54 protein-coding genes (2 of these 54 only partly in view) are annotated in these 56,397 nt (G+C 60.0%); 19 read left to right on the forward strand and 35 right to left on the reverse strand.

Annotation, left to right across the window (positions count from 1 at the left end; genetic code table 11):
- From GYM47_RS17145 to GYM47_RS17180, 8 genes are all read right to left on the reverse strand, one after another.
- Nucleotides 1-745 carry the 5' portion of a universal stress protein gene (locus GYM47_RS17145; protein ID WP_139526041.1) on the reverse strand. 101 nt of this gene lie to the left of the window's left edge, so the window shows 745 of its 846 coding nt (coding positions 1-745); its start codon is at nt 743-745; the stop codon falls past the left edge of the window.
- A 149-nt stretch (nt 746-894) separates the two neighbouring features.
- The gene (gene thiD, locus GYM47_RS17150; protein WP_231125624.1) at nt 895-1,755 is read right to left on the reverse strand and encodes a bifunctional hydroxymethylpyrimidine kinase/phosphomethylpyrimidine kinase; all 861 of its coding nucleotides are present in this window, start codon (nt 1,753-1,755) and stop codon (nt 895-897) included.
- Nucleotides 1,756-1,868: 113 nt separating this feature from the next.
- Nucleotides 1,869-2,978 carry a TRAP transporter substrate-binding protein gene (locus GYM47_RS17155; RefSeq protein ID WP_139526042.1) on the reverse strand — a complete coding sequence of 370 codons (1,110 nt, stop codon included), beginning with the start codon at nt 2,976-2,978 and terminating at the stop codon, nt 1,869-1,871.
- 172 nt (nt 2,979-3,150) lie between these two features.
- Entirely contained in the window at nt 3,151-4,554 is a 1,404-nt protein-coding gene (locus tag GYM47_RS17160) for a TRAP transporter large permease (protein WP_139526043.1), read from the reverse strand.
- Complete coding sequence (locus GYM47_RS17165; RefSeq protein ID WP_153843533.1) at nt 4,554-5,114, reverse strand: TRAP transporter small permease subunit; 561 nt, start codon at nt 5,112-5,114, stop codon at nt 4,554-4,556. The genes GYM47_RS17160 and GYM47_RS17165 overlap by 1 nt, the downstream gene beginning before the upstream one ends.
- A gap of 96 nt (nt 5,115-5,210) precedes the next feature.
- Nucleotides 5,211-6,059 carry an endonuclease/exonuclease/phosphatase family protein gene (locus GYM47_RS17170; protein ID WP_139526045.1) on the reverse strand — a complete coding sequence of 283 codons (849 nt, stop codon included), beginning with the start codon at nt 6,057-6,059 and terminating at the stop codon, nt 5,211-5,213.
- Nucleotides 6,060-6,061: 2 nt separating this feature from the next.
- Entirely contained in the window at nt 6,062-6,694 is a 633-nt protein-coding gene (locus GYM47_RS17175) for a thiol:disulfide interchange protein DsbA/DsbL (protein ID WP_153843534.1), read from the reverse strand.
- A gap of 118 nt (nt 6,695-6,812) precedes the next feature.
- Nucleotides 6,813-7,442: a c-type cytochrome gene (locus GYM47_RS17180; RefSeq protein ID WP_139526047.1), complete on the reverse strand. Its 630-nt coding sequence runs from the start codon at nt 7,440-7,442 to the stop codon at nt 6,813-6,815.
- Between the two features lie 309 nt (nt 7,443-7,751).
- Here GYM47_RS17180 and yihA point away from each other — a divergent pair, with 309 nt between their 5' ends.
- Nucleotides 7,752-8,399: a ribosome biogenesis GTP-binding protein YihA/YsxC gene (gene yihA, locus GYM47_RS17185; protein WP_139526048.1), complete on the forward strand. Its 648-nt coding sequence runs from the start codon at nt 7,752-7,754 to the stop codon at nt 8,397-8,399.
- Between the two features lie 5 nt (nt 8,400-8,404).
- On the opposite strand, the gene GYM47_RS17190 is transcribed toward yihA, so the two are convergent.
- The 8 genes from GYM47_RS17190 to GYM47_RS17225 all read right to left on the reverse strand — a co-directional run bounded on the left by GYM47_RS17190 (nt 8,405) and on the right by GYM47_RS17225 (nt 16,965).
- Nucleotides 8,405-9,142 carry an HAD family hydrolase gene (locus GYM47_RS17190; protein ID WP_153843535.1) on the reverse strand — a complete coding sequence of 246 codons (738 nt, stop codon included), beginning with the start codon at nt 9,140-9,142 and terminating at the stop codon, nt 8,405-8,407.
- Entirely contained in the window at nt 9,139-10,053 is a 915-nt protein-coding gene (locus GYM47_RS17195) for a tyrosine recombinase XerC (protein WP_139526050.1), read from the reverse strand. The genes GYM47_RS17190 and GYM47_RS17195 overlap by 4 nt, the downstream gene beginning before the upstream one ends.
- A complete protein-coding gene (locus GYM47_RS17200; protein ID WP_153843536.1) occupies nt 10,046-10,771 on the reverse strand; it encodes a DUF484 family protein in 726 nt (241 codons plus the stop codon). Before GYM47_RS17200 ends, GYM47_RS17195 begins: the two co-directional genes overlap by 8 nt.
- Before the next feature lie 16 nt (nt 10,772-10,787).
- Nucleotides 10,788-11,621 (reverse strand): diaminopimelate epimerase, encoded by an 834-nt coding sequence (gene dapF / locus GYM47_RS17205; RefSeq protein WP_153843537.1) that lies wholly within the window; start codon nt 11,619-11,621, stop codon nt 10,788-10,790.
- Entirely contained in the window at nt 11,621-12,892 is a 1,272-nt protein-coding gene (gene lysA / locus GYM47_RS17210; RefSeq protein ID WP_153843538.1) for a diaminopimelate decarboxylase, read from the reverse strand. Before lysA ends, dapF begins: the two co-directional genes overlap by 1 nt.
- On the reverse strand, nt 12,892-13,020 hold the full coding sequence (gene lptM, locus GYM47_RS17215; protein ID WP_153843539.1) for an LPS translocon maturation chaperone LptM: 129 nt from the start codon (nt 13,018-13,020) through the stop codon (nt 12,892-12,894). Before lptM ends, lysA begins: the two co-directional genes overlap by 1 nt.
- Complete coding sequence (gene argH, locus GYM47_RS17220) at nt 13,017-14,420, reverse strand: argininosuccinate lyase (protein ID WP_139526055.1); 1,404 nt, start codon at nt 14,418-14,420, stop codon at nt 13,017-13,019. The genes lptM and argH overlap by 4 nt, the downstream gene beginning before the upstream one ends.
- Before the next feature lie 97 nt (nt 14,421-14,517).
- Complete coding sequence (locus GYM47_RS17225; protein ID WP_153843540.1) at nt 14,518-16,965, reverse strand: sensor domain-containing protein; 2,448 nt, start codon at nt 16,963-16,965, stop codon at nt 14,518-14,520.
- A gap of 137 nt (nt 16,966-17,102) precedes the next feature.
- Here GYM47_RS17225 and hemC point away from each other — a divergent pair, with 137 nt between their 5' ends.
- The 4 genes from hemC to GYM47_RS17245 are packed head-to-tail and all read left to right on the forward strand — an operon-like array spanning nt 17,103 to nt 21,520.
- Complete coding sequence (gene hemC, locus GYM47_RS17230) at nt 17,103-18,047, forward strand: hydroxymethylbilane synthase (protein WP_139526057.1); 945 nt, start codon at nt 17,103-17,105, stop codon at nt 18,045-18,047.
- Nucleotides 18,044-18,796, forward strand: a complete 753-nt coding sequence (locus GYM47_RS17235) for a uroporphyrinogen-III synthase (protein ID WP_153843541.1) — start codon at nt 18,044-18,046, stop codon at nt 18,794-18,796. The genes hemC and GYM47_RS17235 overlap by 4 nt, the downstream gene beginning before the upstream one ends.
- A gap of 43 nt (nt 18,797-18,839) precedes the next feature.
- Nucleotides 18,840-20,261 carry a uroporphyrinogen-III C-methyltransferase gene (locus tag GYM47_RS17240; protein WP_168444477.1) on the forward strand — a complete coding sequence of 474 codons (1,422 nt, stop codon included), beginning with the start codon at nt 18,840-18,842 and terminating at the stop codon, nt 20,259-20,261.
- Nucleotides 20,258-21,520, forward strand: a complete 1,263-nt coding sequence (locus GYM47_RS17245; protein ID WP_139526059.1) for a heme biosynthesis HemY N-terminal domain-containing protein — start codon at nt 20,258-20,260, stop codon at nt 21,518-21,520. Before GYM47_RS17240 ends, GYM47_RS17245 begins: the two co-directional genes overlap by 4 nt.
- 78 nt (nt 21,521-21,598) lie before the next feature.
- Here the strand turns inward: GYM47_RS17245 and mscL are convergent, their stop codons facing one another.
- Entirely contained in the window at nt 21,599-22,090 is a 492-nt protein-coding gene (mscL, locus tag GYM47_RS17250; protein ID WP_153843542.1) for a large conductance mechanosensitive channel protein MscL, read from the reverse strand.
- 155 nt (nt 22,091-22,245) lie between these two features.
- Nucleotides 22,246-23,430 (reverse strand): 4-hydroxybenzoate 3-monooxygenase, encoded by a 1,185-nt coding sequence (gene pobA / locus GYM47_RS17255; RefSeq protein ID WP_153843543.1) that lies wholly within the window; start codon nt 23,428-23,430, stop codon nt 22,246-22,248.
- 143 nt (nt 23,431-23,573) lie between these two features.
- On the opposite strand from pobA, the gene GYM47_RS17260 reads away from it, so the two are divergent.
- Nucleotides 23,574-24,476, forward strand: a complete 903-nt coding sequence (locus GYM47_RS17260; RefSeq protein WP_153843544.1) for a helix-turn-helix domain-containing protein — start codon at nt 23,574-23,576, stop codon at nt 24,474-24,476.
- Between the two features lie 6 nt (nt 24,477-24,482).
- Here GYM47_RS17260 and GYM47_RS17265 read toward each other — a convergent pair whose 3' ends face one another.
- The 11 genes from GYM47_RS17265 to GYM47_RS17315 all read right to left on the reverse strand — a co-directional run bounded on the left by GYM47_RS17265 (nt 24,483) and on the right by GYM47_RS17315 (nt 35,433).
- Nucleotides 24,483-25,772: a TRAP transporter large permease gene (locus GYM47_RS17265; protein WP_153843545.1), complete on the reverse strand. Its 1,290-nt coding sequence runs from the start codon at nt 25,770-25,772 to the stop codon at nt 24,483-24,485.
- A complete protein-coding gene (locus tag GYM47_RS17270) occupies nt 25,762-26,289 on the reverse strand; it encodes a TRAP transporter small permease (protein ID WP_139526064.1) in 528 nt (175 codons plus the stop codon). Before GYM47_RS17270 ends, GYM47_RS17265 begins: the two co-directional genes overlap by 11 nt.
- Before the next feature lie 12 nt (nt 26,290-26,301).
- The gene (locus GYM47_RS17275; protein WP_139526065.1) at nt 26,302-27,327 is read right to left on the reverse strand and encodes a TRAP transporter substrate-binding protein; all 1,026 of its coding nucleotides are present in this window, start codon (nt 27,325-27,327) and stop codon (nt 26,302-26,304) included.
- A gap of 321 nt (nt 27,328-27,648) precedes the next feature.
- Entirely contained in the window at nt 27,649-28,293 is a 645-nt protein-coding gene (gene pcaG, locus GYM47_RS17280) for a protocatechuate 3,4-dioxygenase subunit alpha (RefSeq protein ID WP_194928582.1), read from the reverse strand.
- A 15-nt stretch (nt 28,294-28,308) separates the two neighbouring features.
- Nucleotides 28,309-29,040: a protocatechuate 3,4-dioxygenase subunit beta gene (gene pcaH / locus GYM47_RS17285; RefSeq protein ID WP_153843546.1), complete on the reverse strand. Its 732-nt coding sequence runs from the start codon at nt 29,038-29,040 to the stop codon at nt 28,309-28,311.
- A 32-nt stretch (nt 29,041-29,072) separates the two neighbouring features.
- Complete coding sequence (locus tag GYM47_RS17290) at nt 29,073-30,242, reverse strand: alpha/beta fold hydrolase (protein WP_153843547.1); 1,170 nt, start codon at nt 30,240-30,242, stop codon at nt 29,073-29,075.
- An 11-nt stretch (nt 30,243-30,253) separates the two neighbouring features.
- Nucleotides 30,254-31,456, reverse strand: coding sequence for a 3-oxoadipyl-CoA thiolase (pcaF, locus tag GYM47_RS17295; RefSeq protein WP_139526082.1), 1,203 nt, complete (start codon nt 31,454-31,456; stop codon nt 30,254-30,256).
- Nucleotides 31,457-31,466: 10 nt separating this feature from the next.
- Entirely contained in the window at nt 31,467-32,240 is a 774-nt protein-coding gene (locus tag GYM47_RS17300) for a CoA-transferase subunit beta (protein ID WP_139526083.1), read from the reverse strand.
- Nucleotides 32,240-33,058: a CoA transferase subunit A gene (locus tag GYM47_RS17305; RefSeq protein ID WP_153843548.1), complete on the reverse strand. Its 819-nt coding sequence runs from the start codon at nt 33,056-33,058 to the stop codon at nt 32,240-32,242. The genes GYM47_RS17300 and GYM47_RS17305 overlap by 1 nt, the downstream gene beginning before the upstream one ends.
- A gap of 187 nt (nt 33,059-33,245) precedes the next feature.
- Complete coding sequence (locus tag GYM47_RS17310; RefSeq protein ID WP_153843549.1) at nt 33,246-34,574, reverse strand: class-II fumarase/aspartase family protein; 1,329 nt, start codon at nt 34,572-34,574, stop codon at nt 33,246-33,248.
- Nucleotides 34,575-34,746: 172 nt separating this feature from the next.
- A complete protein-coding gene (locus GYM47_RS17315; protein ID WP_196781569.1) occupies nt 34,747-35,433 on the reverse strand; it encodes a TetR/AcrR family transcriptional regulator in 687 nt (228 codons plus the stop codon).
- A gap of 165 nt (nt 35,434-35,598) precedes the next feature.
- On the opposite strand from GYM47_RS17315, the gene GYM47_RS17320 reads away from it, so the two are divergent.
- The 7 genes from GYM47_RS17320 to GYM47_RS17350 all read left to right on the forward strand — a co-directional run bounded on the left by GYM47_RS17320 (nt 35,599) and on the right by GYM47_RS17350 (nt 43,055).
- On the forward strand, nt 35,599-36,645 hold the full coding sequence (locus GYM47_RS17320; RefSeq protein ID WP_153843551.1) for a DctP family TRAP transporter solute-binding subunit: 1,047 nt from the start codon (nt 35,599-35,601) through the stop codon (nt 36,643-36,645).
- 85 nt (nt 36,646-36,730) lie between these two features.
- Nucleotides 36,731-37,228, forward strand: coding sequence for a TRAP transporter small permease (locus GYM47_RS17325; protein ID WP_153843552.1), 498 nt, complete (start codon nt 36,731-36,733; stop codon nt 37,226-37,228).
- Nucleotides 37,225-38,490 carry a TRAP transporter large permease gene (locus tag GYM47_RS17330; RefSeq protein ID WP_153843553.1) on the forward strand — a complete coding sequence of 422 codons (1,266 nt, stop codon included), beginning with the start codon at nt 37,225-37,227 and terminating at the stop codon, nt 38,488-38,490. The genes GYM47_RS17325 and GYM47_RS17330 overlap by 4 nt, the downstream gene beginning before the upstream one ends.
- A 28-nt stretch (nt 38,491-38,518) precedes the next feature.
- On the forward strand, nt 38,519-40,396 hold the full coding sequence (locus GYM47_RS17335; RefSeq protein WP_153843554.1) for a bifunctional sugar phosphate isomerase/epimerase/4-hydroxyphenylpyruvate dioxygenase family protein: 1,878 nt from the start codon (nt 38,519-38,521) through the stop codon (nt 40,394-40,396).
- Nucleotides 40,393-41,271 (forward strand): shikimate dehydrogenase family protein, encoded by an 879-nt coding sequence (locus GYM47_RS17340; RefSeq protein ID WP_153843555.1) that lies wholly within the window; start codon nt 40,393-40,395, stop codon nt 41,269-41,271. Before GYM47_RS17335 ends, GYM47_RS17340 begins: the two co-directional genes overlap by 4 nt.
- Nucleotides 41,272-41,342: 71 nt before the next feature.
- A complete protein-coding gene (locus tag GYM47_RS17345; RefSeq protein WP_153843556.1) occupies nt 41,343-42,293 on the forward strand; it encodes an AEC family transporter in 951 nt (316 codons plus the stop codon).
- A gap of 33 nt (nt 42,294-42,326) precedes the next feature.
- Nucleotides 42,327-43,055 (forward strand): SDR family NAD(P)-dependent oxidoreductase, encoded by a 729-nt coding sequence (locus GYM47_RS17350; RefSeq protein ID WP_153843557.1) that lies wholly within the window; start codon nt 42,327-42,329, stop codon nt 43,053-43,055.
- 41 nt (nt 43,056-43,096) lie between these two features.
- On the opposite strand, the gene GYM47_RS17355 is transcribed toward GYM47_RS17350, so the two are convergent.
- From GYM47_RS17355 to GYM47_RS17365, 3 genes are all read right to left on the reverse strand, one after another.
- Nucleotides 43,097-44,593, reverse strand: coding sequence for a tripartite tricarboxylate transporter permease (locus tag GYM47_RS17355; RefSeq protein WP_153843558.1), 1,497 nt, complete (start codon nt 44,591-44,593; stop codon nt 43,097-43,099).
- Nucleotides 44,594-44,619: 26 nt separating this feature from the next.
- Complete coding sequence (locus tag GYM47_RS17360; RefSeq protein ID WP_153843559.1) at nt 44,620-45,120, reverse strand: tripartite tricarboxylate transporter TctB family protein; 501 nt, start codon at nt 45,118-45,120, stop codon at nt 44,620-44,622.
- A gap of 75 nt (nt 45,121-45,195) precedes the next feature.
- On the reverse strand, nt 45,196-46,182 hold the full coding sequence (locus tag GYM47_RS17365) for a Bug family tripartite tricarboxylate transporter substrate binding protein (RefSeq protein ID WP_153843560.1): 987 nt from the start codon (nt 46,180-46,182) through the stop codon (nt 45,196-45,198).
- A gap of 216 nt (nt 46,183-46,398) precedes the next feature.
- Here GYM47_RS17365 and GYM47_RS17370 point away from each other — a divergent pair, with 216 nt between their 5' ends.
- Nucleotides 46,399-47,178: an IclR family transcriptional regulator domain-containing protein gene (locus GYM47_RS17370; RefSeq protein WP_153843561.1), complete on the forward strand. Its 780-nt coding sequence runs from the start codon at nt 46,399-46,401 to the stop codon at nt 47,176-47,178.
- Here GYM47_RS17370 and aroQ read toward each other — a convergent pair.
- Complete coding sequence (gene aroQ / locus GYM47_RS17375) at nt 47,171-47,608, reverse strand: type II 3-dehydroquinate dehydratase (protein WP_139526098.1); 438 nt, start codon at nt 47,606-47,608, stop codon at nt 47,171-47,173. The two genes, GYM47_RS17370 and aroQ, sit on opposite strands and share 8 nt — an antisense overlap.
- A 54-nt stretch (nt 47,609-47,662) precedes the next feature.
- The gene (gene hglS, locus GYM47_RS17380; protein WP_153843562.1) at nt 47,663-49,033 is read right to left on the reverse strand and encodes a 2-oxoadipate dioxygenase/decarboxylase HglS; all 1,371 of its coding nucleotides are present in this window, start codon (nt 49,031-49,033) and stop codon (nt 47,663-47,665) included.
- A 196-nt stretch (nt 49,034-49,229) separates the two neighbouring features.
- Between hglS and GYM47_RS17385 the strand changes: the two genes are divergently transcribed.
- Both GYM47_RS17385 and GYM47_RS17390 read left to right on the forward strand, forming a co-directional pair.
- On the forward strand, nt 49,230-50,099 hold the full coding sequence (locus GYM47_RS17385; RefSeq protein WP_153843564.1) for a DUF72 domain-containing protein: 870 nt from the start codon (nt 49,230-49,232) through the stop codon (nt 50,097-50,099).
- A gap of 155 nt (nt 50,100-50,254) precedes the next feature.
- Nucleotides 50,255-51,598, forward strand: a complete 1,344-nt coding sequence (locus tag GYM47_RS17390; protein WP_153843566.1) for a sodium-dependent transporter — start codon at nt 50,255-50,257, stop codon at nt 51,596-51,598.
- 49 nt (nt 51,599-51,647) lie between these two features.
- Here GYM47_RS17390 and GYM47_RS17395 read toward each other — a convergent pair whose 3' ends face one another.
- Nucleotides 51,648-51,866 (reverse strand): PA3496 family putative envelope integrity protein, encoded by a 219-nt coding sequence (locus GYM47_RS17395; protein ID WP_062374507.1) that lies wholly within the window; start codon nt 51,864-51,866, stop codon nt 51,648-51,650.
- Nucleotides 51,867-52,121: 255 nt separating this feature from the next.
- Here GYM47_RS17395 and hexR point away from each other — a divergent pair, with 255 nt between their 5' ends.
- The 3 genes from hexR to GYM47_RS17410 all read left to right on the forward strand — a co-directional run.
- A complete protein-coding gene (hexR, locus tag GYM47_RS17400) occupies nt 52,122-52,976 on the forward strand; it encodes a transcriptional regulator HexR (RefSeq protein ID WP_139526102.1) in 855 nt (284 codons plus the stop codon).
- A gap of 91 nt (nt 52,977-53,067) precedes the next feature.
- Entirely contained in the window at nt 53,068-55,266 is a 2,199-nt protein-coding gene (uvrD, locus tag GYM47_RS17405) for a DNA helicase II (protein ID WP_153843567.1), read from the forward strand.
- Nucleotides 55,267-55,410: 144 nt separating this feature from the next.
- A protein-coding gene (locus GYM47_RS17410) for a TRAP transporter substrate-binding protein (protein WP_139526104.1) crosses the window boundary here: on the forward strand, nt 55,411-56,397 show its 5' portion. It continues 102 nt past the right edge of the window; only the first 987 of its 1,089 coding nucleotides appear in the window; it begins with the start codon at nt 55,411-55,413; its stop codon lies beyond the right edge, outside the window.

Raw genomic sequence — 56,397 nt, forward strand, 5'->3', positions numbered from 1 at the left:
CCAAGTCTGGCGAGTGGCGCTTGATATAGTCGTGCAGCACGTCGCAGGGCTGGCCCGGTTCCAGTACCAGCTCGATATCGGGTATGCCGTCTAGTTCGCGCATGAGGCTTTCGACCTCGTTGTCCAGCGCTTCTCGTAGGCGGGCGACTTCATGATCACGCCACTGGGCATAAAATGCCTGGTTACCCAGCTCTCGCTCACCGGGCAGGTTCCAAGCGTGCAGCAGCGTGAGCTGAGCGTCGGGAAAGCGGATCAGTGCCTCTTTTAGCGTTTGTCGAGCGGTGAGAGAAAAGTCGATCGGCACCACGATATGCTGCCACGGCTGCGTCGGGCGGTATGACGCTACCACCACGGGGCAAGGGGTACTGCGCAGAATACGCATCAAGGTCGTGCCAAAGAGTAAATCTTTCTCACCCCGCTTACGGTGCATGCCAAGCACGATTAGCGATGCATGACGCTCATGGGCTTCGCGAACGATCTCCACATGGGCATCGCCCACCACCGTTTGAATCATCAGCGAAGGGAGTTCGAGCGCGTAATCCTCACGAAGATCGGTGAGCGTCGCGCTAATGTCATCGCTGACCGCGCGCTCCAGGTCGTGAAGCATCCGATGGGGAAGGTAGGGGTCGAGCACGTGGAGCACGTCCAACTGCGCGCCCTGCTGATGGGCAAGTCGCAGCGCACGGGCAAAGGCCGCGCGATTTTCCTGTGACAGGTCAGTGGCAAATAGCAGCGTGCGAGACATGGCTAGCTCCTTGGCCGAATGGCTCAGCCTGATAGGCAAACAAACGGGCACCCTTCAGCATGGTGCCCGCTGCCCTATCTCGCAAGGAGACTCTGCGCCGCCTTTCCCCTCGATCCGACGTTTATTCTGCGTGGCGCTCGCCTAACGGCCTACCACCACGCATGGAAGTGGTGTACCGGACCACGCCCTTTGCCAACGGTTAAACGGTGGCTGGCCGCCAGTGCGCTATGCAGCCACTGCTTTGCCTCGGTAATGGCCTGCTCTGGCGCATCCTCTTCAGCCGCGTCAGGCAGCTTTGCCAGGCAGGCAGCAATGGCAGAAGAGAGCGCGCAGCCCGTGCCATGAAGATTCTCAGTGGCAATGCGGGAAGCCGGTAGCCACTGCTGTCCGCTGGGAGTGGCCAGCAAGTCGGGGCAGGTATCGCCACGCAAATGGCCGCCCTTTAGCACCACAAAGGGCGCGCCAAGGGCCACCAGCTTAGGCAGCAGCGCTTCCATTTCGTCCAAACTGGTGGGCGCAGGTGCGTCCAGCAGCACGGCCGCTTCCGGTAGGTTGGGGGTAATCACGTCAGCGAGCGGCACCAGCACTTCCCGCACGGCACGAATGCCCGCGTTATCGACCAGGATATCGCCGCTCTTCGCTACCATCACCGGGTCGAGCACGATCCAGCGCGGACGCCGTTGGCGTAGTACGTCTGCAATGACTTCCGCCACGTCACGACTTGCCACCATGCCGATTTTCACTGCATCGATAGTCACATCGTTCAACAGATGCTCGAGCTGCTCACGGATCGCTTGGGGCGATACAGGGTACACCGAGGCGACGCCACAGGTGTTCTGGGCAATCACCGCCGTGATCACGTTCGTGCCATAAACGCCAAGGGAGGAAAATGTCTTGAGATCGCCCTGCAGGCCGGCACCTCCAGAGGGGTCGGAGCCAGCGATGGTCAATACATTACGCAAGCGAGCGTCGGCAGGTCGTGAAGGCGTGAGCATAGCGGGCGTGGACATGGGGCTCCTTACCAAGCAGAACAGTATCTGCATAGGATACTCAAGCCGCCGCACTTACGCTGCCTTAATCTCACGAAAAGGCCGCCCGAGGGCGGCCTTGTTGAGGCATGGCGTTACTGGGTGGTATCGCCGTCCGGGTTGCGGGCGTTGTAATACGCCTGCTCGGAAATCGCGTGGTAATCCTCGACCTTGTCCTGGAACTCGCGATAAGAGTCATAGATGCGGGTCGCCAGCTCGCTGGATGCAGCCAGCTCACCCACTACGTCGGCTGAGTGTTCGCGAGCCTGGGCCAGCACGTCGTCAGGGATGCGGCGCAGTTCGACATCGTGCTCGTTGACCAGGGTTTCCAAGGCGTCGTTGTTTCGGGCGGTGTACTCATCCAGAACGCTTTGGTTGATGTCGCTGATGGCAGTGCGCAGAATCGCCTGAAGGTCGGCGGGCAGTTCCGCCCATGCCTCTTCATTCACGATGGCTTCGAACATCACAGTCGGCTCATGCCAGCCTGGGTAATAGTAGTAATCAGCGGCTTGGTGCAAACCAAAGGCGAGATCGTTGTAGGGGCCGATCCACTCGGTGGCGTCGATGGCACCGGACTGTAGCGACGTGAAGATTTCACCGCCGGGCATGTTAACGATGGCCACGCCCATGCGGCTCATCACTTCGCCCCCCAGACCCGGCATGCGCATTTTCAAGCCTTCCAGGTCGTCTACCGAGTTGATCTCTTTGTTGTACCAGCCGCCCATCTGAACACCGGAGGCCCCTGCGACCAACACATCGACGCCAAAATCATCATAAAGCTCGTTCCACAGCTCCATACCACCGCCGTAGCTGAGCCAAGCATTCATTTCCTGAGCGTTCATGCCAAACGGTACGGCAGCAAAGAACTGGGCCGCTGGCGCTTTGCCTTTCCAGTAATAGGAGGCGGAGTGGCCCAGCTCGGCGGTGCCGTCTGCCACCGCATCGAACACCTCGAAGCCTGGCACGAGCTGACCTGCTCCGAAGACTTCGATGGTCAACCGGCCGTCGGACATCTCCTCGACGAGCTGGGAGAGCCGCTCAGGGCCTTGGCCCACACCGGGGAAGTTTTTCGGCCAGGAAGTGACCATTTTCCAGCGAAAATTCTCTTGTGCCTGGGCCTGGTTATCGAAGCTGGATACGACCAGCAGACTGGCAGAAAGAGCGGTCGTCATGGCAATGGCGACAGGCAGTGCTTTGGCTTTCATGCGTTAACCCTCTTGCTTGTTTTATTGCTGTTATGGGTAGGGAATATCCCGCTTGGCGTGTGCCACCAAGCGGGTTGTTACAAGCCATTGTGTGTCTGCAGCTTGGCTGCTTTTAGTGAAGGTTGCCACTCTCTTGCGTTGATAGCAGCGTTATTTTTCAACTAAGTGCGTCTTAGAACTGTGTCGGCAGCCAGGTCGCCAACTGCGGGAAGAACGTCAGCAACAGCAACATTCCTAACTGCATCAGGATGAACGGCACCACGCCACGGTAGATGGCCGAGGTGGGCACCGACGGTGGCGCCACGCCGCGCAGATAAAACAGCGCGAAACCGAACGGAGGCGTCAGGAAGGAGGTCTGCAGGTTGATGGCGATCATGATGCCCAACCAAATCGGGTCGAGTCCCATCGCCAGCAGGATCGGACCGACGATTGGCACCACCACGAAGGTGATTTCGATGAAGTCGAGAATGAAGCCAAGCAGGAAGATCACCAGCATGACGATGATCGTGGCTCCAATCACGCCCCCTGGCATGCTCTCGAACAGCTCGGTGACCATGTGCTCACCGCCATAGGCGCGGAAAACCAGCGAAAACAGTGCCGCGCCGATCAGAATCAGGAACACCATCGTAGTGACATGGGTGGTCGAACGCAGCACGTCTTTGAGGGTTGCCCAATCCAGTTGACGATAAGCCAATGCCAGCACTAAGGCACCAAAGGCACCCACCGCCGATGCCTCAGTAGGCGTTGCAAAACCACTCAGGATAGAGCCCAGTACGGCGACGATCAGCACCACCGGGGGCACCAAGCCTTTGAGCAGCAAAATCCCCAGGCCCGAGGTGTGGCCAAGCTCGGCCATCAGCTCTTCGCGGTCGGCCGCTGGCGCCATACTGGGCCGGAAGAACGCTACCAAGCCCACGTAGATCATGTACATGACGACGAGGATCAACCCCGGCACCAGGGCGCCCATGAACAGATCGCCCACAGAGACCGTTTTCGGGCTGAAGATGCCCATATCGAGCTGCGCCTGCTGGTAGGCCGACGAAAGAACGTCGCCCAGCAGCACCAGGGCGATGGAGGGGGGAATGATCTGTCCCAGCGTGCCGGTGGCGCAAATGGTGCCCGTGGCCAGCGACGTACTGTAGCCACGCTTGAGCATGGTGGGCAGCGACATCAACCCCATGGTGACCACGGTTGCCCCTACGATGCCGGTAGAAGCGGCCATTAGCATGCCCACCAGCGTGACCGAAATCCCCAGGCCGCCACGCATGGAGCCAAACAGCAGCGCCATGGCATCCAGCAGCGTTTCGGCGACTTTGGACTTCTCCAGCAGTACGCCCATCAAGACGAATAGCGGTACCGCCAAGAGCGTCTGATTGGTCATGATGCCGTAAAGACGATTGGGTAGCGCGGCTAGATAGCCGCTATCGAAGTTGGCGTCGATGCCAATGGCTTCCAGCCCCAGACCCATGCCTGCAAACAGCAACGCAGTGCCCGCCAGCGACAGAGCCACGGGAAAGCCGAACATCAATACGATACAGATGGCGGCAAACAGAATAAGCGGCATAAATTCGAGCATCAAACACGCTCCTCGAGGTGATTGTCATCGGCAGTTGGCGGCGTCATTCGCCCGGTGAAGACATAGCCATTGCGCACGACTTCGATCAGCCCTTGAAGGATCATCAAGACCGCAAACACCGGAATCAGCGTCTTCAGTGCAAATACGGCGGGTATGCCACCGTAATCCGAGGAGGTTTCCATGATGCGCCAAGAGTTCGCCACATAACCATAGCTGGACGCGATGACGAACAGCATCACCGGAATCATCAGCAACAGAATACCCACTATATTCACCAGCGCCTGTCGGCGAGGTGTCATCCCACGATAGAAAATATCGACGCGGACATGGCCATCGTGGCGAAAGGTATAGGCAGCAGCGAGCATGAAGACGCTAGCATGCATGTACATCACCAGCTCTTGCATGAAGATACTATTGATACTGAACATATAGCGAAGCAGAACAATCGCGAACTGAATCAACATCATGATGATGATCAGCCACGCAAGGGTACGCCCGAACCACTCCGAAGCGCGGTCCAGCGCACCGATAAACGCAGGTAGTTGTGTTGTGTCCGACATGGAAGTGTCTCGCGTAAAACGGCTAAGGGGAGTCAGCGCCCCAGACAATAGCGCATATACGCAGACAATGCAGCGCCCCAAAGACGCTCTTACGGCTTATTGTTCAACGTTCGCGCTGATGGACGAGAGACACGCCGCAGGCAGCGGCAGATCCACCGCGATCGGCAGATGGTCGGAAAAGAGATGATCCAGTACGCGCACCTCGGCGGCTTCCAGCGTTTGCGACAGCAAAATATGATCCAACGCGCGGCGCGGTTGCCAGGAAGGGTAGCTGAGTAGCGGTTTGACAGGGTGCAGCGGTAGTGAGGTGCTAAACCGCTCGTGGGCATGAAGCTGATCGGGCGTGCAGTTCAAGTCACCCATGACCACCACGTGTCGCAGCGGTTCGATGATATCGCTAAGGTAGTCGAGTTGGCGCACTCGGCCACGGTGGCTAAGCGCCAAATGGGCGACGAAGATATGCAGCGCATCTGGGCCTTCGCCGTAACGCACGTGAATCGCGCCGCGGCCGGGCAACATGCCGGGCAGCCGATGCTCTTCGATGTGGCTAGGCGTCAAACGAGAAAGCAGGCCGTTGCTGTGCTGGGCAAACTGACCCAAATTGCGGTTGAGTTGTTGAAAGTAGTGCGGAAACTTCGCCTGGGCTGCCAAGTACTCCACCTGATTGACTCGGCTGGAGCGAAAGCTGCCGCCATCGACCTCTTGAAGCCCTACCACGTCGAACTGCTCCAACACGCTGCCCACTAGCGCCAACCGCTTGATACGCTGGGGGTTGGGCAGCACATGCTGCCAACTCCGCGTGAGGTAGTGGTGGTAGGCAGAGGTTTGAATACCTACCTGCAAGTTGAAGGTCAGCAGCCGAAGATGGCCGCGTTCCAACAGCGCGGAGGAGGGAAGCGCTCCGGGCGAGCGAGTTGGCCCGCCCGTGTGACCGTGCTCAAGCACCGTTATTGCGCACGCTCGCTGCGAACTTTGTCGATCAGCGCATCGGCGATTTGTGGCATGTTTTCCAAGCTGCCAGCCGACTGGGGCGATACCACGTAGCGGCCATCCACGATCAGTGCTGGCACGCCCATGAGACGCATGTCACGCATACGACTGTTGGCCTTGTTGACCTCGCTACGCACGCTGAACGCGGTCAGCGCTTTTTGGGCTTCTTCTTCGCTCACGCCGTAATCAGAGAAGAAGTCGACGATGTCGTCTGCTTCGGTCAACGAACGACCGTCTTGGTGAATGGCGTCGAAGAAGTCCTGGTGCAGCTCTTCTTCGATTCCTAACGACTGGGCAGCATAGAAAGCCGTCGCATGGGTATTCCAGTCACCGCCCATGGTGGCTGGCATTTTCACGATGCTTACGTCATCGTCCAGCGTTTCGTACCACTCGTTCACGGACGTTTGCAGCCGGTAGCAGTGCGGGCAGCCAAACCAGAACGCTTCGGTCACTTCGATCTGATCGTCGTCTACCTGGGTCGCCACCGGCGACTCCAGCAGCGTGTAGTGTTGGCCTTCGACCAGTTCTTGAGCGCTTACCGCTGCAGACAAGCCCAGACCGGCCAGTGCGACCATCAACGTTTTCAACATAGCGAGAACTCTCCAAAAAAGCAGGCCAACAAAAAGTGTGGCTATGACCCCTGGCGGGTCAGGCAGGTTCCCCATCCGGCGGATATTTCACAGGACAGGGAAGCCGGCGGAGGGGAAATTAGTTCAAGCCCAGCACGTAGTTGGCGACGGCTTCCATGTCTTGGTCGCTCATCTTGGAAGCGATATCGCCCATGATGTTGTTCGGGCTATTGGCGCGCTCACCGGAGGCAAAGTCTTGCAGCGTGGAGACGGTGTACTCCGCATGCTGGCCTGACAGCGCCGGATAGACCGCACTGCCGATGCCGACACCCGTGGGCGTATGACAGGCGCTACAGGCGGGAATGCCTTTGGACATATCGCCTGCGCGATACAGCTCTTCACCGCGGGCTAGCAACTCAGCGTCTTCATCGCTGGTTTGACCGAGGTTAGCCTCTTGGCCTGCAAAGTGGGCAGCGACGTCCCAAGCATCTTGGTCTGAGTAGTCATCGACCAAACCGGCCATCTGTGGGACGACACGGTTGCCGTCACGAATGTCCATGATCTGTTTGGCCAGATAGGACATCTGCTGTCCTGCCAGGTTGGGGAAGGTACCCACTGCGCTAATGCCCTGCTGGCCATGACAGGCGGCACAGGTTTGCGCAAGTTCGCGACCCGCCGCTGCATCAGCGTCGGCTTGGAGGTCCGTTTGGGCGTGGGCGGTGCCAACGGCACCCATGGTAATTGCCAGGCTTGCCAGTAACTTTCTCATTGCTATTCCACTATGCCGTTTGATTATTGACTGGTACGCACCCTGGGCGCTGCCCAGGTTCAGCACATTACCAGGGTCAGCTCCGCCAAAACGAACAACATATCGCGTTGGTCGCTGCTGGCTAGAGCGCGATGGTACACTAGCGCCCCAGGTCGCAGTTATAAACCGCTTGCATTATAACGAATCACCCTAGCGGCGGGAATGCAAGTCCAGGTCTGCTTTTGGGGTAATTCGTCGCGGTACCGCCCTCGCTCACTCGAGAGTGCTCGGGCAGGCCGTGTCATACGTTTGTTTTTCAGGATGAACTCCATGTCTACCCCTCATGATAGCCCAGTCCCTCGGCTAAACTACCCCACTGCGCGCTTTATGATCAGCGCGCCGACCTTGGCGCTGTGCCCAGACGATACGGGGGCAGAAGTGGCCTTTGCCGGGCGCTCCAATGCCGGTAAATCCAGCGCTATCAATGCGCTTACCCGGCAAAACGCGCTAGCGCGCACCTCGCGAACACCCGGCCGCACCCAGCTCATCAACTTCTTCACCGTGATGAACGATACGTCGCGTCGCTTGGTGGACTTGCCCGGCTACGGCTACGCCAAAGTACCGGAAGCGGTCAAGCTCGAGTGGCAGCAGCACTTGTCCGACTATCTGCGCGGCCGTTTTAGCCTGCGCGGCCTCGTACTGCTCATGGACGTTCGCCATCCGCTGACCGAATTCGACCAAATGATGCTCGATTATGCCGACCAGCGCGGCATGCCGGTGCACATCCTGCTAACCAAGGCCGACAAACTGAAACGCGGCCCGGCCAGCGCCGCACTCCAAAAGGTGCGCTCTCGCTTGAGGGAGTGGGAAGATTTGGTATCGGTCCAGCTCTTCTCGTCGCTGAAGCGTGACGGCGTCGACATGCTCTCCCAAAAGCTCGACCAGTGGCTCTACACCCCTGAAGACGCCAACGAGTAACGGGCCTAGGCTTGTCGCTCCAGCCATGCGATCAGCTCGGGTAACTCTTTGACGTGGGCAATACGATGTACCCGCTCGGGCAGCGCTTGGTCGCCGCGCTCGGCCACCCAAGCGGCGTGCATACCGAGCTGCTGAGCGGGAAGTACGTCTTCTTGCCAGGAGTCACCCACGTGCATGGCCCGTCTCGGCACGGTATTCAGGCGCTCCAACGCGGTGAGAAACGGCTTGGGATCCGGCTTCGGTGCCAGCAGTTCACCCGCTGCAATCGCCACTGGAAAGTGCGCCGCCAGCGGCTGACGTTTGAGGTGAATGTTACCGTTAGTAATCGCCGCGAGCCGATAGCGCTCGGCGAGCGCCGAGAGCAGCCCGGCCGCTTCAGGGTGCGGGGTGACCTGCACACGCAGACGGTGGAACTCGTTCATAGCGGCAGCGGCCCATAGTAGCGCGGCGCTACGTGCCAAGCCGCTCTCCTCCAACTGGGCCTCCAGCGCCCGCAGACGCAACCACGTGAAGTCGCCACGTCGTTCGGGCACCTGGTGGGCCCACTGCTGGCGACGCTGTAAATAGTCTTCTACCCCCTCCTCGTAGGTGAGTGGCAGCGGTGCCTCCTGACGCGCCGACCGCCACGCGGTGAGCGCTTCCAGCAACCAGCGGTAGTGCCCTTCCTCGGTTTTCAACATCACGCCCTGGTTGTCCCACAGGGTGTCGTCCAAATCAAAGGTGATGGCGTCTAACGTGATCATGATTCACTCCCACTGGGGCGGCGTTTGGCGCGGGGATGCGCGGCATCGTAGCTCTCGGCAAGATGCTGCCAATCCAGCCGCGTGTACACTTGGGTCGTCGATAGATTGGCGTGGCCCAACAGCTCCTGCACAGCGCGCAAGTCCTGGCTGGACTCCAGCAGATGGCTGGCAAAAGAGTGGCGCAGGCGGTGGGGGTGAAGGTGTTCGGGGAGGCCGCGCATCACTGACAGTTGCGCCAAGCGTTTCTGAATCGCCCGATGGCCCAACCGCTGCCCGCGCTGCCCGACGAACAGTGCCGTTTCAGCACTGTCTACCCAACTGGCCCGGCAGGCGAGCCACGCGGTGAGCGCCTGCTGGGCACGCCGTCCCACCGGCACTTGGCGAGGCTTACTGCCTTTACCCATCACCCGCACATGGTTGGCCGCCAAGTGATTCACGTCCAGCGCCGCGAGCTCTGCTAAACGCAGACCGCTGGAGTAGAAAAGCTCCAACATGGCCTGGTCACGAAGCGAGAGCGGCGAGCCGTCGTGGGGAGTGTCCAGAAAGCGCGACAGCGCGTCTACGTCCAACGGTTTGGGCAGGTGGCTGGGCTGCTTGGGGGTGCGCAACAGTTGAATCGGGTTATCCACCAGCACATGGCGTTCTACCAAGGCATCGGCGAAACGCGACAGTGCCGCGCGACGGCGGGCCAGCGTTCGGGGCGCCAGCCCCCGGCTACGCTCGGTACCGAGGAAAGCTCTTGCCAGCGTCGTGTCCAGCGCGCTGGCCTGAGTCACGCCGCGCTGGTCAGCAAACTGACAAAACGCCGCCAGATCCTGGCGGTAAGCCGCCACCGTTGCGGGACTGGCGTGAGTCGCCAGTTGCGCTAGGTACTCTTCAACGGCGTTTGTCAGCGTCGCTTGGCTAGCCATGCTGCTCCACGCCGTGGGGGGCTAATCGCAGCAGCAGGCGCGCGACGATATCGCCCAGGTACTCGGTAAATAGCGTATCCATGCTGGCGCGATAGCTGTCGGGGTCGGGGCTTGCAAGCAGCAAATAGCCTAGCGGCTCTCCGGCCGAGAGTCGCGTGATGGCACAGGAGCCCGCCTTGCGGGGCGCTTTGGTATGGGGCAGCAGACACTTCCAGTCGCTGACGCTTAGCTTGGCGCAGCGGCTGGTTCGACCATCCAGCAGCGCTGCCAAGCGGGCGCTGGCGTGCTGATCCAGCACGTGGCGCGGTGGCTGAGGCGGCGCCGGTTCCGCATCGCTCAACGAGGCGGGGCACCACAACGCCATCGCGGGGGTTTGAAAACGCTCGCTCAACTGCGTCGCCAGCGCTTGAGCGAGGGCATCGCGGTCTTCCGCTTCGACCAAGCTGAGCAGCGTCTCCCGCAGTCGGCGGTACTGCGACTCATTGTGCCGCGCGGTTTCCAACAAATGCTCAAGCCGCCCTTCCGCCGTTTCGGCGCGCTGGCGAAGGTCGATCACCAGACGCTCTAATAGCGATACGGCGCCTTCGATATGCGGATGCGGCACTTTGAGTTGCTGCAGCAGCCCTTCACGACCAATGAAAAAATCGGGGTGTCGGGCCAGCCAAAACGCTACTTGATCCGGATCGAGCGTTTTACGCGGCTCAGGAGCTTGAGACATCGCCGTTCTCCTCGCATTAGTTGAGTGATACCCGACCGTCAAACACCCGCGTGGCGGGGCCCACCATGACCAGCGACGCCTCAGGGCCCGGCCACTCGATGCTGAGTTGCCCGCCGGGCAAATGCACTTTCACCGGACTCTTCAAAAGACCCTGACGAATACCGCTGGCCACCGCCGCACAGGCACCGGTGCCGCAGGCCAGGGTTTCACCGCTGCCTCGTTCGAATACCCGCAGGCGAATTTCGCTGGGCGAGACCACCTGCATGAAGCCCACGTTGACCCGCTTGGGAAAGCGCGGGTGCGCCTCCAACAGTGGCCCCAGGCGCTCCACCGGCGCGCTATCGACATTCTCGACCTGGAGAACCGCATGGGGGTTGCCCATGGAAACCACACCAATCTGCAGCGTCTCACCGTCGGCTTCCAGCTCGTGCAGCGGCTGGTCACCCGGCGCCTCGAAAGGCAGCGCGGTTGGGTTGAAGCGCGGCCTGCCCATGTCCACGCGTACCATGCCGTCGTGCTGTACGTGGAGCACCAGCGGGCCTCCGGCGGTTTCGACGTGGATGTCATGCTTGTGGGTCAAGCGCTGGTCGCGCACGAAGCGGGCAAAGCAGCGCGCGCCGTTGCCACAGTTCTCCACTTCGCTACCGTCGGCGTTGTAGATACGGTAGCGAAAATCCATGTCCGGATCGCGGGGCGGTTCGACGATCAGCAGCTGGTCGAAGCCAATGCCGAAGCGCCGGTCCGCCAGCTGGCGAATCTGCTCGTCGCGCAGGCGCGCCCGCTGGGTGACCAGATCCACCACCATGAAGTCGTTGCCCAAACCGTGCATTTTAGTGAAGTGCAGCAGCATCAGCGCGCTCCTTCGGGCAGCAGCGCCTCGCCGGCCCACAGGCTTTCCAGCGCTTCCCGAGCGCGCACCACGTGAAAGGTATCACCATCCACCATCACTTCGGGGGGACGGGGACGGCTATTGTAATTGGATGCCATGACGAAGCCGTAAGCACCGGCGGAGCGCACCGCCAACAGATCGCCCTCGGCAATCGCCAGCTCGCGCTCCTTGCCCAGGAAGTCGCCCGTTTCGCACACCGGCCCTACCACGTCGTAGGTGGCGGTGTCCCGTGCTTGGCGGGTGTCCACCGGCACGATCGCCTGCCACGCCTGGTACAGCGCTGGGCGAATCAAGTCGTTCATGGCCGCATCGACGATGGCAAAGTTCTTGGTCTCGCCAGGTTTCAAAAACTCGACGCGGGTGAGCATCAGCCCAGCGTTGGCGGCGATGGAGCGGCCCGGCTCGAACAGCAGCGTCAACGTTTCACCGCCTTCCCAGCGGGAGAGGCGCGCCAACAGCTGGCTGGCGTAGTCGAACGGCTGGGGTGGCTTCTCGTCGCGGTAGGGCACGCCCAGGCCACCGCCTAAATCGAGGTGGTCGATCTCGATGCCGTGCTCGCGCAGGCGCTCCATGAGCACCAGCAGGCGCTCCAGGGCATCCAGGAACGGCGCAGTTTCGGTGAGCTGTGAACCGATGTGGCAATCCAGTCCCGTCACCCGCAGGTTGGGCAGGCTAGCGGCCAACTGGTACACCTCCAACGCGTCGTCGACGGGAATGCCGAACTTGTTGTCCTTCAAACCGGTGGAGATGTACGGGTGGGTACCCGCGTCCACGTCGGGATTGACGCGCAGGGATACCGAGGCGACTTGGCCCAGCTCCCCTGCCACGGCGTTCAAGCGCTCGAGCTCGGGGCGCGACTCGACGTTGAAGCACTTGATGCCGACCTCCAGCGCCCGCGCCATTTCCTGGGGCTGCTTGGCGACCCCGGAAAACACGACTTTGCTGGGGTCACCACCGGCTTTTAGCACCCGTTCCAGCTCGCCCACGGAGACGATATCGAAACCGGCGCCTAGGCGGGCCAGCAGGCCCAGCACGGCTAGGTTGGAGTTGGCTTTCACCGCGTAGCAGATCAGGTGCGGATGGCCGCCCAGCGCTTCGGTGTAAGCGCGAAAGTGGCGCTCCAACGTCGCTTTGGAGTAGACGTAGCAGGGCGTGCCCAGCTTGTCCGCCAGTTGCGTTAGCGGAACGTCTTCGGCGTAGAGCACGCCGTCGCGGTAGTTAAAGTGATCCATTACCCCTCCTGCTCGGCGGCCGAATCGGATGTCTCGTCAGGCAAATAGAGCGGCCCTTTCTGGCCACAGCCGACGAGTAGCAGCGAGGCCAGCAGCAGCGCGCCGAGTGTGATCGTATAGCGCTTCATGACGTCCCCTTGAGCGCCGCCAGCGCTTCACGGGCACGGCTTGCGGCCGCGCGTACTTGGTCGGGGGCCGTGCCACCAATGTGGTTACGGGCCGCCACCGAACCTTCCAGGGTCAGCACCTCGAACACGTCCTGCTCGATGGTATCGGAGAACTGCTGAAGCTCTTCCAGGCTCATTTCTGAGAGGTCTTTCTTGGTTTTTAGACCGTAGGCGACGGACAGCCCCACGATCTCGTGAGCATCGCGGAACGCGACGCCTTTACGTACCAGATAATCCGCCAGATCGGTCGCGGTGGAGAAGCCGCGACGCGCCGCTTCGTACATGCTCTCTTTCTTGGGCTCGATGGCGGGCACCATGTCCGCAAAGGCTTTCAGACAGTCGCGCACGGTGTCGACGGCGTCGAACAGCGGCTCTTTGTCTTCCTGGTTGTCCTTGTTGTAGGCCAACGGCTGCGATTTCATTAGCGTCAGCAGCGCCATCAGGTGGCCATAGACACGCCCGGTTTTACCGCGCACCAGCTCGGGCACGTCGGGATTCTTCTTCTGCGGCATGATGGAGGAACCGGTGCAGAAGCGGTCGGGCAGGTCGATGAAGTCGAACTGGGCGCTGGTCCACAGCACCAGCTCTTCGCTCATGCGGGAGAGATGCATCAGCAAGATACTGGCAAAACTGGTGAATTCGATGGCGAAATCGCGATCCGACACCGCATCCAGCGAGTTTTCCGCCGGGCGGTCGAAGCCGAGCAGGTCCGCGGTGACGTGGCGGTCGATTGGGTAAGTCGTGCCCGCCAGGGCCGCGGCGCCCAGCGGCATCACGTTTACGCGCTTACGACAGTCCAAAAGCCGCTCATGGTCGCGGGCCAGCATTTCCTGCCACGCCAGCAGATGATGGCCGAAGGTGACCGGCTGCGCGGTTTGCAGGTGGGTGAAGCCTGGCATGATGGTGTCGGCTTCGCGCTCGGCCAGTTCGATCATGCCGTCGCGCAGGCGTGTCAGCTCCGCTTCGATCACGTCGATCTCATCGCGCATGAACAGACGAATGTCAGTGGCCACCTGGTCGTTGCGCGAGCGTCCGGTGTGCAGCTTCTTGCCGGTAATGCCGATTTTGTCGGTCAGGCGTGCTTCGATGTTCATGTGCACGTCTTCCAGCGGCACCGACCAGTCGAACTCGCCGCGTTCGATCTCGCCCTGGATCTCGGTCAAACCGTTGATGATCGCATCGCGCTCGTCGTCGGTCAGCACGCCTACCCGCGCCAGCATGGTGGCATGGGCGATCGAGCCCTGAATATCCTGGCGCGCTAGGCGCTGATCAAACGTCACGGACGCGGTGAAACGCGCAACAAAGGCATCGGTGGGCTCGCTGAAGCGACCGCCCCAAGACTGGTTCGTAGCTTGGCTCATCGGAGAGATATCCTGCTGACAAATCTAATGGAGTCGTTAAAAGAAAGTGTACCAGAGTCACCGCCTGGAACGGCATGCCGTTTTGCAGCCGTCACGCTCAGGAGATGGGATCAGCGGCGCTGGCCGTGGCGGCGAATGGCGAGTCCAAGAAGTGCTTGAGCACGCTCAACGCCATCGGGCGAGCGAAGTAGTAGCCTTGGAAGTGATCGCACTGCAGCATGCGCAGATGATGAAACTGCTCGGCCGTTTCGACACCTTCGATGAGGACTTCTAGTCCCAACTTGTCGGCCATGGTGACGACCCCCTCGACGATGGCCGCATCACGGGAGTCGGTCGCCACGTCGCGTACGAACGAGCGGTCGACCTTCAATTTGTTGATGGGCAACCGTTTCAGGTAGCTCAGACTGGAAAAGCCGGTGCCGAAGTCATCGAGGGCGATATGCACACCGAGCTGGCGCAGTGCTTTGAGCGCTTGAATGGTGTGCTCGGCGCTATCCATGAGCACGCCCTCGGTCAGTTCAAGCTCCAGCAAGGCCGGTGGCAAACCGCTGCGCGCCAACACGTTCTTCACCGAGTCCAAAAAGCCGGGACGCTGAAACTGCATGGGCGAGACGTTGATCGCCATGGTCATGGGCGTCGCACTCTGCGCATTGAGCACCATCGCATCGCGACAGGCCGTCTCTAGCACCCACTCGCTGATTGGAATGATTTGACCGGTATCCTCGGCCAGCGAAATGAACTGCCCCGGCGGGATGTTGCCACGCTCGGGGTGGTGCCAACGAATGAGCGCTTCGACCCCGGCGACTCGACCGCTGTGATGAATTTGCGGCTGATAATGTAGTTCGAACTGCCGCTGTTCGATGGCCTGCTGCAGCGCATGGCGTAAGCTCACCCGCTCGGTGACCTTGCGATTGAGCTCGTCGGTGTACCACTGGAAGGTGTTACGCCCTCGCCGCTTGGCCTTGTACATGGCCAGGTCGGCCTGCTGGATCAGCTGGCGCGGCGCTCGAATCGTGCCGTCGTCGGTGGCGATACCGATACTGGCGGTAATGCGCAGCTCGCTGCCGCGATACCAGTAGGGAGCAGACACTCGCGTCAGCAGCCGCTCGACGACCTGTAGCACGTCATCCTCTTGCGCCAAGTCCGGGAGCAAGACGATGAATTCGTCGCCACCAAAGCGCGCCACGGTGTCCCAAGGCCGCAGCTCTTCTTCTAGGCGCTTGGCCACTTCGCGCAGGATAAAGTCACCGACCTCATGGCCAAGAGTGTCGTTGATGGGTTTGAAGTCATCCAGATCGATGAACAGTACGGCCAAATAGCGATGATAGCGTCTGGCGAGCAGGCACCCTTGGGCCAAGCGCTGATCGAGCATGAGCCGATTGGGCAGCCCCGTCAGCGCGTCGTGGTTGGCGTTATGGCTGAGTTGAGCCTGGTACTCACGCTGGGCGGTGATGTCGTTTTGCGCGCCAATGAAGTGCGTCACCACGCCCTCTTCGTCGCGCACTGGCGAAATATAAAGATCGTTCCAAAACGGTTCGCCACTGCGACGGTAGTTGCGAATCACCACATGCACATCGCGCTGCGCTTCGATGCCTTTGCGAAGCTGCGCCAGGGTGGCGGGATCGGTGTCGACGCCCTGTAAGAAGCGGCAGTTGCGGCCCAGCACATCGTCACGCGAGTAGCCGGTGATGCGCTCGAAAGCGGCATTGACGTAGACCATGGGCAAATCGGGGCGCTGGGCATCCACGATCACCACGCCGTTGGTGCTGGACTCGACGCTGCGCTCCAGCAAGGTGAGCTGCCGCTCGGTGTCTTTACGTTCGGTGATGTCTTGAGTCGAGCCCTGCACCTGAATGATCTGGCCCAGCTCGTCACGCACCGCGCGGCCAATCACGCGCACCCAACGTCGCCGCCCTTCTCGGGTCACGATTTCGAGCTCTTCGTCAAAGCTCACGCCCTGCTCGCAGCAAGCAGTAAAGACGGAACGAATACGCGGCTGCACACGAGGCGTATAGAAGCCGAGCGCTTCGTCGAGGGTGGGTTGGTGCCCCACCGGCATGTCGTGCAGACGGCACACTTCTTCGGACCATATGGGTAGCCCTACGGCCAGGTCCATGTACCAGCCCCCGATATGGGCCGTTTCACCGGCAATGCGAAACAACCGCTGGTTGCGCCTCAACTGCTTTTCGACCGCTTTTCGCCGCGTAACGTCCCGTGCGATGACATAAATGACTTGGTCGCCGCTGGAGGCCGATACCTCAAGCCAAATACGCTGGCCCTCGACCGTCCGCGCGCATACGTCGAAGGTATTTACCTTCTCACCACGGCACAAGCTCGCTAGTGCCGCTTCGATCACGGGATGATCGCGTGGCTCGACGACGACACCACAAGGCTTACCCAATAGCGCATGTGCTGGGTAACCGAGCAACGACTCGAAGGTAGGATTGACGCTCAGCAGCGTGCCCGCAAAGTCAATGCAGCAGAGCAAATCCTGCGATAACAGGAAGAATTGGTCTAGCTTGCCTTGCGGTTCGACAGAGGGCATGGCGTTTCCTAGCAGGCGTTAAACGCGGTCAGCGCTGGCCCTAAATATGGCCGGTTATTTTTACTGTGTGGCTGGGTGCTTTATGATGAGAATTATCACAGTTCGACGCGCCGTGTCAGCGGCAAAGGGAGAATCAGGTGTCATCCATCACTAAATTGCGCATTGCCACACGTAAAAGTCAGTTGGCCATGTGGCAGGCCGAGTACGTCCGCGACCGCTTGATGGCGGCCCATAGTGGACTGGACGTCGAGCTTGTCCCCCTCTCCACCAAAGGCGACAAAATCCTCGATACGCCCCTTTCCAAAATTGGTGGCAAAGGGCTATTCGTCAAGGAGCTCGAAGACGCCATGCTGGATGGTCGCGCCGATATTGCCGTGCACTCCATGAAAGACGTACCCATGCACTTCCCCGAAGGCTTGGGGCTATCGGTGATTTTAGAGGGAGCAGACCCCACCGATGCGTTCGTCTCCAACCACTATAACAGCATCGACGAGCTGCCCGAAGGTGCGCGCATCGGTACCGCCAGCCTACGTCGTGGCCTACAAATGCGTGAAGCCCGTCCGGACCTGCAAATCCTCAACCTGCGCGGCAACGTCCAGACTCGCCTTGGTAAGCTCGACGATGGCGAGTTCGACGCTATCATTCTGGCCACCTCTGGCCTGCAGCGCCTAGGGCTCGACGCGCGAATCGCCCAAGCACTGCCCCCCGAAATCTGCCTGCCCGCCTGCGGCCAGGGCGCACTAGGCATTGAATGTCGCTTGCACGACCCCGAATTGATTGCGCTACTGGCCCCCTTGGACGATCAGGATACCGCCACCCGCGTGCGCGCCGAGCGCGCCATGAACACGCGCCTGGAAGGCGGCTGCCAAGTGCCGATAGCCGGACACGCCATTCTGGATAAAGGCAACGAAACGCTGTGGCTTCGCGGGCTCGTCGGCAACCCAGAAGGCACAGAAGTGCTGCGAGCCGAGGGGCGTGGCTCGATTCACGAGCCGGAAGCGCTCGGCATCCGAATTGCCGAAGAGCTTCTAGATCAAGGCGCTGGCGATATCTTGGCAGAGGTCTACGGTCGCCACGTATGAACCAACCGGTTCTGATTTGCCGCCCAGGAGAGCGTGGACAAGCCCTGGCGGATGCCCTGCGCGAACGCCACGACTGGGTAGAGTCCCTTGACGTCATGCGCTTGGAGGCTTTGCCCGAAGCGGCGGCCCAACGCCAAATATGGTTGGATATCGATCAGTACCATAAGATAGTAGTGGTCAGCCCCTTTGCCGCACACTGTTTGAGCGAGGCATTGGATCGCTACTGGCCACAGCTGCCCGTTGGCATCGATTACTATAGCGTTGGGCGGGCCACTGCCAGCATACTGTCCGACCAGCTCGGGGTTAAGGTTCGTATACCCCCGCCCCATCGGGGTGAAGACACCAGTGAAGCGCTGCTCTCGTTGGCGTCGCTTCGCCAATTGGCGCACCAGCGGGTGCTGCTGGTGACCGGTGAAGGCGGTCGCACGCTCATCGCCGACACGCTGACAGCACGCGGCGCCCAGGTGACGCGTCTAGCAGTCTATCGGCGTGTGTATCAACCGCCGCTCCCCGCCCTGCGCGAGCGCCTTCACGGTGGTGACTACCGGGCGCTCATCGTCACCAGCGGCGAACTGCTTGAATATCTGGCAAAATGGTGTGGTCCAGCAGCGTTGAACCAACCGCTAATCGTTTCCAGTCACCGTTTAGCTACACTGGCCGGTAAACTGGGTTTTTGTGACCTCAAGGTGGCGTCGGGAGCAACGCCGGCTGCGCTGGTGGCCGCGTTGGATCGGTCCTGCAACCCATAGGGTGCCGATGTCGATCAAGGAACTTAATAAGGGCTAGCGACAGATGAGCAAACAACCAAACGAGCAGGAAGGCGTCAACAATACGTCTGCCGATACATCCCAAGCGAACACGCCGTCGAGCGATACTGCGGCATCATCGTCGAAAAGCGAGTCGACTGCTAGCAGCGCCTCCTCGTCTTATGCGGCCAAAAATAGCCGTTCGCGCCGCCGCCATAAGAGTGCCAACAGTGCCTCTTCGGCACCGCAAACCGGCACGGCGAGCAATAACGGGCCGACGTCTGACTCGGCCAAAACGTCCGCCGCTAGCAACACCAAGGACACGAAGGACACTAAGGACGCCAAGAACAGCGCCGCCGACACCAAGCCAGCCGCTTCGTCGGGCAGTGCCGGTAAGCCAATCCCGCCCGCCTCTACAGCCGGTAGTGGCGGCAGCAAAGGCGGCGGTCTTGCCATCGCGTTGGTGATTATCCTGGCACTCGCCCTGGGCCTGATCACTTGGCAAGGCTGGCAGCGCCTGGATAGTCAGCAGCAGCGCCTGGACGAATTGGCCCAGCAAGCGCAAAACAGCGCTTCCCAGCAAGCGGTCAGCGAGCTTGAGTCACGGATCGAAGAGGGCGAAGCCGAACGAAGCCAAGCGCTGGAGAGTACCGTGAGCGAACTGCGCAGCGAGCTGGATAGCTATCGCAGCGACGTCAACAGCACGCTGGACGAGGTGCTGACGCAGCTCTCACAAGAGCAGGACACCGACGAGCGCGATTGGCTTCACGCCGAAGCGGCCTACTTGCTGCGTTTGGCGAATCAGCGCCTGCAGCTGGAGGGTGATGTGGAAGGTGCCGCCGCTCTGCTGCGCACCGCCGATGCCCGTCTGGCCGATGCCGATAACCCGGCGCTAACGCCCGTGCGTCGTGAAATTGCCAACGAGCTCGCCGCGCTGGACGCCGTTCCTCAAGTGGACCGCACAGGCATTTACTTAGCTCTGAATGCCCAGCAAGAGCGCGTAGCGGGTCTGCGCCTATCTCAAGAGATCGAAGAGCGCGCCGTGACGTCGAGCATTGAGCAGCCGCCTACCGGCACCTTCCAGCGCCAGCTCGCCCGCTTCGGTGAAGAGCTAAAAGATCTCGTGGTCATTCGCCAGCATGATGAAGCCCTGGAAGCGCTGATCACGCCGGAGCAGGAGTCCTACCTGCGCCAGAGCCTGCGCCTGATTCTCGAGCAGTCTCAGCTGGCGCTGCTCAAAGAGGAGCCCGAGCTGTACGAAGCGAGCATCGACAAAGCCCTGGAGCTGCTGAACGGCTACTACGACACCGAACGTGAAGAGACCCAGAGCGTCATAGCCCGCCTTCAAGAGCTGAAGCAGGCCGAAGTAAAGCCCGAGCTGCCGGATATCAGCGCCTCACAGCAAGCGCTGGCCAGCTTCATCGACAACCGTTTCGAGTCCCGTCGTCAGGATGGAGGTGATGCATGAGAAAACTCATCCTGCTGATCGTCGCGGGCCTTGCGGTTGGCGCGCTCTTTGGGCATCTGATGATGTCGGTGCCCGGTTACTGGCTGATTCGAGTGGGCGACACGTCGGTACAAACCTCGTTCTGGTTTGGGCTAGTGCTGCTACTGGGTGCCTTTATCGTCCTGCACTTCGCGCTGCGCCTGCTCACTGGCATCATTCGTCCGGTGGGCCGCTTCCGTACCTGGAATAGCCGTGCTCGCAACCGCCGCGCCATGAAACGTACCGTGCGTGGTTTGGTGGCACTTACCGAGGGCCGCTGGAAGAAAGCGGAGAAAACCTTGGTTCGCGCCGCGGACGACTCTAGCACGCCGCTCGTTAACTACCTCTCGGCAGCGTTGGCCGCGCACTACCAGGGCCATCATGAGAAGTCCCAAGAGCACCTGAACCAGGCCCAGTTGACTACCGACGGCGCGGATACCGCCATCGGCTTGATGCAGGCGCAGCTGATGATCGACCGTCAGCAGCCGGAAGAGGCGCTGGCCATCCTCAACCGCTTGGACAAGCAGCTCACCAATCATCCCCAGGTGCTGAAGCTGCTGAAACAGGTCCACCTTAGTGTCAACGACTGGGAGGGCCTGCGCCGCTTGATTCCACGCCTGGCGGCGCAAAAGCTGATTACGCAACAAGAGCGTGAACAGCTGGAGTTCAAGGCGTATCGTGAGCTGATCATCTTCGAAGCGCAAAACCCCACCAACATCGAACGGGTTCGCGGGCTGTGGGCCGATATGCCTGACTACCTGCGCGGCAATACCGAGCTGATCGTGCTCTACACCGAAGCACTGCTGCACGCCAACGAAGAGCCGATTGCCGAACGCCTGCTGAACCACTCGCTGGATCATCACTGGGATGCACGCTTGGTCAAACGCTACGGTTTGCTCAACGTGGACGCCGCACGTCAGCTCGCCAAGGCAGAGAAATGGCTGCAAGAGCGCCCCAACGACCCCGAACTGCTGCTCGCCTGTGGCCGCCTGTCGCTGCGTGTGGGCCAGTGGGAGAAAGCGCTGGAGTACTTCGAAGCCAGCCAGCGCCAGCGCCCCAACGGCGAAGTATGCGCCGAGCTTGCGCGCCTTTACGCAAGCCTAGGCGAGCATAACAAGAGCCAGCTCTACTATCGCCACAGCGTCGATATGCTGGCGAAATCATTGCCGTCGCTGCCACAGCCGAGCGATGCCAGTGATAGTAAGCAAACGGATAAGAAAGCGGCGAAAAAGACGGCTTAACGGCCCTCTTCAACGTCAAAAAGGGTGCCCATTGGGCACCCTTTTTGATGGCGACTCGCCAGGAGAGCTGACCGCGAATCACACGGATTCCATCGGTTTCTCTGGCGTCGCTACCTGTAGCTCAGAGGTGCAATGCCCGCAGCGAACGGCCTTGATCGGTACCACCATCAAACAGTAGGGGCACGGTTTTTCAGTCGGATCAGCGGGCGCCACCGCCTCTTCACGCTTCAAACGGTTGATGGTGCGCACCAGCAAGAACACCACGAACGCGACGATGGAGAAGCTCACCACCGCGTTAATGAACAATCCCACGTTCAGCGTCACCGCTCCCGCCGCCTGGGCGTCCGCCAAAGTGGCATAAGGGGCCTCCGCCACGCCCTCCCGTAACACGACAAATAGGTTCGAAAAATCGATACCGCCCACCAGTAAACCAATCAGGGGGTTCATGACGTCTTTGACGAGGCTTTGCACGATCAGCGTAAACGCTCCGCCAATGATGATGCCCACCGCCATGTCGATGACGTTGCCCTTGACGGCAAACTCGCGGAACTCCCGAAAAAACTTAGCCATACGCCCTCTCTCCTCACCCAGCTAATGAAACGCTCAAGGGCGACACTGCCCAGAAAGAAGAATGGGCCAAGGCCAACAGAGCGACAAGAGGCAGCGGTCAGATAAAAAAACCCAAACCGTGGGGTTTGGGCAAAGAGGAAGAGCGTCAGCGTCGCTTATTCGAGCGATTCGTAAGGCAGCCCCACATAGTTTTCTGCGATGGTCGTCAGCCCTGCCGCTGAGCTGGTCACGTAGTCCAGTTCGGCCAGCTGCATGCGACTATTGAAATCCTCCTCATCGGAGAAGTTGTGCAGCATGGAGGTCATCCACCAGGAAAAACGCTCTGCTTTCCAGATACGCTTCAAACAGGTTTGCGAATAGCGCTCTATCAGATCGGTACGGCCTTCCTGATAGACCTTGACCAGTAAGCGATAGAGTGTGTTGACATCGCTGGCGGCCAGATTGAGTCCCTTGGCGCCCGTGGGAGGCACGATATGGGCGGCATCGCCCACGAGGAATAGCCGCCCATACTGCATCGGTTCCACCACATAGCTACGCAGCGGCGCGATACTCTTCTCGATGGAGGGCCCTGTCACAAGCTTTTGCGCCACATCGTCCGGCAAGCGCCGCTTGAGTTCCTCCCAAAAACGCTCGTCCGACCAGTCTTCTACTTTTTCGTCCAGCGGTACTTGCAGGTAGTAACGGCTGCGAGTGGCGGAGCGCATGCTGCATAGGCTAAAGCCACGCGCATGGCGCGCGTAGATCAGCTCATCGGACACCGGCGGCGTATCCGAGAGTAGCCCTAACCAGCCGAAGGGATACACCTTTTCGAACTCTTGGATGCGGCCCTGGGGAATCGCTTGGCGGGAGACGCCGTGGTAGCCATCGCAGCCCGCGATGTAGTCGCAGTCGAGCCTGACGGTTTTGCCTTGGTGCTCGAAGGTAAGGTACGGACTATCGCTCTCCAGATCGTGGGGCTGGACGTTTTCTGCCTCATAGAGCGTAGTCGCACCAGCGGCGGCGCGGGCCTCCATCAGATCCCGCGTGACCTCGGTTTGGCCATAGACCATGACCTTGCTGCCGCCGGTCAGCTCGTCCAGCGCAATGCGCACGCGGCGGTTATCGAACACGAGCTCGAAACCGTCGTGGGGCAGGCCCTCTTCATCCATGCGCCGGTCCACACCTGCTTCACGCAACAGATCGACCATGCCCTGCTCGAGCACACCTGCGCGGATACGGCTCAACACATACTCACCGCTGCGACGCTCGACAATCACGTTATCGATACCTTGACGCTGGAGCAGTTGCCCCAGCAGTAGGCCTGACGGCCCGGCCCCAATAATGGCGACCTTCGTTTTCATAGGGATGCCTCGTCGTTGTCATTGTCAAAATCAGATAACTTGTATTTTTCAATGAAACACGTCGCTTAATAAGGCATGATCTAGATCAATTATTGGACATTCTACATTGCATCACTCAACCTTAGTCGTAAAGGAGAGCCCCCATGACGCCCTCGTCGAACGCTCCCGTTCCCGTCTTCAAGCTCTATGGCGAAACGCAGCACTGGCCGACGCCCGACTTGCTCCACTGTGAGTCCATTCCCGAGCGCAGCCGCCTGCATGACTGGCGTATCCGCCCCCATCGCCATGCCGACTTGGTGCATATTTTATTGATCGATCAGGGGAGCGTATCGCTGGAGTTGGAGGGTACGCGTCATGAGCTGCAAAGCGTGGCCGCCATTGTCGTTCCCGCCATGGCGATTCACGGGTTTCACTTTTCACCCGACGTACAAGGACACATCATTACGCTAGCCAAGCCGCTGGCCGAACACTTGCATACCCTGCTGGGCGAAAGCAGCACCCTTAAAAAGGCCGATTTCTTTCGCCTATCGCTGGCTCATGAGCAAACGCGCATTACCACGCTCGTGACCCAGATCGATCGCGAGTATCGCCAGCCAGCGCCTGGACGCAGCCTGCTACTCGAAGCGCTGATCCAGGCACTCGTCGTCGAGCTTTCGCGGCTTGGCCATGCGGTCGGTAGCCCTAAAAGGCGCTATACCCCTCGCCAAAATGACAAGGGGCAGCAACATGTCGAGCAGTTTCAAACGCTCATCGAAACGCATTACCGTGAGCAGCCCAGCATCGAGTGGCTGGCCGGGCAAGTGGGGGTGAGCAGTGCACATTTGAACATGCTCTGCCGCCAACTCGCCGGGCGCAGCGCCCTACAGTTGCTACACGAACGGCTACTGCTGGAGGCCAAGCGCCAGCTTACCTACACCAACATGACCATTGGGCAAGTTTCTGACAGCTTGGGCTTCTCCGAACCGGCCTACTTCACGCGCTTTTTCAAACGCAATACAGCGCTGTCACCTCGCGATTTCAGAACGCGTCAATCGCAAGGGCGTTAACACGCCTTAGAGCAAAAAGAAGGTCGACAGCACTGGAAAGAGGATCAACAGCGTCAAGCGGAGCAAGTCAGACACCACGAACGGCGCCACTCCTTTAAATATCTCCCCAAGCCCGACGTGCGGTGCCATCGCTTTGATGACGAACACGTTCATCCCCACCGGCGGGGTCATGAGGCCCAGCTCAACGGTCAACACGGTCAATATACCGAACCACACCGGGTCGATGCCCATCGCCTGAATGATCGGGTAGACCACCGGCACGGTGATCACCAGCATGGCGATGGAGTCCATGAACATCCCCAGCACGAAGTAGAGCGCCAGGATGCACAGCACCACAACGATGGGCGTGAGGTCCATGCCGTAGAGCAGATCCGTGATGGAGAACGAAATGCGCGATACGGAGATGAAGTAACCCAGCGTTTCCGCCCCAACCAGCATAAAGAACACCACCGCAGAAAGCGCCAGCGTCTCCTGTACGCTATGCCATAGCTGGGCACCGCGCATGCCTTTCGCCAAGGCGTAGAGCAGCGTTGCAAATGCGCCGACACTGGCCCCCTCGGTGGGCGTAAAGGCACCGAAATAGATCCCTAGAATCATCACCAGGAAGACGCCAAAGAACGGTACCAAACCGGTCAGCGAGAGCAGCTTCTTTTTCCAGGCAGTGGGTTGACCCGCTACCGCCAGGGAGGGGCGCAGGTACATCACCACGGTAATGGTCAGCGAGTACATCACCAGTCCCAGCAGGCCGGGAATCAGCCCCGCCATGAACATATCGCCCACGGACTGTTCGGTAAGAATGGCGTAAATCAGCAGCGCGATACTGGGCGGAATCATGATGCCCAGTGTGCCGCCAGCGGCCAGCGCACCGGTCGCCAAGCCACGGTTATAGCCGTAGCGCTCCATTTCGGGCAGTGCCACTCGCGTCATGGTGCTCGCCGTCGCCAGCGATGAACCGGAGATGGCGGAAAAGATGCCGCAAGAGCCCACCGCTGCAATCGCCAAGCCGCCTTTCCAGCCACCGCAAATGATCCGGGTCGAATCAAACAGCTTACCGGCCATCCCCGAGTGAGCCGCCAGTACGCCCATTAAAATGAACATGGGCACGGCGCTGAAGCTATAGTTGGAGAGCACCTCGACCGGTACGGTTTTCAATTGTGCAATGGCGGCATCCCAACTGATGATCTGAGCAAATCCCACCACACCGACGATCAGCATGGTCAACGCGACCGGGACGCGCAGAATCATCAATACCAATAATAGCCCTAGCCCAATGGCACCAATCGCTTCACTCCCCATGAGCTGCCTCCTCACCGGCCGCATAGATCATGCCTAGCAAGGCGTGAATGGCGCTGCGCAATCCCAATAGCAAACTCAGCACCGCTGCCAATTGGTAAATGGGCCCCATGGGCAACCGCAGGTCTTGGGTGACCTCCCCGTGCCGCGTCGCCGCGGCAGCAGAATCCAGCAGCCCAACGAACAGGATGAGTCCCAGCGCCATGAAGCCGAGTAAAAAGACGCCCTGCACACGATTTTTGATGGCTTGTGGCAAGCGGTGTGAGAACGCTTCGACCACCACTTGGCTTTTTTCGACATTGGCCGCCATCGCGGCCAGTAGTGCGAACAGCATCAAGTAGCTCACCAGCTCCACACTTCCGGAGACACGCAGCGCAATCGCGCCCTCGGTCAACCGGGAAAGATAGCGTGTGCTGACATCGGCCATGGTGACCCCCAGCAGGCCAATCAAAGCGACCCCGGCCACTAAGCGACAAATGAGGGCCAGCCAATGGCTGGCCCGATAAAAAGTAGACTGCATGACACATTACCCCTATTGGGCGCTGCAAGACTCGCTGGCTGCCAACGCCGCCTGATAGACGTCGCGCGCCTGATCGAGACCACGCTCTTCCAACTGCGTCAGGTAGTTTTCAATACCTGTTTGAAGCGGCGCCTGCCAGTCGGGATGCTCCAGCGGGTTTTCGATTTCGCGAATCGTGTGGCCCGCTTCGACGGCCTCTTGCTTGCCTTCTACGTCGAGTCGGTCAAACACTGCACCGGCGTTTTCAGCCCACTTCATACCGGAGTTATTGTCGATCACCGCCTGCTGCTCGGGGGTCAGGCTGTCGTAGCTGCGCTGATTCATGGTGGCCACGAAAATCAGCGTGTAGAACGGCACCTCGGTGTGGTAGTTGACGAGTTCGTTGATACGGAAGCCTTTCAAACCCTCCCACGGAAAGCTCAGGCCCTCGATCACGCCGCGCTGCATGGAGGTATAAATGTCGGGTGCAGGCATGCCTACCGGACTCGCCCCCATATTTTCCAGCATCTCACCCGCCACTGCGGTGGGGCGACGAATGCGCAGACCCTGCAGATCGGCGGGGGTTTGCACGTCGGTATCGATGGTGTGGATGCCACCCGGGCCCGTGGTAAACATGAAAAGCGGACGAGTATCTTCGTATTCGCTGTCCAAATGGCCGTCGTCGTAGAGCGTCTGCAGCACACACGCCCCTTGGGTCGCGGTGCTGGCGACGCCCGGTAGCTCAACGATTTGCGACAGCGGGAAACGGCCCGCCGTATAGCCCTGGGCGGTAGCGCCGATATCGGCAATCCCATTGGCGGCGGCTTCGTAGATGGAGTCCGGTTTGGCTAACGTACCGGCGGGAAACATCTGAATGGTCAGCTCGCCGTTGGACTCTTCGGCAATGGTATCGGCCCAGGCCTGCAACACATCCTGGTTGACGCCCGACGGGCCAGGCCAGAAGTGGGCCATACGTAGAGTGGTTTCTGCCTGCGCAGCGCTAATGGAAAGTCCTGCAATGGCGGCTGCCAGCACGCACCGAGCAAAGGTATTTTTCATGGGGGACTCCAGGCTTATTTGGATTATTATAAGTTCGCAAAGCGAATAGTAGTTCGCTATAGAGCCTACCTTAGTTCACTATTTTGACTAGAGCTAATCGACATTCGTCTATGGTCAAACGCCACCAGAAGCGTGCTTTCCTTTTTCGATAAACCTTTCCCGTAGCACTGACAAGATAGCGTTATTAAAAGATACAATGTCAGGCTAAAATTGGACTTTTCCAACATTCATTATCGACTAAGGTCGGATCAACACAAAAAAGCGTTGCTGACGCATCAGCAACGCTTTTTTGTTCGTGAAGGGCTTTTCATGCCCATAGGCTCAGAAATCAAAAAACACCGTCTCACCCTCACCCTGTAAGCGGATATCCAGCCGGTAACGCACCTTGCCACACACCTCTTCGCGCTGGGCGATCAGCGTTTGGCGGCGCGTCGGTGACTCGATGCGCGAAAGAACCGGGCACTGAGCGTTCGCTTCGGCCTCATCGTCGAAGTAGAGGCGCGTTTGCAGGTGGATGTTCACTCCACGGGCAAAGAGCGTCAGGTTGATGTGTGGCGCCATCAACTGCCCACTGGGGTGTTTCACCGCGCCGGGCTTGATGGTGGTCAGCGACCACTCGCTGCCGTGATCGAAGGTGGTCGCGGTGCGGCCAAAGCTGTTGAACGGTTTTTTAAGGTCATAATCGGCTTGGTAGTCGCCGTGAGTATCGGCTTGCCACGCTTCTAAAAACGCATCGCGCACCAGGTCGCCGTTGCCGTCGATCACGGTGCCGACGACCTCGATATGCTCGCCCTCGGCGTCGGGCTTGGCCATCTCGTTCCAGATTTCTTCGTCGCGCACGGGGTTACCCGCCGCGGCGAGGGCAAGGCCGATATGCACGTAGGGGCCGGCCGTTTGCGAGGCGGTTTCCCGCAGCATCAGATCGCTTGTCGGCTGGGTATTGGGCTGAATAGCGGGCTGTTTCATGAGATTCCCCTAGCCTTACTGGTTTTCGAAATAGGTTTGCAGCTCACCGCGCACCACGATGTCAAAACGGTAGGCCAGACAGTCCATCGGTTTGCTATGGGCCATGTCGAGTCGGCCGATCATGGTGTCCACTGCGTCGGGATCTCTGAGCGTGTGCACGATGGGGCACAGGGGAATCAGCGGGTCACCCTCGAAGTACATCTGGGTGATCAGCCGCGTCGAGATCGAAGGCCCGGTGACCGAGACGTGAATATGCGCGGGCCGCCAGCTATTCATATCGTTGGGCCACGGGTAGGGGCCGGGCTTGATGGTGCGAAAACGATAAAAGCCCTGCTCGTCGGTCAAACAGCGCCCTACACCGCCGAAATTAGGGTCCAGCGGTGCTAGGTACTTATCGTTCTTATGACGGTAGCGCCCACCGGCGTTGGCCTGCCACATTTCTACCAGCGTATGTGGCACCGGCTTGCCAAACTGATCGACCACGCGGCCAAACATGATGATACGCTCGCCCTGGGGCAGCCCGCCTTGACCTGAATCCTGACGGAAGTTCAGCAGCAGGTCGTTATCGTGGGGCCCCATGCGCAGGTGGCTAAAGTCCGGGCCGGTCAGTTCGGAGGCCGTGGGTTGCTGCATACTCACCAGCGCCTGCTGTGGCGAACGCGCCACCGAGGTTTTATAGCCCGGCGCATAGGCGGGCGGATGCCAGTTGCGGTCGCGTGCCACAAAGCGTTTGTTGTCGTGGGTCATCGCCCTTACCTCTTGTCCATGTCGTTGATTCGCTACTCGCCCCAACCCAGCTCTTTGGCGAGGGCAAAGGCGTGGTTGGCCGCCGGAACGCCGCCGTAAATCGCCACGTGCATCAACACTTGGCGCAGCTCGGCGTCGGTTAGACCAATCCGCTTGGCGGTTTTCAGGTGCAGCGTGAGCTCCTCACGACCCAGGGCGGCGAGAATGCCGGTGGTGATCATGCTGCGCTCACGACGGGTGAGATCGTCGTTGCTCCACAGCTCGCCCCAGGCCAAGCGGGTAATCATCTGCTGGAAGGGCGCATCCAGGCGGTTGGCGTTGGCGGTGGAGCGCGCGACGTGCTCCTCGCCCAATACCTGCTTGCGCGTCTCCAAGCCGGTCGCATAAGCTACGCCGTGGTTGGCTACGTCGCCTAAATCCCTCATTAGTACGGCGAGGAGTTTCTCCGCAAACAGCGCCGGGGCTTCCACCGAAGGCACATGGCCAACGCCGTCAAAAATCTCTAGCGGTGCGCCATCGAGCTCTTCCGCCAGGGCGTCCAGCGTCGCGGGGGGCGTGGCCATGTCTTCACTGCCGCCAAACAGCTGCACTTTCGTGCTCTTGCCTGAGAGCTTGCCAGTAAAGGTATCGCGACCCAGCATTTCGCACAGCTGGGCGTAGGATTCATCGTCGCCACGGCCCATCTGGGTACACCAGCCCGCTTTCAGCGCGGGGCTTGCCTCGAACGCCGCTTTGGCAAACCAGCGCGGCACGATCTCTTCAGACATCGCCGCCAGGCCTTCCTGGCGAACGCGACCGGCGCGCGTGTTCCAGAGATCTGGATTGCCGATCACGGCGCCAGTGTTGGTCAACGTCGCGGAAAGCAGGCGGTCGGCATGTTCGGCAATCAGCTGCTGGCCCACTACCCCTCCAATGGAGGTACCGGCAAAGTGAAAGCGCTGCGCGCCCGCCAGGTCTACCAGCGCCAATGCCTCCGCCGCGAGATCAGCAGGGGCGATGCGATCCCCACTCACCGCTTGGCTGGCCCCGTGGCCGGGGAGATCCCAGGTCAGCACCCGATAGCGGGGCAGCAGTGCGGGAATGACGTCATCCCACACCGCTTGGCTCATGCCCAACGGGTGCGCCAGTACGACCAGCGGGTTGCCTTCTGCGCCGAGCAGGCGGTAAGCCACGCCGCGGCCATTGATGGTAAGAAATGCCATGACGGCCTCCGTTAAGCGCGTTCGATCAGGGTAGCAATTCCCTGCCCCACACCCACGCACATGGTGCACAGCGCGTAGCGCTTGCCGCTGTTGTGCAGCTCATGAGCCGCGGTCATCAACAAGCGCGCACCGGACATACCCAGCGGGTGGCCCAGCGCAATCGCGCCGCCGTTGGGGTTCACACGGGGGTCGTCGTCTTCAAGGCCCAAGTCGCGCATACAGGCCAGCGCCTGGGCGGCAAACGCTTCGTTGAACTCGAATACATCGATCTCATCCATCGAGATACCGGTGCGTTCGAGCAGTTTCTGCACCGCTGGTACCGGGCCGTAGCCCATGATGCGCGGCTCGACGCCCGCCGTGGCCATGCCGATGATTTTCGCCATCGGCTTGAGGCCGTGCTGTTTGACCGCCGCCTCGCTGGCGACCAGCATGGCTGCCGCGCCGTCGTTCACACCGGAGGCGTTGCCAGCAGTGACGCTGCCGCCATCACGGAACGGCGTCGGCAGCGCCGCTAGTTTTTCCAACGTGGTTTCCCGCAGGTGCTCGTCCTGATCGAAGATCAGCGGTTCCTGCTTGCGGCGGGGAATCTCGATGGCGGTAATCTCTTGGGCAAAACGCCCGGCTTTTTGGGCCGCCGAGGCTTTCTGCTGGGAGCGCAGGGCAAACGCATCCTGGTCTTCCCTAGAGATATTGAACTGTTCGGCGACGTTTTCTGCCGTTTCCGGCATGGAGTCGATGCCAAAGGTTTTCTTCATCAGCGGGTTGACCAAGCGCCAGCCGATGGTGGTGTCTTCGATTTTCTGGCCGCGGGAAAAGGCGCTGTCGGCCTTGCCCATCACGTAGGGCGCGCGAGACATGGATTCCACGCCGCCTGCCAGCGCCAGCGCCATCTCACCGGCTTTGACCGCGCGAAACGCCGTGCCCACCGCATCCATGCCCGAACCGCACAGGCGGTTCATCGTGGTGCCGGGCACCGAGGTGGGAATGCCCGCCAGCAGCGACGACATCCGCGCCACGTTGCGGTTATCTTCGCCGGCCTGGTTGGCACAGCCCATGAACACTTCTTCGATGGCGGCGGGGTCGAGACCCGGCGCTTCCGCTAATACCGCTTTAAAAATCGTGGCGGCGACATCATCCGGACGCACGCTCGCCAACGTGCCGCCAAAGCGGCCAATCGCGGTGCGGCGGGGATGACATAGATAAACGTCACTCATGGCAAACTCCTCATGCGCCCGCGTGGGCTTGCTCGGTGCGGGCTTTTAGCTCGCGCAAAATGGTCAGCTCGTGGGCACTGGGCTCGGGAGTGCTTTCGAGCTGCTCGGCAAAACGGATGTCCCAGCCGGTCGCATCGATGACGTCTTCGCGGCTAACGCCAGGATGCAGCGAGACGACCACCAGCTCCTTGGTGTCGGGGTCAGGCTTCATCACGCACAGGTCGGTGATCACCCGAGTCGGGCCTTTGCCGATGTTGGGGACGTTATCGCGGCCTTTGCCGTCGCGGCCAAAGCCTAGCGTGGTCACGAAATCGACGTCTTTTACAAAGGCGCGCTTGGAGTGTTTCAGTGTGATGAACACCTCGCCAGCGTTGGTGGCAATTTCCGGCGCGCCGCCGCCGCCCGGCAGTCGTACCTTGGGCGCTTTGTAATCACCAATCAGCGTGGTATTCAGGTTGGCAAAGCGGTCGATTTGCGCGGTGCCCAAAAAGCCCACGTCGATTTTGCCGCCCTGCAGCCAGTAGCGGAACATCTCCGGCACCGCCACGGTGGTCAGCGCCGACTCGCACAGCTCGCCATCGCCTATCGAGAGCGGCAGGGTATCGGGCTTGGTTTGCAGCGTGCCAGATTCGTAAATCAGCACCACGTCCGGTGCATGGGTGAGACGCGCCAAATTCGCGGCTTCAGAAGGCAGGCCGATGCCGACGAAGCAGGTCATGCCGTTTTCGAGCGCCCGCGCCGCGGTGACCGACATCATTTCAGAAGAGGTGTATTCCAGACTCATCAGGCTTGGCCTCCTGCATTAAAGACGTTGTCGTCGAGCCACTGGGTAAAGGTGTCGCGGTCGCGTGCGATGGCATCCCACTCTTTGTAGAAGCGATTGCTGCGGCCGTAGTAGCCGTGGGTATAAGAAGGCAGCGCCCCTTTTTCGGCGACGGCGATGGCGCTAATGGCCCAGCTGGGAATCACGCAGGCGTTGGGAGTCGCCCCCAGGTCATCGACAATCTCTTCCACCGTGACGATGCTGTGCTTGGCGGCCAGTACCGCTTCTTTTTGTACCCCGACGATACCCTCGACCAACACGTTGCCCTGGCGATCCGCCCGCTGGGCGTGAATGATCGACACATCCGGCCGCACCGCAGGAACCGCGGCCAACCGCTCGCCGGTGAACGGGCAGTCGATGAACTTGATCTGGTCGTTGACGCTGGGCAGCTCGCTGCCGATGTAGCCGCGGAACACCGCCAGCGGCAACCCGGCCGCCCCCGCTTCGAAGGCGCAGGCCATCGCCGCGTGACTATGCTCCAGAATCTCGATCTTGCACGGCCAGCCTTTCTCGACGGCATCACGCAGGCGGTGCAGCGAGCCGACACCAGGGTTACCGCCCCAGGAGAAGATGACTTTTTTGGCACAGCCCGCGCCGATCATTTGGTCGTAAATGATATCAGGGGTCATGCGAATCAGCGTCAGGTCACGCTTTTTCTGACGGATCACTTCGTGACCTGCCGCAAAAGGAATCAGGTGGGTAAAGCCTTCCATGGCCACGGTAGCGCCGTCTTCGACGAGGCGCGCTACCGCGTCATGCAAGCTGAGAAACTCGGCCATGATGGGTGCCTCTTAGCTGGTCGTTGCCATACTTGTTGGTATTTGTTCGTCAGACGAACACAGATTCTCAATACGAACAAGTTACTTCCGAACACCTATCGGGTCAAATGGCGGTGGCGTTTCCCAGACAGCGGGCGAACGGTACAGACAAACCGCTTGAATCAAAAAAATATTGATAAACAAACGCTTAATCCGACATCAGCCAGGCACGGGCACGCTTCATCTGCTCCTTGCTGCTACCAAGGTATAAAGCTGGGTCGCAGGCATCTCGCAGCGCATCGGCGCCGATGACGTCTTTCACGTCAGGATGGCTCGAGAGCACGTCTGCGTAGGCGCGGGCTTCTCGACGCGCGGTCTCCGCCGCGTCGGCACTAACGGCTTTGGCCTTCTCAGTACCTAGGGCGGGTGCCAACAATCGGGCGACCGGTTCGGCCATGATGCCCCCGCCCGTGGCCGTCAAATTGCGCGCCATGTTCTCAGCGTTCACGTCGAGCCCCTCCAGCAGCACGGCGACCTGCTCCAAGGCGCCTTCTACCAGTAGAGCGCTTTCGATCAACGGCGCCCACTCGGCATGCCATTCGCCCAGTCCACGCTCGAGAGGTTGCGCCGCAGCGCTCATCACGACGCTGGTATGGCCATGCACGAGCCGCGCGGCTCCCTTGATCAGTGCGCTACGTACCGGGTTACGCTTATGCGGCATCGACGACGACTCGCCCATGCCGGGCGCAGAGGGCTCCGCCACTTCGCCCACTTCGGTTTGCGTCAGTAGCGACACATCCAGGGCGATTTTTTCAGCGGCGCCCGCGACGGCATCCAATGCCGTACTGAGCGCATGGATCGGGTAGCGGTCGGTATGCCAGGGGAGCACCGGCGACGCCAACCCTAGCCGCTCGGCCAGCGCGTCCATCCAGTCGAGCCCCAAATGCCCCCAGCCCGAGTGCACGCCTACTGCACCGCCGAACTGTACGGGCAGCGCCACGTCCATCAAGCGGCGTCGGCTCTGCTCTAGGCCAATCGCCCAGTGGGCCACCTTCACCCCGAAGGTGATCGGCAGCGCCTGCTGCATCAGCGTCCGCCCCACCATCACGGTATCCCCATGCGCGCTCATCAACGCCAGCGCCGCCGCACGGCAGCGCAGCAGTAGGTCGTTCAGCGCGGCCAAGCGCGGTGTCAGTAGCAGCATCAGCGCCGAATCGACGACATCCTGGCTGGTCGCTCCTTGGTGCCAGTAGCGTTTCAGCTCGTTCGGGAGCAGTGAGCGCCCCTGCTTCACGAAGGGAATCGCCACATTGCCACCACTGGCAATGCCCTCTGCCAGGGCATCGACGCTGAAGGTGGCCTTTTCTAACTGGTCGCGTATTTGCTGGCTCACCCCGGCAGGTACGGCTCCGCTGGCTTCCTGCACTTCCGCCAGGGCGAGCTCGAAAGCCAGCATGGCCTTCACCATGGCCTGCTCATCACAGGCGTCCAAGGCAGGCTGGCTCATGAAGGGGTGTTGGGTAAAGATGGCGGGCATGGCAACGACGTCTCCGTTAGCAACGCCTTGGCAACTGCGTGCCAAGAGGCAAGGGTCCTGAGCGCACGCATTTGTACTTATGTTCGCTCTTCGAACTATAGGCTAAAGAGACCGCTACCCATCAAGCAACCAAAATTTAACAATAGGCGCTACGCTGCTCACGATGACGTTGCTAGGGGATTGCCATCGTGGTGTCATCCGGCAACACGTATCGCATCACCATGTCCGTGACATGGTCTTCCAGCTTGCGCTGATTCTCCGGCGTCATTTGTTGCCAGTCGAAAATGCGCGAAAACGTGTGCTGGTTGGAGACGTTGAAAAATGAGAGTGCGCTAATCAGCCAATGAAGCTCGCGGGGGTCGAGCCCTTCACGAAAACAGCCCGCCTCGACACCGCGGCTGTAGACGTTGGTAAGCGCATCGATCACGCCTGCGTTCAGCGATTGGATCAGTTTCGATTGCGCCAGATAGCGGCCATGATGGATGTTCTCGATCATCACCAGGCGAATGAAGTCGGGATTGTTGGCGTGATGGCAGAACGTAAACCGCACCAATCGGCTCAGCGCCTCTACCGGAGCCAAATGGTTTAGCTGCAGCTCCGTTTCTTGTAAACGCACTTTTTGATACGCCGCTTCCAGCGTATGCAAGTAGAGCGTCTCTTTGTCTTTGAAGTAGTAGTAAATCATGCGCTTGGAGGCACGCGTCTTTTCGGCGATTTCGTCTATGCGCGCCCCTGACAAGCCTTTTTCCGAGAATTCGCGCGTGGCGACGGCCAGGATATCGGCCTGGACAGACTCGGGATCGTTTTTACGGCCGCGCCGCGGAGAAGAGGACGAAGAAGCGTTGGATGTGGCGGTCATCGAGAGGGCCTTTATTATCATGATCGTCTTTGGTCTAGTATGCCATATATTGACTGAACGTACCATTTCGTACATTGTTGTTTTGGACACGGTGAAATGGCCATGTGCATCACCTTCATGGCTTTTCAAACCCCATGACAATGGCTCGATAAGAGGACAACAATAATGTCTCTACGCCCCATGCTCTCACTACCAACGACATCCATGAAACGCACGCTGACAGTGGCGATTGCGTCGGCAGCACTGCTGACGGCGGCGCATGCCTCGGCACAAACCCTGCGCTTTGCCCATGTGGACCCCGACGACTGGACGACCTCCAAAAAAGGGGCCGCCGGTCAGGTCTTCAAAAACCTCGTCGAAGCCGAAACCGACCTCACGGTCGAGCTCTATCCGGCGGGTGCGTTAGGTGGGGAAACCGAACTCATCGAAGGCGCGCAGGATGGCACCATTAGCATTGCGATGGTGTCCGGCGCCTATGCGAACTTCTGCCCGGCCGTCGCCGTCACGGACATTCCGTACACCTTCCCGTCAGCGCCCGTTGCCTGGGAAGTCATGGACGGTGAATTCGGTACGGCACTCGCCGAACACTGCCTAGAGCAAACCGGCCTGCGCACCCTGGCCTATGGCGAAACCGGCTTCCGTCATTTCACCAACTCCGTGCGCCCCATTCATACCCCCGAGGACATGCAGGGGCTGAAGTTCCGAGTACAAACCATCCCTCTCTACTTGGAAATGGTCAGCGCGCTAGGCGGAGTGCCGCAGGGAATTGCCTGGGGTGAAGTACCGACGGCGCTGGCGACCGGCGTGGTGGATGGCCAAGAGAACCCCATCTCGGTTATCTACGGCAACAATTTCTACGAGTTCCAGGACTACCTGACCCTCGATCGCCATGTGTACGGTGTCGATCACATCCTGATCAACGATGAGATCTTCCAGTCGCTCTCCGAAGAAGAGCAAGCCGCCGTGAAGCGCGCGGCAGTGGTGGCAGGCACCACCGGTCGCGCCATCCAGCAGTTCAATTCCGCCGAGGGCATCACCAAGCTGCAGGCAGAAGGCATGGAGATCACTCAGCCCACCGCCGAGCAGATGGACGCCTTCCGCGAAGCCGCACAGCCACCGGTTCAGGCCTACCTGCGCAACGAGCTGGGCGATGAAGCCGAGTGGATCGACCGTCTCGCTGCCGCCGTGGATGACGCCTCCTCACGCTTCTAACCGCCGTTCAATGTAAGTGCTTGCGAGTAGGCCGCCGCGCCTACTCGCCTCCTTGCGTGCCTGACCATCGATCGAAGGTGCCCTTATGCCTGCTCTTCTCCGCCGAATACATCGCGGCCTCATACTTTTCAATGGCAGCCTGGCGGGGCTTGCCATGATGCTGATCTTCCTGCTGGTCGCAGGTAATGCCTTTGCCCGCTACACCTACGGCGGCTCCATTAGCTGGGGAGAAGACACCGCTATTTACCTGATGATTTACGGCCTGATGTTCGGTATGTCCTGGGCCTATTTACAAGACAAACACATCGGTTTCGATCTCATTCGCCGTTTACTGCCCGCCCACTGGGTGCGTTGGCAGGCGGCGGCGGTCGACGTCGTGGTACTCGCCGTGGGAATCGGCTTGATGGTGTCGGCGGTCGAGTTCATCTCGGCGCGAGGCGGGCGCACGTCGTCGAGTACCGGCATGCCCATGTGGCTGTTCCAAGCGTCCATGCTGCTGGGCGGTGGGTTACTGAGTCTTTCAGCACTCGTCATGGGTGCGCTGCGCTTGAGTCAGCCCATTCATGAGGAGGCGTCCTCATGATTTTCATACTGCTCATCGCCCTCGTGTTACTGGGCGTGCCGTTTGCCTTTGCCATCCTCGGTTCGCTCACGGTCCTGATGGGCGCCGGCGATTTGCCCTACCACATTCGCATCGTCTCGCAGCAGTTCTTTGGTGGCATGGAGTCGTTTCCGCTGCTGGCCATTCCGCTCTTCATTCTAGCGGGCGAGCTGATGAACGAAGCCGGTATCACCCACCGCATCATCAACCTCGCCAGCGCCATCGTGGGCCGCCTCAAGGCGGGGCTTGCCCACGTCAATATCTGGGCATCGGTGATTTTTGCCGGACTGTCCGGCTCTGCGATTGCGGATACGTCCGCGCTTGGCCGGGTGTTCATTCCCTCGATGGAAAAAGAGGGCTACCCGCGTGACTTTGCCGCCGCCCTCACCGCGGCGTCGTCCGTGATTGGTCCCATCATTCCGCCGAGCATTCCGGTCATCATCTATGCATTGACGGTCTCGGGCGTCTCCGTGCCAGGGCTCTTTTTGGCCGGCATCGTCCCTGGTGTCCTACTCGCCCTTGGGCTGTCGATTTACGTGTACTTCTTTGCAGGCGACCTAAGTACGGCGACGGTAAAGCAACAGTCACGGCGTCATGCGTTACTGCATGGTCTGCTCCCCGCACTCATGCCGGTATTCGTGGTGGGCGCCATTCTCGCGGGCATGGTCACCCCCACCGAGGCCGCTGCGTTTGCCGTGGTGTACGCGCTGATTCTCGGCGTGGTGCTCTATCGCAACATCAAACTGATCGACCTACCCGCCATTTTTGCCCGCGCCATGCGCGACAGCGCGGTGATCATGGTCATCATGGGCGCCGTCGCCGCCGCCAACTGGGTATTAACGTTCGAGCGCGTGCCCAACATGCTGACGGAATGGGCCTTGATGAGCATCGATACCCAGTGGACCTTCTTCATTGCAGTCATTCTTCTGCTGTTGGTGGTCGGGCTATTTTTGGAAGGGATTGCCGCTATCTTGGTGCTCGTTCCCATTCTTCATCCGATTGCCATGGCGCTGGGCATCGACCCGCTGCACTTCGGCATCGTGGTGATCTTCAACCTGATGATGGGACTGATCACACCCCCCATGGGGCTCTGCCTCTTCGTGGCGGACTCCGTGTCGGGCGTGGGCATGGGCCCCATTATCCGGCGCATCATGCCCATGCTCGCCGTCCAGTTCTTGGTGTTACTGCTCATTACCTTCGTACCGTCCTTGGTCACGTTCCTGCCGCGCTTGGCGGGCTACTGATCGCCACTCTTACAAGGAGCATGATGCCATGTACTCATCGATTGCTACCGTTTGCCTCAGCGGCTCGCTGGAAGAGAAAGTCGATGCGATTGCTCAGGCGGGTTTCGAAGGGCTCGAGCTGTTCGAAAACGACTTGACGGCCTTCGCGGGCACGCCACGGGAAGCTGGCGAGCTCATCCGCTCCCGTGGGCTGAAGCTGGTCACTCTCCAGCCTTTTCGTGACTTCGAAGGACTGCAGGGCCGCGCGCGGGAGCGCGCCTTCGATCGAGCCGAGCATAAGTTCGATCTAATGGAAGAGCTCGGCACCGATTTGCTGATGGCCTGCAGCACCGTCCACCCGGATGCCCTGCCAGGCATTAGCCGCGCGGCCGATGACTTTTTCGAGCTGGGCGAACGCGCCGCAAAACGGCAGTTACGCGTGGCCTACGAAGCCCTGGCCTGGGGCCGACACATCCACGACTACCGCGATAGCTGGGAAGTGGTACGCCGGGCGGCGCACCCGCATGTAGGCCTGGTGCTGGATACCTTCCATATCTTCTCGCGCCAGACGGAGCTAGGCACCCTGGGCCGCATTCCCGGTGACCGTATCTTTTTGGTACAGACCGCCGATGCGCCGCGCCTGTCGATGGATCACCTGTCGTGGAGTCGACACTACCGCTGTTTCCCGGGACAGGGCGAGCTACAGATGGATCGTTTCATGGCCATGCTGGACGAGACGCGCTACGACGGTCCGCTCTCCCATGAGATCTTTAACGATGTGTTCCGCATGGGCCACAGCGACCAAACCGCGCGCGATGGGCTGCGCTCCTACCACTTGCTGCGCAGCATGCAGAGCGATAGCGGCATTCCCGCGCCGCAGCCCATCGAGTCCGTCGCCTTTCTCGAAATCGCCGTCGAGCCCGAGGACTTGACGCCGCTGCGCGAGCTGCTGAGCGCCCTGGGCATGGCCTGCGTCGGTCGGCACCACACGCTGGACGCCGAGCGCTGGGCGGCGGGCGACGTCAACCTGGTGCTGAATACCGAGTCGAGCTTTACCGGGCGCGTACCGGGCCGTGACGCCACGGCCGTCACGGCGATTGGCCTGCGGGTGGGTAACGCTTATGAAGCGTTCAAGCGGGCAGATAAACTCGGTTACGAGATCGTCGAGCCTGAAGACGTGGGCGCGAGTCACCGTATGAGCGCGCTGCGCAACGTCGATGGCAGCCTCTCGTATATCATCGATGACTCGCAGCTGAGCCGTACATGGGATCGCGAGTTTCCCCTAGAGCGCCAGCCGGTGCCCCAAGGATCGCTGGTGGATATCGACCATATCAGCGTGGCGCTCTCCTACCATGACTACCTGTCGCTGATGCTGCAGTACCGCGCCATCTTCCAACTAGAGGTGACTCCCTCGTTCGACGTCACCGACCCGCGCGGTTTGATTCAAAGCCAAGTACTGCAAAACGGCAATGGTCGTTTTCGTTTAGCGCTCAATGCCAGCGCCTCACCGGACACGGCCAGCAATCGTTTTGTTCGTCAATATGGTGGGTCGGGCGTTCACCATATCGCTCTAAGCACCACGTCCCTGCGTGATGCCAGTGCTGCGTTACATAAGGCAAACACCCCCATGCTGCCGATACCCAGCAACTACTACCGCGACCTGGCGGCGCGCTTCGACCTACCGGCGCAAACCCATGCCTGGATGCAGGAGCACCACATCCTGTTCGATCAGGACGCTCACGGCGACTTCCATCAGCTCTATACGCAACCCAACCACAAAGCCTTCTTCATCGAATTAGTGCAGCGAGAGGGCTACCAGGGGCTAGGCGCGCCGAATGCCTTCGTGCGGGTCACGGCACAGCAACGCCTGGAAGCCGCTCGCGCAGCCTCAGATATCGATAGCGACACGGGAGAGCGCCCCGCATGATCACATTAGGACTCGTCGGCGAAGGTATCGCCAAATCACAATCTCCCGACCTGCACGAACGCCTAGGCGCATCGCTGGGCCTAGCCGTCCGCTACGACTTGGTCGACAGCCTGGGGATCGCGGATTTCGACTTTGCCAGCGCCATTCAGCGGCTGCGCGCAGAAGGATACCGAGGCACCAACGTCACCTTTCCCTTCAAAGAGACAGCCGCCAAATTAGCCGACATCTGTGGAGCCGGTGTACAGCGGGTCGGCACCGCCAATACGCTCTTGTTCGATGAACAGGGATTGCGTGCCGAAAACACCGACTATACCGGGTTCATCAGCGCCTACCGTCACTCGTTTGGCAACCAGCCGGCGGGCGATGTCTTGTTGATCGGTGCCGGTGGCGTGGGACGCGCCGTGGCGTGCGCGCTCGGCGAGCTGTCAGCCCGCTGCATCCATATTTTGGAGCGCGACGCACAGCGTGCCGACACCCTATGCCAGGATCTGAATGCCATGGGCATTGCCGCCACGTGCGTGTCAGCCGAACAGGCAACGCGCGAGCTGCCCACCTGGCAAGGGGTCGTGAACTGCACCCCCATTGGCCACATCAACCATCCCGGCTGCCCCATCGACACCGCAGGCCTGGGTGCCCAGCACTGGGTATTCGATGCGGTGTACATTCCGGCCCATACCGAGCTCTTGAAGGCGGCGCACGAGGCCCATGCCAACACGCTCTCCGGCGTCGACCTGTTCGTCTTTCAGGGAGTGGATGCGTTTCGGTTTTTTACTCAGGGGCAGCTCGACCCAGAGCAGATCACACCGCACGTGATCCCCCTGCGCACTCACTACGTCGAGCAACTCGTTGCACAAAAACCCCAGCGCGCTTCATGACACCCCCGGAAATTAGCGTACAATAATTCGCTCATCGAACGTTCATTGCGCGCCGCACCGGGGAGCCGACCATGCTCGATATTCTAGCCATTACCACGCCCATTTTTTTGCTCATGGGTATTGGCTATGTGGCGCGCTGGGGCGGGATCATTCAACGCGAACAGCTGCAAGGCGTGGGCGTTTTCGTGCTGTACTGCGCCTTGCCCGCCCTGGTGATTCGCGCGCTGACCCAGCAGCCGCTGAGCGACATTTTTCAGCCGAGCTACCTGCTGGCGTATGGTTTGGGATCGCTCTTCGTGCTGTGCGCGGGCTTGGTCCTCTGCTGGAAACTACAGCGCCAACCGCTGAACGCGAGCGCCATGCAGGCACTCGGCATGACCGCCTCCAATAGCGGATTCGTCGGCTACCCGGTCGCCGCCATGGTCATCGGCTCACCGGCAGCGGTGCTCTTAGCGCTCAATATGCTGGTGGAAAACCTGCTGATCATTCCCGCCGCGCTCATTCTTGCCGAAATGGGCAACCAGCAGGGCTCGAACGTGTGGCAGACCCTGCGACAAACGGCACGGAATCTGGCGAAAAATCCTTTGCTGATCGGCTTGACCGTCGGGGTCGTCATCGCAGGCACGGGTATCGACATGCCCCTCCCCATCGAGAAAGCGATCCACATGCTGGCCGAAGCCGCCGGGCCCGCCGCCCTCTTCGTGATTGGCGGCTCGCTATTTGGTCTGCGTGCACAAGGTATGATGAGGGACGTGGGCCAAATCGTGGTGGGCAAGCTACTGCTTCACCCGCTGGCCATTTTGGTCGCGTGTCTCCTGGTACCGAGTATCGAGCCCGTCTACATGGCAGGCGCGCTGCTCTTTGCCGCGGCACCGATGATTAGCATCTATCCTCTATTGGGCCAGCGTTACCACCTGGGAGACGTGAGCGCTGCCGCCATGCTCGTCGCGACGGTCGCCTCCTTTTTTACGCTTAGCCTGCTGATTTGGCTCATGACACTGAGTGATTTAGTCGCCTTTTGAGCCTCTTGCCACATCGCACACGAGGAAGCATGAATGAGTCACGAACGTTCCCAACACGACGTTGCCGTCGTCACGGGCGGGGCACGTAATATCGGCCAAGCCATTGCCCTGCGCCTTCAGCAGGATGGCTATCGGGTCATCGTATTGGATATCGTCGAGCCGGAAGCGGAATCGCTACAGGCAGACGCCTACCAAATCGACCTTGCCGACGCCGAAACGACCCGCCACCTCATGACGGATATCGCCAAGCGCTATCCCGTCACCCGGCTGATCAACAATGTCGGCATCGTGGCGCCCGCCCTGCTAGAGGAGGCGACCCTCGAGGATTTCGATACGCTGATGCAGCTGAACGTCCGCTCGGCGCTGATCTGCACTCAAGCGGTGCTGCCCGCCATGAAGGCGCAAGGTAGCGGACGCATCGTCGTGAACGCCAGCCGCGTGGTGCTCGGCAAAGAAGCGCGCTCCATTTACAGCGCCACCAAGGGGGCGCTGCAATCCATGGCCCGCACCTGGGCGCTGGAGCTGGCCGAGCACGGCATCACCGTCAACTGCGTTGCGCCAGGCCCCATCGCGACCAGTGCCTTTTGGCAAAACAATCCGCCCGACTCTGAGCGTGCGCGACGCATCATCGACAACATTCCGCTACGGCGCATGGGCCAGCCGGAAGACGTGGCCCAGGCAGTCAGCTTCTTTTGCGACGAGCGCAGCGGTTTCATCACCGGCCAAACGCTCTATGTGTGCGGCGGCGTCACGGTCGGGTAACCGCTGCCGCCCAGTGTAGCGGTAACGCCACTGGCCTCGTTTCACGATGGGTCGGTGGCAGCTCGTGCGGCGCGGCGTGCGGACAGGAAGCGGTAAAGCGCCAGGCCAATCGACCCTACCGTCAGGGCAATGAAGGCCCAGGTAATCGGCCCGCGCACGAAGATGGACAAGTCGTTGTGGCCGATCAGCAGCGAGCGGCGCAGGTTGTCTTCGAACATCGGGCCGAGAATGAAGCCGATCAAAAAGGGCGCTGCCGGTATCGCCGCCCGATTGAAGACATACCCCAACACCCCGAACGCCAGCATGAGCCATACGTCGAAGGTGTCGTTGTTCACGGCATACGCTCCGTAAACGCAGAACATCAAGACGATGGGAAAGAGGATCGACTTGGGAATGTCGGCAATGAGCGAAAAGTACTTGATGGCGACGTTGCCCACCACCAGCAGAACCACCGAGCTGAACATGATGCCCATGAAGAGCGCGTAGATCAGCGATAGATTCTCTTGGAACATGAGCGGGCCGGGCGTCAGGCCGTGAACCATGAAGGCGCCCAGAATGATGGCCGTGATCACGTCGCCGGGGATACCGAGCGATAGCAGAGGAATCATCGTGGCACCGGCGACGCCATTGTTACCGGCCTCGGCCGCCGCGACGCCTTCCACTTCGCCCTTACCGAAATTCGCCTTGCGAGGGGAGCGTCGGCGGGCATCGCTATAAGAAATGAACGCCGCCGCCGTGGCGCCCGTACCGGGAATGGCGCCAATGATCACGCCGATCAAACTCCCCCGCACGATGGTCGTCATACAGCGTTTCAATTCAGAAAAGGCCAAACCCGCCCCGCTCGCTTTCGCTTTGATATGCGGTAGCGCTTTTCTGCGGTAGAACTCGATGATTTCTGGAATGGCAAATAGGCCGATCAGCAGCGGAATGAACGAGATGCTGTCCATCAAGTTGTAATTGCCAAAGGTAAACCGCTGAGAGCCGAAGACGTCGTCCAGCCCTACCAACGAGAGCAGAATACCCAGCAGTGCCGCCATCAACCCCTTGATCATCGAGCCGCTGGCCAACGAGATGATGATGGTGAGCGAAAAACAGATGAGCCAGAAGAATTCCGGTGCGCCAAAATTCAAGGCGATTTTCGCCAAGTAGGCCGCAAAAAAGATCAGCGCAATGTTCGAGATGAAGTCGGCAATGACGGAGGAGTAGAGCGCCGTTTTCAGTGCCTTCTTGGCATGCCCCTGTTGTGCCATGGGGTAGCCGTCCAGCAAGGTACAGGCGGAGGCGGGAGAGCCGGGCGTTCTGATCAAGATCGCCGTAATGGAGCCGCCGTACATCCCCCCTTTGTAGATACCCACGAGCAGTAAAATCGCCGCCACCGGCTGCATGGAGAAGGTGAACGGCAGCGCGAGCGCGACCGCCATGGTGGCGGTCAGCCCAGGAATCGACCCCACCACTACGCCGATCACGACCCCCAGTGCAATGGCGACGAAGTTGTCCAAACTAAAGAACAGCGCGACGACTTCCGAAAAATTTTCCATAGCTCACCCGAAACGTTGACAGCCCATCAGAAACCGATCGGCGATAGTGGAAGCGGTACATTCATCACGTTGACGAAGATAAGTGTCACTGCGATAGGAAAGACAAAGGCCAAGCCATAGGCCCACCAGGTACGCACGGGATGTGCCACGAACAGGATGAGTGTCGCCAGGATACCGGTGAATACCGCCCCCATCGCTTCGAACAGCGCGACATAGGTCAATAGCGCCGCCACCATCAGCACGAAGCGCCGCGTTGGACCTTTCTCGATACGGCGCTCGTCGTCTTCGTGACGTCTGTCGAGCAGAAGCCCTTGCAAAATCAGCAGAACCGAAAACAGCACGATCAGCCAGCCTACGATCCCCGGTAGCCAGCGCGGTGACATCATGGGGTTTTGTAAAATCGGCGGTTCATTGATGTAGTTCGGCACCAGATAGAACACCAGCGCCAATGAGAAGCACAGCAGGATGCCCCCTGCTATCACATCATTGACGTCTTTTATCCTTCGCTTAGCATCTGAGCGTGTCATGACGGCATCCCCAGGGAAACAAGAAAGGCGAGAACGCAGGTTCTCGCCCCAGTGCACAACGTGAAGTGGTGTGACTTACTGGCTAATACCTGCCTGCTCGGCAACGTTTTCCCAGCGCTCTACTTCCGCAACGATGAACTGCTTGAACTCCTCGCCGGATACCTGACCCGGTTCAGCGCCTAGCTGTTCGACGAAATCTAAAAACTCTTCACGTTCCATGACCTTGTTCAGGGCCTCTTGCATGACGCTCTGCGCTTCTTCGGGGAAGGAGTTGTGCGCAATCAAGCCAAACCACGCCGTGGTGATGAACTGATCGAGGTTATACTCCCCGATTTCAGACAGCGTGGGCACGTCCGGCAAGAATTCAGAGCGCTCGGCGGAGGTGACGGCCAGTGCGCGCAAATCACCCGAGCGGATATGCGAGAGCACGGTGGGCATGTTCTCGAACGAGACATCCACGTCCCCCCCCAGCAGCGCAGGCAGCGCGGCGCCACTTCCCGCAAACGGTACGGCCGTCATGTTGGTCTCGGTCAGCGTTTTGAACAGCTCGCCAGACATATGGATGGAGCTGCCCACGCCGCTGTGGCTAAACGTCATGTTCTCTTCTTTGGCGGCTTCCACGAACTCGATGACGCTTTCATAGGGACTGTCGGCGGGCACCACCATGACGTTGGGAATGTCGATCATGTTTTGCAGGAAAGCGAAGTCGTTCACGGGGTCATAGCTCAGGTCGGGATAAATGGCTGCCCCAATCGTATGGCCTGGAGACGCCATGAGAATAGTGTGATCGGCGTCCCGGCCGCCGCGAGCAAGACGCCCAGTCCCTACCGTCGACCCCGCACCCGGGCGGTTTTCGACGACGACATTCGCATCGAGCTCTTGTTGCAGGAGGTCAGCGACGCGCCGAGAAAGTACATCCGTGGTACCGCCCGGCGCGTAAGGGACCACCAAGCGGATGTCATCGGTGGGCCACTCGTTGGCCGTGGCAGACGATACCGTCAGGCCCAAGGTGAGCGTGCTACCGACGGCAGCGAGACAGGCAGTGCGGAGGAGCTTGTTCATTATTATCATCCTGTGCGTTAATTATTGTTCGTATCACGTACATATATTCGCAGTATATGCATTGAGATTACGTTGTTGCTAAGCGTTTAAAAAACACAACTTTAGTAGCATTTCGTCCAATAAGACCCAAAGCACCGGGACAACTCTATAAGTTCGCATAACGAACTTTTTTACGTTACCCTTTTCGGATGCTTTCGAACACAGTGGATATCGAACATGCAAGAAGAGATGCTTAGTACGGAGAGCCGCGACTTTGTCACTGCCTTAGCCAGCGGTTTGGAGGTCATACAAGCATTCGACGCTGAGCACCCGCGCATGACGTTGAGCGAAGTCGCCTCGCGCACCGGCATGAATAGGGCCAAAGCGCGACGCTTTTTGCTGACGCTGCATGCCTTGGGCTACGTACGCAAGGAGCAGCGCTACTTCGAGCTAGCGCCCCGCGTGCTCCAGCTAGGCTATGCGTTTTTGTCCGCCAATAATTACCAAGGCGTCATTCAGCAATACTTGGAAGAAATCACCGCCGAGACAGGCGAGTCGTCCTCGCTGGGCGTGCTAGACGGTCACGACGTGACCTATGTCGCGCGCTCGGCTGCCAAACACCGCCTCATGGCCATCACCCTATCGGTAGGCACACGGCTGCCCGCCGCGTACACCTCCATGGGGCGCATACTGCTGGCTCAACTCAGCGATGAAGCACTCGATCGCTTTTTGGCGACGATTACGCTCGAGCCCTTCACCGATAAAACCGTGACCGATGTCAACGAACTGCGCCACCGCATCGTCGAGGCACGCCAGCAAGGGTATGCCATTTCGGATCAGGAGTTGGATTCGGGCCTACGCTCCATCGCGGTACCGGTGTACGACGCTAAACAGCACTTGATGGGGGCCATCAACATCAGCACCAACGCGGCTCGGGTCGACCTCGACACGTTGGTGAACGTTTACTTACCGGTGATACGGAGCAAAGTCGCCCACATACGTGCGACCATCAACTAGCCATCACCGCCTCGAGCGCCGCTTTGTAGCCCTGCACGCCAAGCCCCGCAATCACGCCATCGGCGCGTAGCGAGACGTAGGAGTGGTGCCGAAACGACTCGCGCTTATGCACGTTGGAGAGATGCACTTCGATGACGCGGCCATCGAAGGCGTTCAATGCATCGAGAATCGCCACCGAGGTATGCGTATAGGCCGCCGGATTGATGATGATGGCCCGGGTGCCGTCCACCCTCGCCGCGTGGATGGCATCGATGAGCGCTCCTTCGTGGTTACTCTGCAGGCACGTGATCTCCCAGCCGCCCATCACCGCTTTTTCGCGCAGCAGGTTATTCACGTCGTCTAGGGTGTCGAAGCCATAAATCTCTGGCTGACGTGTGCCCAGTAGATTGAGATTAGGCCCATGTAACACCAATACTTTGTCCTGCTGCATCGTGCCCTCCTAAGGTGATGTGATCGAATCATGGCAAACGTTGGTCGCCACGTTCTAACACCTTCCTTTGAGCACTGCCAGCGCCGCGTCAAGTGATGCCTGCTCGCGGCTTGCGTAGAGCGCAATCTCATCGATCACATCGGCCCCTAGGTCGTGCTCGAACTGCGCTTGGTTGGCCTGACTGGCGTATTCGTCGCGCTCCTCGCCGCCCAGATTGGACTGGAAGATACCCGCCGCGCTGACCGGCAGGAAATCTTCGTAGATCATGGGTTGGCAGAACAACACTCCCTGATCGACGAGTGCTTCCAAGGTCTCCGCATCGATGTGTTCAGGCAGCGATACCTTAGCGTCAGGAGCGGCGTAGTAGTGGAAGAACGCGAGCCCTTCACGACGCAGCGTATCGAGATCATCAGGGAACGCTTGAAACACCTCGGCCAGCTGCGCTTGGTGGGTGGCGTTATCCTGAGCAGCGGGTAACTGCCGCGACTGGGCCAAGAGCTGGTCGTAGAGCGCTCGTCCTTTCTGCGTCAAGGCAACGCCGCGCTGCTCGATTTCACCGAAGCGGGCGGTGTGATGACCGGCCACGCTATCGGCAAAGGTAATCGTCTCTTCCAGCGCTTTGAAGCTGGTTTGGCGCAGTAGAATCGGGCAGCATCGACGGGGCGGGCCTTCGATCACCGCTTTAGGGTCGATGCCGACACTCGGCATCTGCTGCTGTACCGCATCGATATCCAAGGTGCGCGGCGTCAAGTGATTGATATGCGGGCCGTGAAAACTCACCACGTCGGCAATCAACCGATGCTCTTGATGCAAACGGTCGTAGGTGGCGCGGTCGACGGTGGCATCGTGATGCCAGCGGAACGTATCGAGCGCGGCCTGCACGAACGCTTCGGCATCGGCAGCGTTCAAGCCCCCTTGCGCTTCGCAGCGGGCAATCAGCGCTTGTGCCTCGGGGGTGACGATTTCACGGTGGGAGAGAATTTCCCGCGCCTGCTCGCGAAGCGCTGCGTTTTCGATGAGCTCTAGACGCAACAGCGAGGTAAAGACACGAAAGGGATTACGCCTCAACGCGTCGTCGTCCACCGGACGAAAGGCCGTCGAGTGCACCGGCACACCGGCAGCCGCCAAGTCGTAGTAACCCACCGGATACATGCCCATGACCGCAAACATGCGCCGCAGCAGCGCCAGCTCTTCGGGCAGGCCGACCCGGATCGCTCCATGACGCTCGACGCTCAGGCGCGCCAGCTCGTCGGACGCTTCGAGCGAGCGGGCGAGGTCGGCATCGTCTGCCAGCACGTCACGATTCACACGCTCCACCAGCGATAGCAGCGTGCCGTATTGCGGTACTTCCTGTTGATACATCGCCGACATCGCTTTGGAGAAGTGATCGCGAATATCGTCGGCGCTTACATAAGCAGCATCCATGGGGCGTTCCTGTCGATTGTCTTGTGAGCGTTGTAATGATCGCCATAGTAGCGCTGTAGCGACGGGGAGAGTTTCATAAATGTGGCCGTTATCTTCATGAACACGCCGTGCACCACCGCCACAGCGGGCGATGTTAAGGTTACACTAACTTTTTTATACGTTACTTTGGCTACTGTCGACAAAGGCTACCGTTGCGATGACCGCCCCATGCTCGCCCCTACCGCTCTATCTTGGCTTGCCCATGTGGGCCAATCAGGATTGGCAGGGTGGCCTCTACCCGCGCCAGGCCAAAACCGACCTGCTGAGCGACTACGCGGCAGTGTTTTCCAGCGTCGAGGGTAATACGACGTTTTACAGCGGTGCGCCCAAATCCGACACCATCGCTGCTTGGGCCCGCCAAGCCCCAGCGCACTTTCGCTTCTGCTTCAAACTGCCGGCGAGCGTGACGCATGACCAGCGCCTCGGCAGTTTGACGGCTGCTTGGAAGTTCATCGCCGCACTGACCCCGCTTCATGACCGGCTAGGTCCGACCATGGTGCAGCTACCGCGAGATTTTGGCCCTTCCGAGCTGCCCAAGCTGGAAGCGCTGCTTGCCCACTGGCCAGCGCATCTGCCCTGCGCCGTGGAGGTGCGCCACCCTGTTTTTTTCCACAAGGGTGAGGAGGAGAAAGCCTTCAACCAATTGTTGATAACTTATGGCGCCAACCGTGTGATGCTCGATGTGCGCCCCGTGTTCTCGACCCCTGCGAATGGCCATGCAGGTATCGCTCACGCTCAGCAGGAAAAGCCGAAACTCCCGCTACACGTGCTTTCCACGGCAGAGCAACCGATCATTCGCTTCATTGGCCATATTGACAAAGCCATCAATACTCGCTACTTCGAGCCTTGGGTAGACCGCCTCGCCCTGTGGATAAGTCAGGGGAAAACCCCTTTCTTATTTGTGCATACAGCCGATAACCGAGCGTCGCCAGAGATGGCTCGCCATCTGTACCACACCCTCCAACGGCGCATTTCACTACCGGCACTCGAGCCTTTTGCTGACGAAAAGCAGAGCCAGCTATTCTAAGGCCTCTTTTTAGACGAGCTGACTGGCAAGCCCCCCTATGATCGGATAAATTGCGCGTTCTTTCGGAAAAGCACGCTGGCAATCTCTCTATTTCCGAAAATCGGTGCAGTGCGCCGACAACGACTCATTACAATCGAACTTCACATAGGTGATTTATGGCAAAACTTGCACATGCACAGTGGTCGTCACGCATGGGCTTCGTGCTAGCGGCTGCGGGTTCCGCCGTTGGCCTGGGCAATATCTGGCGCTTCTCTTACATGGTGGGCGACAGCGGCGGTGCGGCGTTCGTACTGGTGTATTTGGCATGCGTCGCGCTGGTGGGCCTGCCCATTTTGGTCGCCGAATGGATGATTGGCCGTCGCGGCCAGAAAAATCCCATCAATACCATGTCCGATTTGGCCGCTAGCCACGGCAAGACGCGCGCTTGGGCAACGATCGGGGTGAGCGGTGTTCTCGCCGCCTTCTTGATCTTGTCGTTTTATAGCGTGATCGGCGGCTGGTCGTTGAACTACACCCTGAGCTCGGTGATTGGCACCTTCAACGGCCAAGATGCGGACAGCATTGGTGCGCTGTTCAGCGGCATGCTGGGCAGCCCGACGACACTGCTGCTGTGGCATACCGCCTTCATGGTGCTGGTGATCGGCATCGTGGCCCGCGGCGTTACCAAAGGCCTGGAAAGCGCGGCTCGCACCATGATGCCTGCGCTGGTGGTACTGATGCTGATCCTGGTCGGCTACGGCATGACCAGCGGCTACTTCGGTGAAGCCCTGAGCTTCATGTTCAGCCCGGACTGGTCAGCGCTAAATGGCGGCGTGGTACTAGCGGCCATGGGCCAAGCGTTCTTCACCCTCTCGCTGGGCATGGGCATCATGATGGCCTACGGCTCTTACCTGGGCGAAGACGTCAACCTGATCAGCACCGCGCGCACCGTGATCATACTGGATACTGCCATTGCCCTGCTGGCTGGCTTGGCGATCTTCCCGATCGTGTTTGCCAACGGCTTGAGCGCAGGCGAAGGCCCCGGCCTGATCTTTGTGACGCTACCGCTGGCGTTCGGCAACATGACCGGCGGTACGATTCTGGGTCTGATGTTCTTCCTGCTGCTTACGTTTGCAGCGCTGACCTCTGCCATCTCGCTGCTGGAGCCGGTGGTGGAAACCTTGGAAGAGCGTACCTCGATGTCGCGTTTGGTAGCGACGTTTGCGAGCGGCATTGCGGTGTGGGCGCTAGGCGTTGCCGCCCTGCTCTCGTTCAACGTATGGTCGGACGTGCTGCTGTTTGGCTTGAATATCTTCGACCTGCTCGACACCTTTACCAGCAAGATTCTCCTGCCGCTGACCGGCCTGGGCGCGATCCTGTTCGCCGCCTGGTGTTTAGAGCGCAAGAGCGTCGAGGCTGAGCTTGGGTTGTCAGCCGCTGGTGTGGGCGTATGGAACATACTCGCACGCTTCGTCGCGCCCGCAGGTGTCATCGCCGTGTTCGTGGCCGGCTTGATCTAAGCCGTCACGGCCCCGCGAAGCTGGCGGGGCCGTATCATCACACGCTGTTTTAGTGCAATTCGCTCTCTTGCGGTTCGTCATCGTCCGGCAAGGGAGCGATATCCCGCGACAATTTCTGGAACTCCCGATGCAGCTCGATCCCTCTGCGTGCTCTTAGGCTACGCTGGGCGGCGCTGCGCCGACGTTGGGCATGCTCATCGACCTCCATACTCATGAATATGTCGAGCAATTCGCTTTTTACCGAGGTCATTCGTTCGACGTTTCTCATGATCGACGCTCCTCCAGGTGAAGTTGCCTACGTCCACCTGCATCCGTGACCACTGATTTTTTGAATGATGCAGTGCGGCACGTCACTTCTTACTATAACCTACTTGACAAAATGATGACGAATCTTGAAGAAATGGGTTAACGCCCTTTTAACGGCAGCCCCGGTGGATGATTACCGCTACCCTCTTCCCGTCACTCAGGCATACTGTGGCCACCTAGGCCTCATAAGCACGATCAAGAATTTAAGGAGCTGAACGTGAGCCGCGCCCTGTTCGATGAAATGAGACGCCGCATGGAGCATTTCCGTCGCTCCGAGCAAAAGGTAGCGCGGTTCGTGCTGCGTAATCCCGATGAAGTGATCCATATGCGGATCGTGGACCTGGCCACCGAGGCGAAGGTGAGCGAGCCCACCGTGGTGCGCTTCTGTCGCGCCCTTGGCTGCAACGGGTTTCAGGATTTCAAGCTCCAGCTCGCTCAGATGCTGGCCAGTGGCAGCCAGTTTGCCCAGTTCTCCATGAACGATAGCGACTCGGTGGCGGAGTTTTCCCACAGCATTTTCGACTCCACCGTGGGCACGCTGCTGTCGGTACGCGACCGGCTCGACAACGAATCGCTGGGGCGGGCCGTGAACGCGCTGGCCATGGCCAACCGGGTGGAGTTTTACGGCTTTGGCGCCTCCGGTGCCGTGGCATTCGATGCCCAGCACAAGTTCTTTCGCCTGCAGATCTCGACCTCTGCCTACGCCGACCCGCACATGCAGAACATGTCGGCGGTGACGCTGCAAGAGGGCGATGTAGTGGTGGCGATTTCGCAAACCGGGCGCACCAAGGCGCTGGTGGCCAGCGTACGTTTGGCCCGCGAAGCGGGGGCCACGGTGATTGGCCTGTGCCCCAGCGAGTCTCCGCTGGCCCACGAAGTGAGCTTGCCGCTGTTCATCGATGTGCACGAAGATACCGAGATTTACACGCCGCTCAGCTCGCGCATCGCGCATCTAGTGCTGATCGACGTGCTGGCCGTTGGCGTGGCCAAAACCCGCGGCCCCAAGCTTGCCGAACAGCTCAAAGCGGTGAAAAAGAGCCTGACCACGCTGCGTTACCCAGACGATCAATAAACGCAGCCCAACGCGACGTACGCTGTATACCCAGCCAGTGGGCGGGCTGTGCTAAACTGGCCGCCCATTTTTCGAACCGGCAGCGGCTTATATGGACGACGTCACGGCGATACTCGATCAGCTCAACCCCGCCCAGCGAGAGGCCGTCAGTGCCCCCCAGGGCAACCTACTGGTACTGGCGGGCGCGGGCTCCGGTAAAACCCGCGTGCTGGTTCACCGCATTGCCTGGCTGATGCAGGCCGAGGGGCTGTCGCCTTACGCGCTGCTGGCGGTCACGTTTACCAATAAAGCGGCGCGCGAAATGCGCACGCGCCTGGAAGCGCTGCTGGGCATCTCCATGCGCCACGTGTGGGTCGGCACCTTCCACTCCATTGCCCACCGGCTGCTGCGTACCCACTGGCAAGATGCCCGCCTGCCGCAACACTTCCAAATCATCGATTCCGATGATCAGCTCCGGCTGATCAAACGACTGCTCAAAGATTACTCGATCGACGACGAGCGCTTCCCGCCCCGCCAGGTGCAGGGGTTCATTGCGGGCTGCAAAGAGGAAGGGCTGCGGCCACACCAAGTCAACGTCAACGGTGATGGCTATTTGGCACAGATGGTCGAGCTCTACGAGCGCTATCAGTTCACCTGCGAACGCGGGGGGCTGGTGGATTTCGGCGAGCTGCTGCTGCGCAGCCTGGAGCTTTTGCGCGACAACCCGCTGCTGCTGAACCACTATCGCGAGCGTTTCGGCCATGTGCTGGTGGACGAGTTCCAAGACACCAACACCCTACAGTACGCGTGGCTGAAACTGCTGACCGGCCAGCAAACGCCGATGACGGCGGTGGGCGATGATGACCAGTCGATTTACGGCTGGCGGGGCGCCAAAGTGGAAAACATTCGCCGCTTCGAAGAGGAGTTTCCCGATACCCACACGGTGCGTCTGGAGCAGAACTATCGTTCGACCAGCGCGATTTTGGACGCTGCCAACGCGCTGATCAGCCATAACAGCGAGCGGTTGGGCAAAAACCTCTGGACCGATGGTATCGAGGGCGAACCGATCTCGGTGTATGCCGGGTTCAACGACCTGGAAGAAGCCCGCTACATCGTCGACACCATCAAAGAGAAAACCGAGGAGGGCTTCAACCGTCGTGATGTGGCCATTCTATACCGCTCCAACGCCCAGTCACGGCTGCTGGAAGAGACGCTGATTCGCCAAGGGATGCCCTACCGCATCTACGGCGGCCACCGCTTTTACGAGCGGCTGGAGATCAAGAACGCCCTGGCCTACCTGCGCCTGCTGCTCAATCGTGACGACGATGCCTCCCTCGAACGCGTCATCAACGTCCCCACCCGAGGCATCGGCACTCGCACGGTGGAAATCGTTCGCCACCGCGCCCGCGAGCAGAGTGTCTCGCTCTGGCAGGCGCTCCACGACGCGATTCAGGATGGCACCTTGAAAGGCCGCGCGGGCAACGCCGTTCAAGCCTTCGCCAACCTGATCGAGCAGCTCGATAACGACGCCGCCGGGCTACCGCTACATGAAATCATCGATCATGTCACTGCCCATACCGGGTTGATCGAACACCATCAAAGTGAGCGTGGTGAAAAGGGCCAGGCCCGTGTCGAAAACTTGGAAGAGCTGGTCACCGCCGCCCGCGCCTTCACCCATGGCGACGCCTTCGAAACCCCGGAAGCGGGCGAAGGCATGGCAGCACTGGAAGCCTTCTTATCAGAAGCCGCCCTCAACGCGGGCGACCACGAAGCCGAAGAGTTCGAGGACAGCGTGCAACTGATGACGCTGCATTCGGCCAAGGGCCTGGAGTTTCCCGTGGTGTTCATCGCGGGCGTGGAAGAGGGGCTGTTTCCCCACAAGATGTCCGTGGAAGAGCCTGGGCGGCTCGAAGAGGAGCGTAGGCTTTGCTACGTGGGCGTCACACGCGCCATGCAGAAGCTCTACCTCACCCACGCGGAAACCCGCCGACTGCACGGTAAAGAAGTGTTTCCACGCCCATCGCGCTTCTTGCGTGAGCTGCCGCCTCATCTGCTGGAGGAGGTCCGCCTGCGAGGCCATGTATCTCGCCCGGTGACCGCCTCGCGGCAAAGTTTTGCCCAAACCAATATCGAGAGCGACGGCGAGCTCCCTGCGCTGCACGTCGGCCAGCGAGTCGAGCACCCGGTCTTCGGCGAGGGCATCATTCTCAACGCCGAGGGAGAAGGCGCCCGTGCGCGGGTGCAGGTGAGCTTCGATGGCGAAGGCGTGAAGTGGCTCGTGCTCGGTTTTGCCAAACTGACACCGCTTTGAACGTAGCGCCGTTTTCACCTCGTAAAAGGGCAAGTGAAGACAGGGACTTGCCCTATAAAAGCGGCTTAGCGCATACTGGCAGGCGGACACTGCGCTCACTGCGCTTATAAAAAAACAGCCTATAATTTCGGAGTCATGCCCGCCATGCAACGCCGCCAATTTTTGAAAACCGCCGGCCTAGGCGCCGCCGGTGTCGCTGCTGCCCCCTTTGTTTCTACCGCCAGCGCTAACGAAACCTACACGTGGGATATGGTCACCTCCTGGCCGAAGAACTTCCCTGCCCTCGGTACTGGCGCCAACGACTTTGCCCGCCGAGTGGAGCAGCTCTCGAACGGCCGTATGCGCATTCGCGTTCATGGTGCAGGCGAGCTCGTGCCAGCACTGGAAGTATTTGACGCCGTCGCCGCAGGCACCGCCGAAATGGGCCACTCCGCCTCTTATTATTGGCGCGGCAAAGTGGCTGCCTCTCAGTTCTTCACCGCCGTGCCCTTTGGCATGACTACCACCGAAATGAACGCGTGGCTATATCATGGCGGTGGCCAAGAGCTGTGGGATGAGATCTACGCCAACCACAATCTGAAACCCTTTGCCGTGGGCAACACCGGTACGCAGATGGCGGGCTGGTTCAAAAAAGAGATCAACTCCCTCGAGGACATGCAGGGCCTCAAGCTGCGCCTGCCGGGGCTCGCCGGGGAAGCCATGAACGGCATCGGCGTCAGTACCGTCAACATGGCCGGTTCTGAAATCTTTACCTCACTGCAAACCGGTGCGCTCGACGCGGCGGACTGGGTCGGCCCCTATAACGACCTAGCGTTCGGCCTGCATCAAGTGGCGGATTACTACTACACGTCCGTGTGGAACGAGCCCACTGCCGTTCTCGAAGGCACCGTCAACCTGGATGCCTGGAACGCGCTGCCGGAAGACTTGCAGGACGTGATTCGTGAAGCGGCGCGCGCTTCTAACCTAGCGATGATCAGCGAGTTTGCCTACCGCAATGCTCAGGCCCTGGAAACGCTGGTGGAAGAGCACGGCGTGCAGCTACGCACGTTCCCGGAAGACGTCATGGCCGCGCTGTACGAGTCCTCCAAGCAGGCGATTCAGCGTCAGGTCGAGAGCGATGAAGAGTCTCGC

Source organism: Vreelandella piezotolerans (assembly GCF_012427705.1).
In the GTDB taxonomy this organism is placed as follows: Bacteria; Pseudomonadota; Gammaproteobacteria; order Pseudomonadales; family Halomonadaceae; genus Vreelandella; species Vreelandella piezotolerans.

Excerpts from the sequence above, each read along its gene's own strand:
- thiD (WP_231125624.1), bottom strand. The coding sequence starts at position 1,755 with ATGTCCACGCCCGCTATGCTCACGCCTTCACGACCTGCCGACGCTCGC.
- GYM47_RS17155 (WP_139526042.1), bottom strand. The coding sequence starts at position 2,978 with ATGAAAGCCAAAGCACTGCCTGTCGCCATTGCCATGACGACCGCTCTT.
- GYM47_RS17160 (WP_139526043.1), bottom strand. The coding sequence starts at position 4,554 with ATGCTCGAATTTATGCCGCTTATTCTGTTTGCCGCCATCTGTATCGTA.
- GYM47_RS17165 (WP_153843533.1), bottom strand. The coding sequence starts at position 5,114 with ATGTCGGACACAACACAACTACCTGCGTTTATCGGTGCGCTGGACCGC.
- GYM47_RS17175 (WP_153843534.1), bottom strand. The coding sequence starts at position 6,694 with ATGTTGAAAACGTTGATGGTCGCACTGGCCGGTCTGGGCTTGTCTGCA.
- GYM47_RS17180 (WP_139526047.1), bottom strand. The coding sequence starts at position 7,442 with ATGAGAAAGTTACTGGCAAGCCTGGCAATTACCATGGGTGCCGTTGGC.
- yihA (WP_139526048.1), top strand. The coding sequence starts at position 7,752 with ATGTCTACCCCTCATGATAGCCCAGTCCCTCGGCTAAACTACCCCACT.
- GYM47_RS17190 (WP_153843535.1), bottom strand. The coding sequence starts at position 9,142 with ATGATCACGTTAGACGCCATCACCTTTGATTTGGACGACACCCTGTGG.
- GYM47_RS17195 (WP_139526050.1), bottom strand. The coding sequence starts at position 10,053 with ATGGCTAGCCAAGCGACGCTGACAAACGCCGTTGAAGAGTACCTAGCG.
- GYM47_RS17200 (WP_153843536.1), bottom strand. The coding sequence starts at position 10,771 with ATGTCTCAAGCTCCTGAGCCGCGTAAAACGCTCGATCCGGATCAAGTA.
- dapF (WP_153843537.1), bottom strand. The coding sequence starts at position 11,621 with ATGCTGCTGCACTTCACTAAAATGCACGGTTTGGGCAACGACTTCATG.
- lysA (WP_153843538.1), bottom strand. The coding sequence starts at position 12,892 with ATGGATCACTTTAACTACCGCGACGGCGTGCTCTACGCCGAAGACGTT.
- lptM (WP_153843539.1), bottom strand. The coding sequence starts at position 13,020 with ATGAAGCGCTATACGATCACACTCGGCGCGCTGCTGCTGGCCTCGCTG.
- argH (WP_139526055.1), bottom strand. The coding sequence starts at position 14,420 with ATGAGCCAAGCTACGAACCAGTCTTGGGGCGGTCGCTTCAGCGAGCCC.
- GYM47_RS17225 (WP_153843540.1), bottom strand. The coding sequence starts at position 16,965 with ATGCCCTCTGTCGAACCGCAAGGCAAGCTAGACCAATTCTTCCTGTTA.
- GYM47_RS17235 (WP_153843541.1), top strand. The coding sequence starts at position 18,044 with ATGAACCAACCGGTTCTGATTTGCCGCCCAGGAGAGCGTGGACAAGCC.
- GYM47_RS17240 (WP_168444477.1), top strand. The coding sequence starts at position 18,840 with ATGAGCAAACAACCAAACGAGCAGGAAGGCGTCAACAATACGTCTGCC.
- GYM47_RS17245 (WP_139526059.1), top strand. The coding sequence starts at position 20,258 with ATGAGAAAACTCATCCTGCTGATCGTCGCGGGCCTTGCGGTTGGCGCG.
- mscL (WP_153843542.1), bottom strand. The coding sequence starts at position 22,090 with ATGGCTAAGTTTTTTCGGGAGTTCCGCGAGTTTGCCGTCAAGGGCAAC.
- pobA (WP_153843543.1), bottom strand. The coding sequence starts at position 23,430 with ATGAAAACGAAGGTCGCCATTATTGGGGCCGGGCCGTCAGGCCTACTG.
- GYM47_RS17260 (WP_153843544.1), top strand. The coding sequence starts at position 23,574 with ATGACGCCCTCGTCGAACGCTCCCGTTCCCGTCTTCAAGCTCTATGGC.
- GYM47_RS17265 (WP_153843545.1), bottom strand. The coding sequence starts at position 25,772 with ATGGGGAGTGAAGCGATTGGTGCCATTGGGCTAGGGCTATTATTGGTA.
- GYM47_RS17270 (WP_139526064.1), bottom strand. The coding sequence starts at position 26,289 with ATGCAGTCTACTTTTTATCGGGCCAGCCATTGGCTGGCCCTCATTTGT.
- GYM47_RS17275 (WP_139526065.1), bottom strand. The coding sequence starts at position 27,327 with ATGAAAAATACCTTTGCTCGGTGCGTGCTGGCAGCCGCCATTGCAGGA.
- pcaG (WP_194928582.1), bottom strand. The coding sequence starts at position 28,293 with ATGAAACAGCCCGCTATTCAGCCCAATACCCAGCCGACAAGCGATCTG.
- pcaH (WP_153843546.1), bottom strand. The coding sequence starts at position 29,040 with ATGACCCACGACAACAAACGCTTTGTGGCACGCGACCGCAACTGGCAT.
- GYM47_RS17290 (WP_153843547.1), bottom strand. The coding sequence starts at position 30,242 with ATGGCATTTCTTACCATCAATGGCCGCGGCGTGGCTTACCGCCTGCTC.
- pcaF (WP_139526082.1), bottom strand. The coding sequence starts at position 31,456 with ATGAGTGACGTTTATCTATGTCATCCCCGCCGCACCGCGATTGGCCGC.
- GYM47_RS17300 (WP_139526083.1), bottom strand. The coding sequence starts at position 32,240 with ATGAGTCTGGAATACACCTCTTCTGAAATGATGTCGGTCACCGCGGCG.
- GYM47_RS17305 (WP_153843548.1), bottom strand. The coding sequence starts at position 33,058 with ATGGCCGAGTTTCTCAGCTTGCATGACGCGGTAGCGCGCCTCGTCGAA.
- GYM47_RS17310 (WP_153843549.1), bottom strand. The coding sequence starts at position 34,574 with ATGCCCGCCATCTTTACCCAACACCCCTTCATGAGCCAGCCTGCCTTG.
- GYM47_RS17315 (WP_196781569.1), bottom strand. The coding sequence starts at position 35,433 with ATGACCGCCACATCCAACGCTTCTTCGTCCTCTTCTCCGCGGCGCGGC.
- GYM47_RS17320 (WP_153843551.1), top strand. The coding sequence starts at position 35,599 with ATGTCTCTACGCCCCATGCTCTCACTACCAACGACATCCATGAAACGC.
- GYM47_RS17325 (WP_153843552.1), top strand. The coding sequence starts at position 36,731 with ATGCCTGCTCTTCTCCGCCGAATACATCGCGGCCTCATACTTTTCAAT.
- GYM47_RS17330 (WP_153843553.1), top strand. The coding sequence starts at position 37,225 with ATGATTTTCATACTGCTCATCGCCCTCGTGTTACTGGGCGTGCCGTTT.
- GYM47_RS17335 (WP_153843554.1), top strand. The coding sequence starts at position 38,519 with ATGTACTCATCGATTGCTACCGTTTGCCTCAGCGGCTCGCTGGAAGAG.
- GYM47_RS17340 (WP_153843555.1), top strand. The coding sequence starts at position 40,393 with ATGATCACATTAGGACTCGTCGGCGAAGGTATCGCCAAATCACAATCT.
- GYM47_RS17345 (WP_153843556.1), top strand. The coding sequence starts at position 41,343 with ATGCTCGATATTCTAGCCATTACCACGCCCATTTTTTTGCTCATGGGT.
- GYM47_RS17350 (WP_153843557.1), top strand. The coding sequence starts at position 42,327 with ATGAGTCACGAACGTTCCCAACACGACGTTGCCGTCGTCACGGGCGGG.
- GYM47_RS17355 (WP_153843558.1), bottom strand. The coding sequence starts at position 44,593 with ATGGAAAATTTTTCGGAAGTCGTCGCGCTGTTCTTTAGTTTGGACAAC.
- GYM47_RS17360 (WP_153843559.1), bottom strand. The coding sequence starts at position 45,120 with ATGACACGCTCAGATGCTAAGCGAAGGATAAAAGACGTCAATGATGTG.
- GYM47_RS17365 (WP_153843560.1), bottom strand. The coding sequence starts at position 46,182 with ATGAACAAGCTCCTCCGCACTGCCTGTCTCGCTGCCGTCGGTAGCACG.
- GYM47_RS17370 (WP_153843561.1), top strand. The coding sequence starts at position 46,399 with ATGCAAGAAGAGATGCTTAGTACGGAGAGCCGCGACTTTGTCACTGCC.
- aroQ (WP_139526098.1), bottom strand. The coding sequence starts at position 47,608 with ATGCAGCAGGACAAAGTATTGGTGTTACATGGGCCTAATCTCAATCTA.
- hglS (WP_153843562.1), bottom strand. The coding sequence starts at position 49,033 with ATGGATGCTGCTTATGTAAGCGCCGACGATATTCGCGATCACTTCTCC.
- GYM47_RS17385 (WP_153843564.1), top strand. The coding sequence starts at position 49,230 with ATGACCGCCCCATGCTCGCCCCTACCGCTCTATCTTGGCTTGCCCATG.
- GYM47_RS17390 (WP_153843566.1), top strand. The coding sequence starts at position 50,255 with ATGGCAAAACTTGCACATGCACAGTGGTCGTCACGCATGGGCTTCGTG.
- GYM47_RS17395 (WP_062374507.1), bottom strand. The coding sequence starts at position 51,866 with ATGAGAAACGTCGAACGAATGACCTCGGTAAAAAGCGAATTGCTCGAC.
- uvrD (WP_153843567.1), top strand. The coding sequence starts at position 53,068 with ATGGACGACGTCACGGCGATACTCGATCAGCTCAACCCCGCCCAGCGA.